Source organism: Acidovorax sp. MR-S7 (genome assembly GCF_000400995.2).
In the GTDB taxonomy this organism is placed as follows: Bacteria; Pseudomonadota; Gammaproteobacteria; order Burkholderiales; family Burkholderiaceae_C; genus MR-S7.
In genome coordinates, this window is the sequence record NZ_DF238908.1 from 1 (window position 1) to 55476 (window position 55476).

The 55476-nt window shown below is 68.1% G+C and carries 51 protein-coding genes, 3 tRNA genes and 2 pseudogenes (1 of these 56 only partly in view); 12 read left to right on the top strand and 44 right to left on the bottom strand.

All coding sequences use genetic code 11. From position 1 onward, the window contains the following. A pseudogene (locus AVS7_RS05985) lies at positions 1-542 on the top strand (hypothetical protein); the annotation flags it as partial. 113 nt (positions 543-655) lie between these two features. On the opposite strand, the gene AVS7_RS05990 reads toward AVS7_RS05985, so the two are convergent. The 20 genes from AVS7_RS05990 to AVS7_RS06085 all read right to left on the bottom strand — a co-directional run bounded on the left by AVS7_RS05990 (position 656) and on the right by AVS7_RS06085 (position 19821). Next, positions 656-732: transfer RNA gene (locus AVS7_RS05990), tRNA-Pro, on the bottom strand. Positions 733-758: 26 nt separating this feature from the next. Next, complete coding sequence (locus AVS7_RS05995; RefSeq protein ID WP_020227521.1) at positions 759-1163, bottom strand: MerR family transcriptional regulator; 405 nt, start codon at positions 1161-1163, stop codon at positions 759-761. A gap of 98 nt (positions 1164-1261) precedes the next feature. After that, positions 1262-1615 (bottom strand): integration host factor subunit alpha, encoded by a 354-nt coding sequence (locus AVS7_RS06000; protein ID WP_034690144.1) that lies wholly within the window; start codon positions 1613-1615, stop codon positions 1262-1264. After that, the gene (gene pheT, locus AVS7_RS06005) at positions 1612-4038 is read right to left on the bottom strand and encodes a phenylalanine--tRNA ligase subunit beta (RefSeq protein WP_020227523.1); all 2427 of its coding nucleotides are present in this window, start codon (positions 4036-4038) and stop codon (positions 1612-1614) included. Before pheT ends, AVS7_RS06000 begins: the two co-directional genes overlap by 4 nt. Positions 4039-4158: 120 nt before the next feature. Next, the gene (gene pheS, locus AVS7_RS06010) at positions 4159-5211 is read right to left on the bottom strand and encodes a phenylalanine--tRNA ligase subunit alpha (RefSeq protein ID WP_020227524.1); all 1053 of its coding nucleotides are present in this window, start codon (positions 5209-5211) and stop codon (positions 4159-4161) included. 102 nt (positions 5212-5313) lie between these two features. Continuing rightward, positions 5314-5673 carry a 50S ribosomal protein L20 gene (rplT, locus tag AVS7_RS06015; RefSeq protein WP_005795139.1) on the bottom strand — a complete coding sequence of 120 codons (360 nt, stop codon included), beginning with the start codon at positions 5671-5673 and terminating at the stop codon, positions 5314-5316. 26 nt (positions 5674-5699) lie between these two features. Beyond that, positions 5700-5903, bottom strand: a complete 204-nt coding sequence (gene rpmI, locus AVS7_RS06020; protein WP_019428895.1) for a 50S ribosomal protein L35 — start codon at positions 5901-5903, stop codon at positions 5700-5702. Positions 5904-6084: 181 nt separating this feature from the next. Next, a complete protein-coding gene (gene infC / locus AVS7_RS06025; protein ID WP_082176391.1) occupies positions 6085-6687 on the bottom strand; it encodes a translation initiation factor IF-3 in 603 nt (200 codons plus the stop codon). A gap of 78 nt (positions 6688-6765) precedes the next feature. Then, complete coding sequence (gene thrS / locus AVS7_RS06030) at positions 6766-8697, bottom strand: threonine--tRNA ligase (protein WP_020227526.1); 1932 nt, start codon at positions 8695-8697, stop codon at positions 6766-6768. A gap of 298 nt (positions 8698-8995) precedes the next feature. Next, positions 8996-9071, bottom strand: a tRNA-His gene (locus tag AVS7_RS06035). Between the two features lie 50 nt (positions 9072-9121). Beyond that, complete coding sequence (locus AVS7_RS06040; protein WP_020227527.1) at positions 9122-11044, bottom strand: SurA N-terminal domain-containing protein; 1923 nt, start codon at positions 11042-11044, stop codon at positions 9122-9124. Positions 11045-11103: 59 nt separating this feature from the next. Then, positions 11104-11179: transfer RNA gene (locus tag AVS7_RS06045), tRNA-Val, on the bottom strand. 15 nt (positions 11180-11194) lie between these two features. Next, positions 11195-11467, bottom strand: coding sequence for an HU family DNA-binding protein (locus tag AVS7_RS06050; protein ID WP_011805814.1), 273 nt, complete (start codon positions 11465-11467; stop codon positions 11195-11197). Between the two features lie 312 nt (positions 11468-11779). Then, a complete protein-coding gene (gene pgsA / locus AVS7_RS06055) occupies positions 11780-12349 on the bottom strand; it encodes a CDP-diacylglycerol--glycerol-3-phosphate 3-phosphatidyltransferase (protein WP_020227528.1) in 570 nt (189 codons plus the stop codon). A 32-nt stretch (positions 12350-12381) separates the two neighbouring features. Then, a complete protein-coding gene (uvrC, locus tag AVS7_RS06060; RefSeq protein WP_020227529.1) occupies positions 12382-14325 on the bottom strand; it encodes an excinuclease ABC subunit UvrC in 1944 nt (647 codons plus the stop codon). A gap of 84 nt (positions 14326-14409) precedes the next feature. Continuing rightward, positions 14410-15228, bottom strand: coding sequence for a TIGR03915 family putative DNA repair protein (locus AVS7_RS06065; RefSeq protein WP_020227530.1), 819 nt, complete (start codon positions 15226-15228; stop codon positions 14410-14412). A 1-nt stretch (position 15229) separates the two neighbouring features. Continuing rightward, positions 15230-16492, bottom strand: a complete 1263-nt coding sequence (locus AVS7_RS06070) for a putative DNA modification/repair radical SAM protein (protein WP_034690150.1) — start codon at positions 16490-16492, stop codon at positions 15230-15232. 124 nt (positions 16493-16616) lie between these two features. Next, positions 16617-17594, bottom strand: a complete 978-nt coding sequence (locus tag AVS7_RS06075) for a tripartite tricarboxylate transporter substrate binding protein (protein WP_020227532.1) — start codon at positions 17592-17594, stop codon at positions 16617-16619. A gap of 26 nt (positions 17595-17620) precedes the next feature. Continuing rightward, positions 17621-18598 carry a hydroxymethylglutaryl-CoA lyase gene (locus AVS7_RS06080; protein ID WP_020227533.1) on the bottom strand — a complete coding sequence of 326 codons (978 nt, stop codon included), beginning with the start codon at positions 18596-18598 and terminating at the stop codon, positions 17621-17623. Next, positions 18595-19821: a CaiB/BaiF CoA-transferase family protein gene (locus AVS7_RS06085; protein ID WP_024001033.1), complete on the bottom strand. Its 1227-nt coding sequence runs from the start codon at positions 19819-19821 to the stop codon at positions 18595-18597. Before AVS7_RS06085 ends, AVS7_RS06080 begins: the two co-directional genes overlap by 4 nt. Positions 19822-19927: 106 nt before the next feature. Between AVS7_RS06085 and AVS7_RS06090 the strand changes: the two genes are divergently transcribed. The 3 genes from AVS7_RS06090 (at position 19928) to efp (ending at position 22612) form a co-directional block, all read left to right on the top strand. Next, on the top strand, positions 19928-20812 hold the full coding sequence (locus tag AVS7_RS06090) for a LysR family transcriptional regulator (RefSeq protein WP_020227535.1): 885 nt from the start codon (positions 19928-19930) through the stop codon (positions 20810-20812). Next, complete coding sequence (gene earP / locus AVS7_RS06095; RefSeq protein ID WP_020227536.1) at positions 20809-21888, top strand: elongation factor P maturation arginine rhamnosyltransferase EarP; 1080 nt, start codon at positions 20809-20811, stop codon at positions 21886-21888. The genes AVS7_RS06090 and earP overlap by 4 nt, the downstream gene beginning before the upstream one ends. A 169-nt stretch (positions 21889-22057) precedes the next feature. Next, positions 22058-22612 carry an elongation factor P gene (efp, locus tag AVS7_RS06100; protein WP_020227537.1) on the top strand — a complete coding sequence of 185 codons (555 nt, stop codon included), beginning with the start codon at positions 22058-22060 and terminating at the stop codon, positions 22610-22612. Positions 22613-22821: 209 nt separating this feature from the next. Here efp and AVS7_RS06105 read toward each other — a convergent pair whose 3' ends face one another. From AVS7_RS06105 to AVS7_RS06115, 3 genes are read right to left on the bottom strand one after another with little or no spacing between them, the layout of a single operon-like run. Further along, entirely contained in the window at positions 22822-23073 is a 252-nt protein-coding gene (locus AVS7_RS06105; protein ID WP_020227538.1) for a hypothetical protein, read from the bottom strand. Between the two features lie 5 nt (positions 23074-23078). Further along, the gene (locus tag AVS7_RS06110; protein ID WP_020227539.1) at positions 23079-24362 is read right to left on the bottom strand and encodes a hypothetical protein; all 1284 of its coding nucleotides are present in this window, start codon (positions 24360-24362) and stop codon (positions 23079-23081) included. Further along, positions 24363-25532: an SPFH domain-containing protein gene (locus AVS7_RS06115; protein ID WP_020227540.1), complete on the bottom strand. Its 1170-nt coding sequence runs from the start codon at positions 25530-25532 to the stop codon at positions 24363-24365. A 252-nt stretch (positions 25533-25784) separates the two neighbouring features. Here AVS7_RS06115 and AVS7_RS06120 point away from each other — a divergent pair, with 252 nt between their 5' ends. Beyond that, a complete protein-coding gene (locus tag AVS7_RS06120; RefSeq protein ID WP_020227542.1) occupies positions 25785-27146 on the top strand; it encodes an MATE family efflux transporter in 1362 nt (453 codons plus the stop codon). 13 nt (positions 27147-27159) lie between these two features. Here AVS7_RS06120 and AVS7_RS06125 read toward each other — a convergent pair whose 3' ends face one another. The 3 genes from AVS7_RS06125 to phaR all read right to left on the bottom strand — a co-directional run bounded on the left by AVS7_RS06125 (position 27160) and on the right by phaR (position 30183). Beyond that, entirely contained in the window at positions 27160-27819 is a 660-nt protein-coding gene (locus AVS7_RS06125) for an FABP family protein (protein ID WP_020227543.1), read from the bottom strand. A gap of 128 nt (positions 27820-27947) precedes the next feature. Continuing rightward, positions 27948-29351 (bottom strand): 30S ribosomal protein S12 methylthiotransferase RimO, encoded by a 1404-nt coding sequence (rimO, locus tag AVS7_RS06130; protein ID WP_020227544.1) that lies wholly within the window; start codon positions 29349-29351, stop codon positions 27948-27950. 292 nt (positions 29352-29643) lie between these two features. Next, positions 29644-30183 (bottom strand): polyhydroxyalkanoate synthesis repressor PhaR, encoded by a 540-nt coding sequence (gene phaR / locus AVS7_RS06135; RefSeq protein WP_020227545.1) that lies wholly within the window; start codon positions 30181-30183, stop codon positions 29644-29646. Positions 30184-30498: 315 nt separating this feature from the next. Between phaR and AVS7_RS24700 the strand changes: the two genes are divergently transcribed. After that, the gene (locus AVS7_RS24700) at positions 30499-30663 is read left to right on the top strand and encodes a hypothetical protein (RefSeq protein WP_024001034.1); all 165 of its coding nucleotides are present in this window, start codon (positions 30499-30501) and stop codon (positions 30661-30663) included. Here the strand turns inward: AVS7_RS24700 and AVS7_RS06145 are convergent. The 3 genes from AVS7_RS06145 to AVS7_RS06155 all read right to left on the bottom strand — a co-directional run bounded on the left by AVS7_RS06145 (position 30642) and on the right by AVS7_RS06155 (position 35497). Beyond that, the gene (locus AVS7_RS06145) at positions 30642-30944 is read right to left on the bottom strand and encodes a hypothetical protein (RefSeq protein ID WP_020227547.1); all 303 of its coding nucleotides are present in this window, start codon (positions 30942-30944) and stop codon (positions 30642-30644) included. The genes AVS7_RS24700 and AVS7_RS06145 overlap by 22 nt on opposite strands. Positions 30945-31020: 76 nt before the next feature. Then, on the bottom strand, positions 31021-31932 hold the full coding sequence (gene dapA / locus AVS7_RS06150) for a 4-hydroxy-tetrahydrodipicolinate synthase (protein WP_020227548.1): 912 nt from the start codon (positions 31930-31932) through the stop codon (positions 31021-31023). Between the two features lie 118 nt (positions 31933-32050). Further along, a complete protein-coding gene (locus AVS7_RS06155) occupies positions 32051-35497 on the bottom strand; it encodes an indolepyruvate ferredoxin oxidoreductase family protein (protein WP_020227549.1) in 3447 nt (1148 codons plus the stop codon). Between the two features lie 163 nt (positions 35498-35660). Here AVS7_RS06155 and AVS7_RS06160 point away from each other — a divergent pair, with 163 nt between their 5' ends. Continuing rightward, positions 35661-36410, top strand: a complete 750-nt coding sequence (locus tag AVS7_RS06160) for a GntR family transcriptional regulator (RefSeq protein WP_034690190.1) — start codon at positions 35661-35663, stop codon at positions 36408-36410. Between the two features lie 15 nt (positions 36411-36425). Further along, a complete protein-coding gene (locus AVS7_RS06165; RefSeq protein WP_020227551.1) occupies positions 36426-37079 on the top strand; it encodes a glutathione S-transferase in 654 nt (217 codons plus the stop codon). A 6-nt stretch (positions 37080-37085) separates the two neighbouring features. On the opposite strand, the gene AVS7_RS06170 is transcribed toward AVS7_RS06165, so the two are convergent. From AVS7_RS06170 to AVS7_RS06200, 7 genes are all read right to left on the bottom strand, one after another. Next, positions 37086-37592: a disulfide bond formation protein B gene (locus AVS7_RS06170; RefSeq protein ID WP_034690154.1), complete on the bottom strand. Its 507-nt coding sequence runs from the start codon at positions 37590-37592 to the stop codon at positions 37086-37088. A 60-nt stretch (positions 37593-37652) separates the two neighbouring features. Further along, positions 37653-38780 carry a sulfate/molybdate ABC transporter ATP-binding protein gene (locus AVS7_RS06175; RefSeq protein WP_020227553.1) on the bottom strand — a complete coding sequence of 376 codons (1128 nt, stop codon included), beginning with the start codon at positions 38778-38780 and terminating at the stop codon, positions 37653-37655. A gap of 13 nt (positions 38781-38793) precedes the next feature. Continuing rightward, positions 38794-39684 carry a sulfate ABC transporter permease subunit CysW gene (cysW, locus tag AVS7_RS06180; protein ID WP_020227554.1) on the bottom strand — a complete coding sequence of 297 codons (891 nt, stop codon included), beginning with the start codon at positions 39682-39684 and terminating at the stop codon, positions 38794-38796. Further along, positions 39681-40526 carry a sulfate ABC transporter permease subunit CysT gene (gene cysT / locus AVS7_RS06185; RefSeq protein WP_020227555.1) on the bottom strand — a complete coding sequence of 282 codons (846 nt, stop codon included), beginning with the start codon at positions 40524-40526 and terminating at the stop codon, positions 39681-39683. The genes cysW and cysT overlap by 4 nt, the downstream gene beginning before the upstream one ends. Before the next feature lie 7 nt (positions 40527-40533). Further along, a complete protein-coding gene (locus AVS7_RS06190; RefSeq protein ID WP_020227556.1) occupies positions 40534-41541 on the bottom strand; it encodes a sulfate ABC transporter substrate-binding protein in 1008 nt (335 codons plus the stop codon). Positions 41542-41719: 178 nt separating this feature from the next. Then, a complete protein-coding gene (locus AVS7_RS06195; RefSeq protein WP_020227557.1) occupies positions 41720-42361 on the bottom strand; it encodes an alpha/beta hydrolase in 642 nt (213 codons plus the stop codon). Positions 42362-42433: 72 nt separating this feature from the next. Continuing rightward, positions 42434-43360: a LysR family transcriptional regulator gene (locus AVS7_RS06200; RefSeq protein WP_020227558.1), complete on the bottom strand. Its 927-nt coding sequence runs from the start codon at positions 43358-43360 to the stop codon at positions 42434-42436. Between the two features lie 121 nt (positions 43361-43481). Between AVS7_RS06200 and AVS7_RS06205 the strand changes: the two genes are divergently transcribed. Beyond that, positions 43482-44132 carry an FMN-dependent NADH-azoreductase gene (locus AVS7_RS06205; RefSeq protein WP_020227559.1) on the top strand — a complete coding sequence of 217 codons (651 nt, stop codon included), beginning with the start codon at positions 43482-43484 and terminating at the stop codon, positions 44130-44132. A gap of 109 nt (positions 44133-44241) precedes the next feature. Here AVS7_RS06205 and AVS7_RS06210 read toward each other — a convergent pair whose 3' ends face one another. The 7 genes from AVS7_RS06210 to AVS7_RS06240 form a co-directional block, all read right to left on the bottom strand. Then, positions 44242-44790 carry an NADPH-dependent FMN reductase gene (locus AVS7_RS06210; RefSeq protein WP_020227560.1) on the bottom strand — a complete coding sequence of 183 codons (549 nt, stop codon included), beginning with the start codon at positions 44788-44790 and terminating at the stop codon, positions 44242-44244. Between the two features lie 31 nt (positions 44791-44821). Continuing rightward, entirely contained in the window at positions 44822-45619 is a 798-nt protein-coding gene (locus AVS7_RS06215; protein ID WP_020227561.1) for a MetQ/NlpA family ABC transporter substrate-binding protein, read from the bottom strand. Between the two features lie 102 nt (positions 45620-45721). Beyond that, complete coding sequence (locus AVS7_RS06220; protein WP_049696856.1) at positions 45722-46729, bottom strand: tripartite tricarboxylate transporter substrate binding protein; 1008 nt, start codon at positions 46727-46729, stop codon at positions 45722-45724. Beyond that, positions 46668-47615, bottom strand: a complete 948-nt coding sequence (locus AVS7_RS06225; protein WP_024001037.1) for an MBL fold metallo-hydrolase — start codon at positions 47613-47615, stop codon at positions 46668-46670. Before AVS7_RS06225 ends, AVS7_RS06220 begins: the two co-directional genes overlap by 62 nt. A gap of 171 nt (positions 47616-47786) precedes the next feature. After that, a complete protein-coding gene (locus AVS7_RS06230; protein WP_020227564.1) occupies positions 47787-48452 on the bottom strand; it encodes a methionine ABC transporter permease in 666 nt (221 codons plus the stop codon). A 1-nt stretch (position 48453) separates the two neighbouring features. Beyond that, positions 48454-49497 carry a methionine ABC transporter ATP-binding protein gene (locus AVS7_RS06235; RefSeq protein ID WP_020227565.1) on the bottom strand — a complete coding sequence of 348 codons (1044 nt, stop codon included), beginning with the start codon at positions 49495-49497 and terminating at the stop codon, positions 48454-48456. A 207-nt stretch (positions 49498-49704) separates the two neighbouring features. Then, positions 49705-51732, bottom strand: coding sequence for a PAS domain-containing sensor histidine kinase (locus AVS7_RS06240; protein ID WP_020227566.1), 2028 nt, complete (start codon positions 51730-51732; stop codon positions 49705-49707). 134 nt (positions 51733-51866) lie between these two features. Between AVS7_RS06240 and AVS7_RS06245 the strand changes: the two genes are divergently transcribed. Continuing rightward, the gene (locus AVS7_RS06245; RefSeq protein ID WP_020227567.1) at positions 51867-53090 is read left to right on the top strand and encodes an MFS transporter; all 1224 of its coding nucleotides are present in this window, start codon (positions 51867-51869) and stop codon (positions 53088-53090) included. A 54-nt stretch (positions 53091-53144) separates the two neighbouring features. On the opposite strand, the gene AVS7_RS06250 is transcribed toward AVS7_RS06245, so the two are convergent. Beyond that, positions 53145-53609: an Lrp/AsnC family transcriptional regulator gene (locus tag AVS7_RS06250; RefSeq protein ID WP_020227568.1), complete on the bottom strand. Its 465-nt coding sequence runs from the start codon at positions 53607-53609 to the stop codon at positions 53145-53147. Between the two features lie 111 nt (positions 53610-53720). On the opposite strand from AVS7_RS06250, the gene AVS7_RS06255 reads away from it, so the two are divergent. Then, positions 53721-54902, top strand: a complete 1182-nt coding sequence (locus AVS7_RS06255) for a M20 aminoacylase family protein (RefSeq protein WP_020227569.1) — start codon at positions 53721-53723, stop codon at positions 54900-54902. Continuing rightward, positions 54899-55476, top strand: a pseudogene (locus tag AVS7_RS25070) (diaminopropionate ammonia-lyase); its annotated part runs 634 nt beyond the window's last position; the annotation flags it as partial. The gene AVS7_RS06255 and the pseudogene AVS7_RS25070, both read left to right, overlap by 4 nt.

Consider the following 55476-nt stretch of genomic DNA (forward strand, 5'->3'; position numbering starts at 1 on the left):
TACCATTCAGTTCGGAGACCGCATCTCCGTCAATTGAAGTCCGACCCGTTTACACAAAAATTCGGACACGCCCCGTTCAGGTACAGCATCAGCTGATGGTGTCGGGCGCGGAGCAGGCCCAGCTGTGGGTGTTCGATGGCGCCAAGGGCATCCTGACCGAGGTAACTCGGGACAAGGCGCTGATGGCCCGCATCCGGGAGGCGTGGGAGGCGTTTCAGCCGTTTCTGGATCGGGACGTACCGCCGCCGCTGGCAGAAGGCGATACGTGGCTCCGAAGCGACACAGCATGGTCGCAGGCCGCCGAAGCCTATGCCGGTGCCAAGCAATACGCCGATGAGGCCACCAAACGGCTGGAATCGGCCCGTCAGGCCTTGATCGAGCTGGCCCAGCACCCGAAGGAGCAAGGCGCCGGGGTCACCGTCACGCGGTTCTGGAAACAGGGTAGCGTGGATTACAAGAAGGTGCCCGAGCTGACCGGCATTGATCTGGAGCGCTATCGGAAGCGGGCGACGGAGGAAGTGCGGGTGACCGTCGCGGCATGACAACAACGCTGGCGGTACGGTTGCAACTGCCAAACCGTACCGCTAACCGTACCGCCAAACCCAAAAATAGAAAAAGGGCTCCTAACTTGATAGCTAGGAGCCCTTATCGTTATTGGTCGGCGTGGCGGGATTCGAACTCGCGACCCCTTGCACCCCATGCAAGTGCGCTACCAGGCTGCGCTACACGCCGACAAGACTTAGATTGTATATCGAAAATCAGGCCCGAAAAAGAAGTGAGCGAATTTCTTCCAATTCTTTGCGCAGCGCCGCAGCACTCAGGGCGAGCGGCCCCGCCAGCGCACCGGCCGCGGCCTCCTGCGGCAGTTCCGGCGGCACGCTGTCGCGGGCGGCCTCCTTGTGCTCGTGCGCCAGCTCCTGCAGGCGGTTGCGCGCGCCGCTGATGGTGAAGCCCTGGTCGTACAGCAGCTCGCGTATGCGCCGGATCATGAGCACCTCGTGGTGCTGGTAGTAGCGGCGGTTGCCGCGCCGCTTCATGGGGCGCAGCTGCGTGAACTCCTGCTCCCAGTACCGCAAGACATGCGGCTTGACGCCGCACAGCTCGGCCACTTCCCCGATGGTGAAGTAGCGCTTGGCCGGGATGGGAGGCAGCGGTGTGCTCATGGACTCACGAAGGATGCGGTAAAGCCCGCAAGCGTACTGCACCCGCGCGCCCTGCGCCATACGGCGCGGGGCAATCCTTCACGGGCATGGACAAAAGCTCACGTTTTGGGCGTGCCCTGGATCTGCTCCTTGAGCTTGCTGCTGGCGTGGAAGGTCACCACGCGCCGCGCCTCGATCGGGATGGATTCGCCCGTGCGCGGATTGCGCCCGGGGCGCGGCGCCTTGGTGCGGATCTGGAAGTTGCCGAAGCCCGAGAGCTTGACGTCCTGCCCGTCCACGAGGCTTTGCGCGATCAGGTCGAAGAACGCGTCCACCATGTCCTTGGATTCGCGCTTGTTCAGGCCGATGTGCTCGAAGAGCAGATCGGCCAGCTGGGCCTTGGTCAGCGCGGGAGACTCCAGGCTCTCCACCGCGAACTCGACCATCGCTCCTGGTTCCATGCCCAAAGTCATCGCAGCCTCGCTCCCGTGTGTTGCGCCAGGGCCTGCAGCACGGTCTGCACGGCCGTGTCGATTTCGGCGTCCGTCAGCGCGGCGGCGTCGCTGCCCAGCGTCAGGCGGATGGCGAGGCTCTTCTCGCCCTGTGCCAGGCCGCCCGTGGACGTGCCCTGCGGCCGGTAGACGTCGAACAGCACGCACGAGCGCAGCAGTTCGCCGGGCAAGGCCGCCTCGGCGGCGCGCACCACCTCGTCATGCGTGACGCGCTCGGCCACGACCACCGCGATGTCGCGCTCGACGAGCTGGCGCTTGGCCACCGGCTTGAAGCTGGGCACCGGGCGGCGCTGCACGGCCTCCAGCTCCAGCTCGAACAGCATGGGCGCGCCGGGCAGGTCCCACGACTGGCGCCAGCGCGGGTGCAGCTCGCCGACGAAGCCGATGGCCCGGCCGTCCAGCAGCACGCGGGCGCAGCGGCCGGGGTGCAGCGCGGGGTGCTCGGCCGGCTCGAAGGTGGGACGCAGCGGCGCGAGCAGCGCCTCCACGTCGCCCTTGGCGTCGTAGAAGTCCACGGCCTTGTCCTTGCGGCCCCACTGCAGCGCGTCCTGCGCGCCGTAGGCCAGCGCGGCCACGCGCATGGGCTGCGACACGCCTTCGACGGTGCTGTCGGTGTTCTGCACACCCGCATCGCGCAGGAAGACGCGGCCCAGCTCGAACACGCGCACACGGCCGGCCTTGCGGTCCAGGTTGAACTTGAGCACCTGCAAGAGCGAGCCCAGCAGCGACGAGCGCATCACGCTCAACTGGCTGGCAATGGGGTTGAGCAGCTTGATGGGCACGGCGTTGCCGGCCAGCTCGCTCTCCCAGCGCTCTTCCACGAAGCTGAAGTTGATCGTTTCCTGGTAGCCCAGCGCGGCCAGCTCGCGGCGCACGGCGAAGCTGCTGCGGCGCGACTCCTGGCGCAGCTTGGGCGTGATGGGCGCCAGCGGCGGCGTGGTGGGCAGGGTGTTGTAGCCCACGATGCGGGCCACTTCCTCGATCAGGTCTTCCTCCAGGCGCAGGTCGAAGCGGAACGACGGCGGCGTGACGGTCACCGCGCCCTCCTCCTGCGCCACGGGCAGGCCCAGGCGCTGCAGCGCGTCCACGCACTGCGCCTGCGTGAGCGGCATGCCGATCACCTTGGCGGCGCGGGCCACGCGCATGCGCACCGGCGCCTGGGCGGGGACGTTGACGCGCTGGTCGTCGATGGGGCCCAGGGCCGTCTCGGGCGTGCCGCAGATGTCGATGACGAGCTGGGTGATGCGCTCGATGTGCTCCACGGTCAGCTCGGGGTCCACGCCGCGCTCGAAGCGGTGGCCCGCGTCGGTGGAGAAGTTGTAGCGGCGCGAGCGGCCGGCGATGGCCTCGGGCCACCAGAAGGCGGCCTCCACGTAGATGTGGCGCGTGTCGTCGGTCACGGCCGTGGCGTCGCCGCCCATGATGCCGGCGAGCGATTCCACCTGGGCGGCGTCGGCGATCACGCCGACCTTCTCGTCCACGGTGACGGTGTTGCCGTTGAGCAGCTTGAGCGGCTCGCCCGCCCTGCCCCAGCGCACGTCGAGGCCGCCGTGGATCTTGTCCAGGTCGAAGATGTGCGAGGGCCGGCCCAGCTCGAACATCACGTAGTTGGAGATGTCCACCAGTGGCGCCACGCTGCGCTGGCCGCAGCGCGCGAGGCGGTCGACCATCCACTGCGGTGTCTGCGCGCGCGGGTTGACGTTGCGCACCACGCGGCCGGAGAAGCGACCGCACAGGTCGGGCGCGCTCACGCGCACCGGCAGGCGGTCGTCGATGGTGGCGGCCACGTGCGGGAACTGCGGCGCCTTCAAAGGCGCGCCGGTCAGCGCGGAGACTTCGCGCGCGACGCCGTAGACGCTCAGGCAATGCGCGAGGTTGGGCGTGAGCTTGAGGGTGAACAGCGTGTCGTCGAGCTGCAGGCAGGCGCGGATGTCCTGGCCCAGCGGCGCGTCGGCAGGCAGCTCCAGCAGGCCGCCGTGGTCTTCGGACAGCTTCAGCTCGCGCGCGGAGCACAGCATGCCGTGGCTTTCCACGCCGCGCAGCTTGCCGATCTTGATGAGGAAGGGCTTGCCGTCCTCGCCCGGGGGCAGCTCGGCGCCCACCATGGCGCAGGGCACCTTGATGCCCACGCGCGCATTGGGCGCGCCGCAGACGATGGTGAGCAGGCCGCCCTGCCCCACGTCCACCTGGCACACGCGCAGGCGGTCAGCGTCGGGGTGCTGCACGGCCTCCTTGATCTCGCCCACGACGATCTTCGTGAACGGCGGGGCCACGGGCCGCAGCTCCTCGACCTCCAGCCCCGCCATCGTCAGGGTGTCGGCCAGCTCTTGGGTGGTCAGGGGCGGGTTGCAGAACTCGCGCAACCAGGATTCAGGAAATTGCATAGTCGGATTCTTTGGCGTGCTCTTGAAAAGAGAGCTGCTTGCGCTTGATGGGCCTTGCTTTCAATAGGAAAACATGCTCAAACCCTTTGCTGGCAAGCGCTGGCAGCTCACTTTCTTGCATTACTGGAACTGGGACAGGAAGCGGACGTCGCCGTCGAAGAACAGGCGCAGGTCGTTCACGCCATAGCGCAGCATGGTCAGCCGGTCCGGCCCCATGCCGAAGGCGAAGCCGATGAAGCGCTCCGGGTCCAGCCCCATGTTGCGCACCACGTTCGGGTGCACCTGGCCGCTGCCTGCGACCTCCAGCCAGCGGCCGGCCAGCGGACCGCTCTGGAACTGGATGTCGATCTCCGCGCTGGGCTCGGTGAACGGGAAGAAGCTGGGCCGAAAGCGCAGCACGAGGTCGTCGCTCTCGAAGAAGGTCTTGCAAAAGCCCGTGAACACGACCTTCAGATCCTTGAAGCTCACGTTCTCGCCGATCCACAGGCCCTCGCACTGGTGGAACATGGGCGAGTGCGTGGCGTCCGAGTCCACGCGGTAGGTGCGGCCCGGCGCGATCACGCGGATCTCGGGCATGGGCTGGCCCGCGTCGATCAGGTGGCGGTATTTCTTGACGTGCTGCACGGCGTAGCGCACCTGCATCGGGCTGGTGTGCGTGCGCAGCAGGTGGGGCGCCTCGGGCGTGCCGCCCTCGACGTAGAAGGTGTCGTGCATGGAACGCGCCGGGTGGTCCTCGGGCGTGTTCAGCGCGGTGAAGTTGAACCAGTCGGTCTCGATCTCGGGGCCGTCGGCCACGTCGAAACCCATGGAGCCGAAGATGCCCTCGATGCGCTCGAGCGTGAGCGACACGGGGTGCAGACCGCCGCGCCCCTGCCTGCGGCCGGGCAGCGTCACGTCCAGCGCCTCGGCCTGGAGCTGGCGCTGCAGCTCGGCGTCGGCCAGTTGCTGGCGGCGCTCGGTCAGCAGCGCCTCCACGCCCTGCTTGGCCACGTTGATCGCCGCGCCGCGCGTCTTCTTCTCCTCGGGCGAGAGCTGCGCCATGCCCTTCATCAGCTCGGTCAGGCGGCCCGACTTGCCCAGGAACAGCGCCTTGGCGTTCTCCAGATCGGCGGGGGTTGCGGCCTGCGCGAACGCTTCGCGCGCGCCTTGCACCAGGGAATCCAACTCGTTCATATCGACTCTTGAAAAAGAAACAAGGGCTAGCGCCTTTTCAAGCCCTAGCCCTTGCTGTTTGAGCGCTGCCAGCTATGAAAATCATAGCCGGCAGTCGTGAACTCAAGCGGCCAGCTTGGCCTTGACTTGCTCCACGATGCTGCCGAAGGCAGCCTTGTCATGCACCGCGAGGTCGGCCAGCATCTTGCGGTCGATCTCGATGGATGCCTTCTTCAGGCCGTTGGCGAACTGGCTGTAGGTCAGGCCCAGTTCACGGGCAGCGGCGTTGATACGGGCGATCCACAGCTGGCGGAACACGCGCTTCTTGGTACGGCGGTCACGGTAGGCGTATTGCCCAGCCTTCATCACCGCCTGCTTGGCGATGCGGAAGACGTTGCCGCGGCGGCCGCGGAAACCCTTGGCCAGAGCCAGAACCTTCTTGTGACGGGCGCGTGCCGTTACACCACGTTTGACGCGAGGCATGTGTTTTCTCCTTGTTCGTCAGTGAATTACAGGCCAGCCATGGGCAGCATCTGCGCGATGTGACCCATGTTGGTCTCATGCACAGCAACCGCACCGCGCAGGTGGCGCTTGTTCTTGGTGGTCTTCTTGGTCAGGATGTGACGCTTGAAGGCTTGACCGCGCTTGACGGTACCACCCGGACGAACGCGAAAACGCTTCTTCGCGCTGCTCTTGGTCTTCATTTTGGGCATGTGAATGCTCCTTATGGTTGTGCTCGTGAGGCGTTTGCACACCGCTGTGCAACCTTGTTGGCCCCGAGCCACTTCTAAAAAACGGCCAGGCTTCGCAGCCCTGCCGCGCGGCGGCGCTTGCGCGCCGCCTATCGGCGGCCAGAGCCCTCTTGCGAAGGCCTCGCCGCCAAATCCCTGTGCATCAGGCGCCTGCCTGCGCCCCTTCCGCCGCGGGCTTGCCCGCCGCAGGCTTCTTGCGCGCCGGCGCGATCATCATGATCATCTGCCGGCCTTCGAGCTTCGGAAACTGCTCGACGACGATCGTGTCGGCCAGGTCGTCGCGCAGCCGGTTGAGCAGCGCCAGACCCAGTTCCTGGTGCGTGATCTCGCGGCCGCGGAAGCGCAGCGTGATCTTGCACTTGTCGCCCTCCGCGAGGAAGCGGCGGATGTTGCGCAGCTTGATGTTGTAGTCGCCGTCGTCCGTGCCGGGGCGGAACTTCACTTCCTTGATCTCGATGACCGTCTGCTTGGCCTTGGCCTCGGCCGCCTTCTTCTGCTCCTGGTACTTGAACTTGCCATAGTCCATCAGGCGGCAGACCGGCGGATTCGCGGTGGCTGCAATCTCGACCAGATCGACGTCCAGCTCGCCCGCCATGCGCAAAGCCTCTTGCAGGCTCACGATGCCCAGAGGTTCATTGTCCGGGCCGGACAAGCGCACTTCGGGCGCCATGATTTCACGGTTCAGGCGGTGCTTGCGCTCTTCACGCTGGCGACGATCACGAAATTCGGTAGCGATGGTTCTCACCCTTGATCAAAAATACTACAAAAAGCGTAGCTGCTCACGCACCCGCGGCGCGCACCAAAGCGTGCTTTGACACAACACTCAGACTTTGGAGGCGATGTCCTGTGCGATCAGGTCGACAAAGGCGTCGACGGACATCACGCCGAGGTCCTTGTTACCCCGGGCGCGCACTGCCACAGCGCCGGCCGCCTTCTCCTTGTCGCCCGCGACGAGGATGTAAGGGAGCTTTTGCAGTGCATGCTCCCGTATTTTATACGTGATCTTTTCATTGCGCAGATCAGTCACCACCCTAAGGTCTTGATTCGGCAGTGCTTTTTGCAGCTTTGCGGCGATTTCGCGACAGTAGTCGGACTGAGCGTCGGTGATGTTGAGCACCGCCACCTGCACGGGCGCCAGCCAGACGGGCAGCGCACCCGCGTGCTGCTCGATCAGGATGCCGATGAAACGCTCCAGGCTGCCCACGATGGCCCGGTGCAGCATCACGGGGCGGTGGCGCCCGCCGTCCTCGCCCACGTACTCGGCATCGAGCCGCTCGGGCATGGAGAAATCCACCTGCATGGTGCCGCACTGCCACTGGCGCCCGATGGCGTCCTTGAGCGTGTATTCGATCTTCGGCCCGTAGAAGGCGCCGTCGCCCGGAGCGATCTCGAAGGCGCAGCCCGACGCGCGCAGGCTTTCCATCAGCGCGTGCTCGGCCTTGTCCCAGCTCTCGTCGGAGCCGATGCGCGCCTCGGGGCGCGTCGCCACCTTGTAGATGATGTCCGTGAAGCCGAAGTCCTTGTAGACCTTCTGCAGCAGCGCCGTATAGGCCGTGCATTCGGCCAGGACGTGGTCCTCCGTGCAGAAGATGTGGCCGTCGTCCTGCGTGAAGCCGCGCACGCGCATGATGCCGTGCAGGCCGCCCGTGGGCTCGTTGCGGTGGCACTGGCCGAACTCGCCGTAGCGCAGCGGCAGGTCGCGGTAGCTCTTGATCCCCTGCTTGAAGATCAGGATGTGGCCGGGGCAGTTCATCGGCTTGAGCGCGTAGTCGCGCTTCTCGCTCTCCGTGACGAACATGTTCTCGCGGTACTTGTCCCAGTGGCCCGTCTTCTCCCACAGCGTCTTGTCGAGGATCTGCGGCCCCTTGACCTCCTGGTAGCCGTTGTCGCGGTACACGCGGCGCATGTACTGCTCCACCTGCTGCCACAGCGTCCAGCCCTTGGGGTGCCAGAACACCGTGCCGGGCGAATGCTCGTCGATATGGAACAGGTCCAGTTCGCGCCCGAGCTTGCGGTGGTCGCGCTTCTCGGCCTCCTCCAGCATCGTGAGGTACTGCTGCAGCTCTTCCTTCGTGGCCCAGGCCGTGCCGTAGATGCGCTGCAGCATCTCGTTGCGGTGGTCGCCGCGCCAGTAGGCGCCCGCGACCTTCATGAGCTTGAAGTGCTTGAGCTTGCCGGTGCTCGGCACGTGCGGCCCGCGGCACAGGTCCTCGAAGCCGCCCTCGCGGTACAGGCTCACCTCCTCGTTCGTAGGGATGCTGGCGATGATCTCGGCCTTGTAGTGCTCGCCGATGCTCTTGAAATACGCCACGGCCTCGTCGCGCGGCAGCACGCGGCGCACGACCGGCTCGTCTTTCGCAGCCAGTTCGCCCATGCGCTTTTCGATCGCCACGAGATCCTCGGGCGTGAACGGGCGCTTGTACGAGAAGTCGTAGTAGAAGCCGTTCTCGATCACGGGACCGATGGTGACCTGGGCATCCGGGAAAAGCTCCTTCACCGCGTAGGCCAGCAAGTGCGCCGTGGAGTGGCGGATCACATCCAGCCCGTCCGCATCCTTGGCCGTCACGATGGACAAGGGGCTGTCCTGCGTGATCCGGTAGCTCGTATCGACCACCTGCGCCTCGTCGCCAGCGCCCACCTTGCCGGCCAGCGCCGCCTTGGCCAGGCCCGAGCCAATGGAAGCGGCCACCTCGGCCACCGTCACCGGGCCGGGAAACTCGCGCTGCGAACCATCGGGAAGCGTGATGTGAATCATGGTGTGGGAATCCTTGTCAAAACCTTGGGGTGGGGTCGCGCCTTCCGTACCCTGAAAAGCAAAAAGCGCGGAACACGGTCCGCGCTTTCGATATGAGAAATCTCGTGCAGGCGCGAACGGCCGGCCTCAGCGGCTGGCAGACATCTCCGTCGTAGTTCGCGGTGTCATAACCAGATTGCCTTTCTCACCCTTGTGCGTTGCAGAGCCTTGTATTCTAACCCGACTTGCCGATGGGCATATTTCCAGCACGCAAAACAAAACGCGCCGGGCTTTGAAGCGCCAGCGCGTTTGCTTTATCTGGGGTGGCTGATGGGACTCGAACCCACGACGACAGGAATCACAATCCTGGACTCTACCAACTGAGCTACAGCCACCGTAGCCTTGCATTATAGCCGGATAAATCGCCCTCTTTTGAAAAAGCGCGTCAGTTTTGTGCGGCGCTTTCAGCCGTAGGTCGCGGCGCCTTGATCTGCACCTTGAACCGCTGCTTGAGCAGCTCGTAGTAGGCCAGCGCTTCCGCCGTGCCCCAGGCCTGGGTGTACTGCTGGCGCTCCATGCGGGCCTGGGCGTCGTCCGAGGCCTCGCGCTTCAAGATGCGGTTGACCTTCAGCACGGCATAGCCTTGCGGGCCCAGGTCCACGCCCTCCCATGCAGGCAGCTTGTCCACCGGGGAATGGAGGGCTGCGGTGACCACGGGTGCCGGCTGGTTCTGAGGCTGGTCGCGCGACACGGTGACCGGCGCAGACAAGCCTGCGGCACTGCCGGGGGCGGCCTTCCAGGCCGCGAGCTTGGCCTCGCCCTCGGCGCGCGCGAGCTGCGCGGACTTCTCCGCCACGTAGAGCGTGCGCACCTTCTCCTTGGCCTTGTCCAGCGGCAGCAGCATGGCGGGCTGGTATTCGGTGACGCGGCCGGCGGCGAGCATGCTGGAGCCGATTTCGACGGCCTCGGTATTGCGCTTGTTCTGCAGCGTATCGGGCTGGAATAGCGCCTCCAGGAAGCGGGGGCTGGACAGCGGCCCCTGTCCTCCGGGCTGCGGCGTGCGCGTGACACCCGTGGCGGTCTGCACCTTGAGCTTGAGCTTGTCCGCCGCCGCCTGCAGGCTGTCGGGCTGCTCGTACACCGCATTGGCGAACGATTCCGCCACTTCGGCGAACTTGTGCTGCGCCTGCTGCTGCTTGAGTTCGGATTCGAGCGAAGCGCGCAGCTCCTCGAAGCTGGGCTGGCGCGGCGTCTTAATGTCCGTCAGCATGATGACGTGGTAGCCGAAATCGGTCTCCACCACGTCGCTGATCTCGCCCTTCTTCAGCGCGAACACCGCATCCTCGAACGGCTTGACCATGGCGCCATGGCCGAAAAAGCCCAGGTCCCCGCCCGAAGGTGCCGAGCCGGGGTCCTGCGACGACTTCCTGGCCATCTCCGCAAAGCTGGCGGGCGTCTTGCGCACCTCTGCCAGCAGCGCCTCGGCCCTGGCCTTGGCCTTCTCGCGATCGGAGGCGGCGGCATCCTTGGTGGCGTTGACCAGGATGTGGCTCGCGCGGCGCTCTTCCTTGCCTGCCAGGCGGCCGACGTTTTCCTTGTAGTAGGTGCGCAGGTCGTCCTCGTTGAGGGTGATGCCCGCCTTGACCGCATCGAGGTCCAGCACCACGTATTCCACAGCGGCCTGCTCGGCCTGCTGGAACTGGGACGGATGCGCCTTGTAGTAGGCTTCCAGCTCGGCATCCGTCGCCGCGACCTTGGCGGAGAAGTCGGCGGCATTGAAGCGCGCCACCTGGATCTCGCGGCGCTGCAGCAGCGCCTCCAGGGCCAGCCGGGCTTCCGCGCCGCCGCTGAACGCCGTGGTCATGACGCTGCCCATCACCTGGTTGATGGACAGATCGTGCCGCACACGCGCCTCGAAGCCCTCCGGCGTCAGTCCCTGCGCCCCCACCAGGGCGCGGTAGGCCTCGGCGTCCAGGGTGCCGTCCGGGCGCTTGAGCGCGGCGATCTGCGGGATGCCCTGGAGTTCACGCGCCAGGCGGGCGTCGCTGGTCACCAGGTGCATCTTCTGCGCCGCCACCTGCATCACCTGGTCGCGCACCATGCGCTCCAGCGTGGCGTAGCGGGCCTGGGGCGAATCCAGCAGCTTGGCATCGATGCCCGGCGACTGCGCACGCAGGCGGTCGCTCTCCATCCGGTGGGCGTTGTCCCAGTCCGCCTGCGTGATGTCCTTGCCGTCCACGCGGGCCACCACCGGGCTAGAGCTCGAGAAGTAGTTTTTGTCGATGCCCACGAGGACGAACGAAGGGATGATCAGCAAGAACAGCAAGAACATCACGATCTTGGAGTGCTTGCGGATGGATTCGAACATGGTCAATCTTTCAACGGCTGCAAAAGAAAAGGCGAACTCACGTTCGCCTTTGTCTGGGGTGGTGGGTGCTAACGGGGTCGAACCGCTGACCTACGCCTTGTAAGGGCGCCGCTCTACCAACTGAGCTAAGCACCCCCCATATCTCACCTATCAGTTCAGGGCATCCTTCAATGCCTTGCCCGGACGGAACTTCGGCACTTTAGCAGCCTTGATTTTAATCGTAGCGCCCGTGCGGGGATTGCGGCCGGTGCGCGCTGCGCGCTTGCCCACCGCGAACGTGCCGAAACCAACCAGCGACACCGTGCCACCCTTCTTCAGAGTCTTCTTGACCGCCTCGATCGTGGACTCCAGCGCACGCGCCGCGGCCGCCTTGGAGATGTCTGCGTTGTTAGCGATGTGCTCAATCAGTTCGGTTTTATTCACAAGAAGCCTCTCGGGAAAGGAGTGGATGGAATGCCTTATGCAAATCTGGTGTCTTCACGCGTGCGCGCTGGCCGGAGGGCCGCAGGCGCTCGAAACGGGAAGGGGCTGGGGCAGCGTCAGAAATTGCCGCCTCAGATTAAAGCCAGCGCGTTTCGGGGTGTCAATATGACGTACCGCTCAGCGTCAACTTGTTTGCAAATTCTAGTCGCAATTGCCCCATCCTCCGGGCGGGCGCAGCGGTTTTTGTCTCGCAAACGCCGGTCTAGGCCGATTCCGAATTGACAAACCGCCGTATGCCGCGCAGATCCTGCCTCACCGGGACACGCGCGCCCGTATCTCGGGCAGCGCTTTCTGCAGGTAATACACCATGGACCACACGGTGAGCACCGCGGCCAGCCAGATCAGCCAGGTGCCCCAGACACCCGTGTCAACAATGTTGAACAGGCGCCCATCGTAGAGCAGGAAGGGGATGGCCACCATCTGCACCGTGGTCTTGAGCTTGCCAAGCATGTGCACCGCCACGCTCTTGCTCGCGCCGATCTGGGCCATCCACTCGCGCAGCGCGCTGATGGCGATCTCGCGGCCGATGATGATGAGGGCCACGAACACGTCGGCGCGCTGCATGTGCACCAGCACCAGCAGCGAGGCGCAGACGAGGAACTTGTCGGCCACTGGATCGAGGAAGGCGCCGAAGGCCGAGGTCTGGTCGAGCTTGCGCGCCAGGTAGCCGTCGAGCCAGTCGGTGGCCGCGAAGACGATGAACATCACCGTGGCGATGAGGTTGCAAGTGGCGGGCGCCAAAGGCGCATAGAACACACCCACGATCAGGGGGATCGCGACGATGCGCGTCCAGGTCATCAGGGTGGGAATCGTCCAGAACATGGCGGCGATTGTGTCACGCCCGCGCGGCCGCTTCAGCGCAGCGCGCGGTAGATCTCCTCGGCCAGGTCGCGCGAGATGCCCTCCACCGTGGCCAGGTCGTCCACGCTGGCATCCTGCACGCCGCGCACGCCGCCGAAACGCTGCAGCAGCCGAGCGCGCTTCTTGGGGCCCACGCCCGCGATATCCTCCAGCCGGCTGCCGCCCACCCGCACCCGCGCGCGCGCCGCGCGCATGCCGGTGATGGCGAAGCGGTGCGCCTCGTCGCGGATCTGGGCGACGAGCATCAGCGCGGCGGAGTCGCGGCCCAGATAGACCTTCTCGCGGCCGTCGGCGAACACCAGTTCCTCCAGGCCCACCTTGCGGCCCTCGCCCTTTTCCACGCCCACGATGCGCGAGATGTCCAGCCCCAGCTCGGTGAACACCTCGCGCGCCATGCTCACCTGGCCCTTGCCGCCATCGACGAGCACCAGGTCGGGCAGGTGCGCCTTGGCCTCGGCGCCGCCGGCCTCGCGCTGGGCCTCGGCCACGTGCCGATAGCGCCGCGTGAGCACCTGGCGCATGGCGGCGTAGTCGTCGCCGCCCGTGATGCCCTCGATCTTGAAGCGGCGGTATTCGCTGCTCTGCATCTTGTGGTGGTGGAACACCACACACGAGGCCTGAGTGGACTCGCCCGCCGTGTGCGAGATGTCGAAGCACTCGATGGTCAGCGCCTCCAGCCCCTCGGTGTCCAGGTCCAGCGCCTCGGCCAGCGCGCGGGTGCGCGCCTGCTGCGAGCCCTCCTCCGCCAGCAGGCGGGCGAGCTGGATCTCTGCGTTCTGCTGCGCCATCTCCAGCCAGGCGCGGCGCTGCTCGCGCGGCTGGTGGATGGCGGACACGCGCACGCCGCTCTGCTGCGCCAGCGCGTCGAGCAGCGTCTGGCCCACCGGCTCGCTGACGATCAGCGTGGGCGGCACGGGCACGCCCAGGTAGTGCTGGGCGATGAAGGCCTCCAGCACCTGCGCCTCCACGCTGCGCTCGGCGGCGGCCTCGCCCTCGGCCGGCTCCTCCGCCTGGAACACGCCGGCCGCCTCCTCCACATGCACGGGGAAATAGGCGCGGTCGCCCAGGTGGCGGCCGCCGCGCACCATGGCCAGATTCACGCACGCGCGCCCGCCCTGCACGCGCACGGCGAGAATGTCCACGTCCTTGTCCGACACCGTCTCCACCGCCTGCTGGTGCAGCACGCGCGACAGCGCCGTGAGCTGGTTGCGCACCTCGGCCGCCTGCTCGAACTCCAGCCTTTCGGAATGCGCGAGCATGCGCTGCTCCAGCGCCTGCAGCAGTTCCTGCGTCTCGCCGCGCAGCAGGGCTTCGGCGCTGTGCACGTCGCCCGCGTAGTCCTCGGGCGAGATCAGATTCACGCAGGGGCCGGTGCAGCGCTTGATCTGGTAGAGCAGGCAGGGCCGCGTGCGGTTGGCGAACACCGTGTCCTCGCAGGTGCGCAGGCGGAAGACCTTCTGCAGCAACTGGATGGTTTCCTTGACCGCCCAGGCGCCGGGATACGGGCCGAAGTAGCGGTGGCGCTTGTCCACCGCGCCACGATAGTAGGCCATGCGCGGAAAGCGCTGGCCCGGCGCGTCGCCCGTGCCGTCCTTGGCCGCCACGCCGGTGATCTTGAGGTAGGGGTAGCTCTTGTCATCGCGAAACAGGATGTTGTACTTGGGGTTCAGCGACTTGATGAGGTTGTTTTCCAGCAGCAGCGCCTCGGCCTCGGAGCGCACTACGGTCGTCTCCAGCCGCGCGATCTTGCCCACCATGTGGCCGGTGCGCGTGCCGCCGTGCTGCTTGGTGAAGTAGCTGCCGACGCGCTTTTTCAGGTTGCGCGCCTTGCCCACGTAGAGCAGCGCGTCCTGTGCGTCGAAATAGCGGTACACGCCCGGCAGCGGCGGCAGGGCCGCCACCTGGGCCAGCAGTTCTTCGGAATGCGAGGGGGACATGGCGCTATTGTGTCCGCCGCCATGGCGCTCCTGAAAAAATAGCTGCTCGCGCTTGCTGGATAAGTGCTGGAGGCCAAAAACACTTCAAATGGATTGCGCGATGCGCCGGCGCGGCGTGGTGGCCTCGGCCGCCACCATGCGCGCGCTGCGCTCGTGCGCGCCGTGGGCCAGTTCGCCGATCAGCGCGGCCTCCGGCAAGTTGCGCCAGTAGCGCGTGGGCATCTCCTTTTTCATCATGCCGGTCTTCAGCCGCGCGGGGTTGAAGATGCTGCGGTAATAGGTGAGCCACAGCGCCTCGCCCGCGTCGGGCGGCGGGGCGTCGGCGCGCTGGGCGCCGGGGCCCACGTGCAGCGCGGCGCCGTCCCAGCGCACGCTGGCGTCGGGCGTGAGGATGGCCCAGCGCATCTGCGTGAAGCGGCGCACGAAGAAGCCGGCGTTGGCCTCGGCGATGTAGTGGTCGGGCTCGAACCAGGCGACCTGCACGGTGCCGCCGTCGCCGTCCGCCACGGGGCGAAAGCGCACGAAGGCGTGCATCTTGTGCATGTCGCGCGCCACGGCGTGGGCCATGTGGCGGGCCTGCACGCGGTCGGCGTCGAGCGGGTCGCGGCGCAGGGCGTCATCGCGCGGCAGGCGCCACAGCAGGCGGTACAGGAGGGCGAAGCGCGCGGGGTCGCGGTGCAGCACGATGCGCTCGCACAGGCGCACGAAGCCCTGGGACACGCGCGGCGCCGGGCCGGTGGCGGGCGGCAGGGGCATGGCGGGCGCGGCGAACAGGTCGTGCTCGGCATCCTGCGCGGTGCGCCACTGCACCTCGTGCGGCGGCACGCCGGCCTGCGCCAGCGCGCGGGCGGCGCGGCGAAAGCCGGGCCAGTCGGTGGGGTGCGCGAGGGTGATGGTGTGCATGTCAGGCGAACAGGCTGCGCTGCGCGGGCGGTGGGGCCAGGCGCGCGGCCAGATCGGCGGCGTCCAGTACGCGGCCGGGGCGGTGGTCGGCCACTTCGACGAAGGCCAGCACCTTCTTGAGCGGCACGCGCAGCCGCGCCAGGTCGGCATGGCGCAGGCGGCGCACGCGGCGCGCGGCCAGCAGGCGGTCGACGGTGGCCACGCCCAGGCCAGGCACGCGCAGCAGCAGCTCGCGCGGGGCGGTGTTCAGGTTGACGGGGAAGCGCTCGCGGTGCGCCAGGGCCCAGGCGAGCTTGGGGTCGATGTCCAGCGCCAGCATGCCGTCGCCATGCCGGGTGGGCACGATCTCCTCGTGCGTGAAGCCGTAGAAGCGCATGAGCCAGTCGGCCTGGTAGAGCCGGTGCTCGCGCACCACGGGCGGCGCAGCCAGCGGCAGGGCGCGCGCCGCGTCGGGGATGGGGCTGAAGGCCGAGTAGTACACGCGCCGCAGCCGGTGCGCGCCGTAGAGGCCGCTGCTCGCGGCGAGGATGGTGCGGTCGTCGGTGGCGTCGGCCCCCACGATCATCTGCGTGCTCTGCCCGCCGGGCGCGAAGTGCGGGGCGGCTGCGCGGCGCGGGGTGATGGACGACGGCCGCGACTGCTCCCTGCGCGCCTGCCGCGCGTCCTCGATGCGCACCGCCATGCGCGCCATGGAGCGCGTGATGGCCGCACCGTTCTTCTGCGGCGCCAGCGCGGCCAGGCCCTCCCGCGTGGGCAGCTCCACGTTGATGCTCAGGCGGTCGGCATAGCGGCCGGCGCGCTCCATCAGCTCGGGCGCGGCGTCGGGGATGGTCTTCAGGTGGATGTAGCCGCGGAAGTCGTGCTCCTCGCGCAGCACGCGGGCCACTTCCACCACCTGCTCCATGGTGTAGTCGGGGCTCTGGATGATGCCGCTGGAGAGGAACAGCCCCTCGATGCAGTTGCGCCGGTAGAAGTCCAGCGTGAGCGCCACCACCTCGGCCACGGTGAAGCGGGCGCGCGGCACGTTGCTGCTGACGCGGTTGACGCAGTACAGGCAGTCGTACTGGCACCAGTTGGTGAGCAGGATTTTGAGCAGCGAGATGCAGCGCCCGTCCGGCGCGTAGCTGTGGCAGATGCCCATGCCCTCGGTGGAGCCCATGCCCCGCCCGCCCACGGAATCGCGCGGCGCGGCGCCGCTGGACGCGCAGGAAGCGTCGTACTTGGCCGCATCGGCCAGGATGGCGAGCTTGGATTGCAAATTCACTGTATGAATTTACAGTAAATCATTCCCGCATGCCAAGCCCGGCCATTTCTTTTGCTACATAAAAAATAGCTTCCAGCGCTTGCTGCACAAGCGCTGGAAGCCGATTTTGCTTGAAGCCCGTGGCTTACTCGGCTTCGATCTTGGAGCTCTTGATCACGCCCGCCCAGTTGGTGTAGTCGGCCTTCACGCGCTCGCCCAGTTGCTGCGGGCCCAGGTAGTCGGCCGTGGCGCCCTGCTCCTCGGCCTTCTTGCGGAAGGCCGGGTCTTCGACCACCTTCTTCAGGTCGGCGGCCAGCTTGTCGATGATCGGCTTGGGCACGGCGGCGGGCGCGAACAGAGCGAACCACGACGTGGCGTTCACGCCCGGGTAGCCCGCCTCGGCCGTGGTCGGCGCATCGGGCAGGCTGGGCAGGCGCTCCTTGCCCGTCACGGCCAGCACGCGCAGCTTGCCGGACTGGATGTGCGGCATGAACGGCGGCGCGGTGCCGAAGGTCAGATCCACCTGTCCGCCCAGCAGGTCCTGCAGCGCGGGGCCGGTGCCCTTGTAGGGCACGTGCACCATCTTGACGCCGCCCTGCTGCTCCAGCATGGCGCCGGTCACGTGCTGCAGCGAGCCGTTGCCCGACGATGCGTAGTTGAGCTTGCCGGGGTTGGCCTTGGCGTAGGCGATCAGCTCGGGCAGCGTCTTCACCGGCAGGCCGTCGCGCACCACGATGATCTGCGGGGCCGAGATCACGTTGGCGATGGGCTGGAAGTCCTTCAGGTCCCACTGCGGCGCCTTCGTCAGGTGCGGCGAGATGACGTGGTAGCCCGAGTACTGCATGAGCAGCGTGTAGCCGTCGGGCTCCGCACGCTTGACGATGCTGGCGGCGATGGCGCCGTTGCCGCCGCCCTTGTTGTCCGCCACCACCGACTGGCCCAGCACCGGACCCAGCGCCTGCGCGACCATGCGCGCCGACAGGTCGGTGGTGCCGCCCGCCGCCGTGGGCACGACGAAGGTCACGGGCTTGGCCGGGTAGCCCTGCGCTGCAGCGCCGCCGGCGCAGGCCAGGGCTGCGGCGGCGAGCGCCAGGGTGGTGAATTGCTTGCGTGTGATGCGCATGGTGCGTGTCTCCTCTGGTAAAAAAATCAGGTGTTCCGTGCCAGCGCGCGTTCGCGGATGGCCTCGAAGTCGGCGGGCGCCGGGTGCAGGTCGAGCCGCTGCCCGGCCTTGGCGATCTGGCCCGGAATGTCGTGGCCGATCAGCCCCGGCAGGCGCCGCGCCACGGCCAGCAGCGCGGGCAGGTCGATGCCCGTGCCGTAGCCCATGAGCTGCAGCGCGTGCGCCACCTCCTCGGTGCAGACGTTGCCCGACGCGCCCGGCGCGTAGGGGCAACCGCCCAGGCCGCCCAGCGAAGCGTCGAAGCGGCTGGCGCCCGCGTCGATGGCGGCGAGCACGTTGGCCAGGCCCATGCCGCGCGTGTTGTGGAAGTGCAGCGTGAACGCCATGCCGGGCCAGCGCGCGAGCGCCGCTGCGGTGATCCCGACCACCTGCGTGGGATAGGCCATGCCCGTGGTGTCGCACAGCGTGACGCCCTGCACGCCCAGGTCGGCAAAGCGCTGCACCCAGGCGAAGGCTTCTTCCTGCGGCACGTCGCCCTCCATCGGGCAGCCGAACACGCACGAAAGCGACACGTTCACCGGCACGCGCGCGTCCTGCGCCATGGCGATCACCTTGGAGAGCGCGGCGAACGACTGCTCGCGGGTCATGCGCAGGTTGCACAGGTTGTGCGTCTCGCTGACCGACATGACGAGGTTCAGCTCGTCCGTGCGCGCCTCGATGGCCCGCTCGGCCCCGCGCGCATTGGGCACCAGCGCGGTGTAGACCGTGCCGGGGCGGCGCTCGATCTCGCGCATGACGATCTCGGCATCGCGCAGCGCGGGGATGGCCGTGGGCGAGGTGAACGAGGTCACCTCGATCTTCGGCAGGCCCGCCGCCGACAGGGCATTGACCAGCGCGATCTTGTCCTCGGTGGGCACGAACTGGCACTCCATCTGCAGGCCGTCGCGCATGCCCACGTCGCACAGTTCGATGCGGCGGCCCGCGCCGTTCCAGACATTGCTCATTGGATGACTCCCTTGCTGCGCAGCAGCGCGATCTGTTCCGTGGAAAGGCCCGCCTCGGCCAGCACCGCGTCGGTGTCGTCGCCCAGGCGCGGCGCGCTGCTGCGGATGGTGCCCGGCGTGCCCGAGAGCTTGGGCACGATGCCCGGCACGGTGACGCTGTAGCCATCGCGCGTCTCCTGCGTCAGCAGCATCCCACGCGCCTGGTAGTGCGGATCTTCGGCAATGTCCTTGGCCGTGTAGACCTTGCCCGCCGGCACGCGCGCGGCGCCCAGCAGTTCCATCACCTGGGCCACGGTGCGCGCTTGCGTCCAGGCGCCAATGGCCGCGTCGATCTCGCCCACGCGCGCCACGCGGCCCGCGTTGTCGGCCAGTTGCGGGTCATCCGCCAAATCCTGCCTGCCGATAGTCGCCATCAGCCGTTTGAAAATGCTGTCGCCATTGCCGGCCACCAGCACCCAGCCGTCCTGGCACGGGTAGGCGTTGCTCGGCGCGATGCCCGGCAGCGCGCTGCCCGCCGCCTCGCGCACCGCGCCGAAGGCGCTGTACTCGGGGATCAGGCTTTCCATGCAGTTGAACACCGCCTCGTGCAGCGCCACGTCGATCACCTGGCCCGCGCCGCCATTCACCTTGCGGTGGTAGAGCGCCATCATCACGCCGATGGCCCCGTGCAGCGCCGCCAGCGTGTCGCCGATCGACACGCCCACGCGCACCGGCACGCGGCCCGGCTCGGCCGTGAGGTGGCGCAGGCCGCCCATGGCCTCGCCGATCACGCCGAAACCCGGCAGATCGCGGTACGGCCCCGTCTGGCCGTAGCCCGAGATGCGCAGGATGACCAGGCCCGGGTTCAGCGCATGCAGCTCGGCGGGCGACATGCCCCAGCCCTCCAGCGTGCCGGGGCGGAAGTTCTCGATCAGCACGTCGGCCTCGGCGATCAGCTTGCGCGCTATCGCTTGCGCCTCGGCCTGGCGCAGGTCCAGCGCCACCGACTTCTTGTTGCGCGACTGCACCTGCCACCAGACCGAGGTGCCCTCCTTGATGAGCCGCCAGTTGCGCAGCGGGTCGCCCGCTCCGACCGCCTCGATCTTGACGACCTCGGCGCCGAACTCGCCCAGCGTCTTGCCGCAGAACGGGCCCGCGATGAGCTGGCCCATCTCGATCACGCGCACGCCGGCCAGTGCGGCCGCAGGTGCGGCGGGGGTGGTTGTCTCTGGTGTCTGTTGCATGGCGGCGGATGATGCGGCGCGCCGCGCGCGGCGCAAAACGCTCGATTGCGAAGCTGCCATCGCAAACCGGCATGGCCCCACCGTGGCGGCGGTACCATCGCCGCCCATGAAGCTCGACCCGGTCTCCCTGCGCCTGTTCGTCGCGGTGATGGAAGAAAACGCCATCGCCCGCGCCGCCGCGCGCGAGCACATCGCCCCCTCGGCCGCCAGCCGCCGCCTGGCCGAGCTGGAAGCCGCGCTGCAGGTGGAGCTGTTCACGCGCAGCAACCGGGGCACCGAACCCACGGCCGCCGCCTACGCGCTGCTGCACATGGCGCGCGGCGTGCTCAACGAGATGGACGGCATCGCCGCGCAGATGCGCGACTTCCGCGCCGGCGTGCGCGGCCACGTGCGCGTGGTGGCCAACATCTCGGCCATCACCCAGTTCCTGCCCGCCGAGCTGCAGCGCTTCATGACCGCGCACCCGCAGGTCGACGTGCGGCTGCACGAGCAGATCAGCACCGCCGTGGCCCGCTCGGTGGCCGAGAACGCGGCCGACGTGGGCATCCTCACCCACGGCAGCTACGGCGAGCGCGTCACGCTGCTGCCCTACCGCGAGGACGAGCTGGTCCTCATCGTGCCCGCGGGCCACGCCCTCGCACGCAGGCAGCGCGTGCGCCTGGCCGACGCCCTGCCCTGCGACTTCGTGGGCATGCACCCGGGCAGCGCCATCAACAACCTGCTCACGCGCGCGGCGGCGGAACTGGAGATGCCGCTCAAGCTGCGCATGCAGGTCACCGGCTACGACGCGCTGTGCCTCATGGTCTCCGCCGGGCTGGGCGTGGGCATGCTGCCGCGCGGCAGCGCGCAGATCTACCGCGGCACGCTGGCGATCCGCGCCATCCCCCTGGCCGAGCCCTGGGCGCAGCGGCGGCTGTCGCTGTGCGTGCGCTCGGAAGAATCGCTCACCCGCGTCGCCCGGCTGCTGGTCGACCACCTGCGCGCGCCATGAGCCAGGCGGCCGCGCTGCGCTGGGACCTGTTCTGCCAGGTCATCGACAACTACGGCGACATCGGCGTGTGCTGGCGCCTGGCCGCCGACCTGGGCGCGCGCGGCCACGCCGTGCGCCTGTGGGTGGACGACGCCAGCGCCCTCGCCTGGATGGCGCCGCACGGCGCGCCCGGCGTGCAGGTGCGGCCCTGGCCCGCCGAGGCGCCCGAGGACGGCCCGGGCGACGTGGTGGTCGAAGCCTTCGGCTGCGAGATCGCCCCCGGCTTCGTGGCCGCCATCGCCCGCCGCAGGCCGGTGTGGATCAACCTCGAATACCTGAGCGCCGAAGGCTACGTGGAGCGCTGCCACCGCCTGCCCTCGCCCCTGATGAGCGGCCCCGGCGCGGGCCTCGTGCGCTGGTTCTTCTACCCCGGCTTCACGCCGCGCACCGGCGGGCTGCTGCGCGAGGGCAGCTTGGCCGAACGCCAGCGCGCCTTCGACTGCCAGGGCTGGCGCGCGCGCCGCGGCATCGCGCCGCACGCGCTGGCCGTCTCGCTGTTCTGCTACGAGCCACCCGCCCTGCCCCTGCTGCTCGAGGAACTGCGCGCACGCGGCGACGCGCGGCTGCTCGTGACGCCGGGGCGAGCCGCCGCGGCGGTTCTGAATGAAATCGGCCTCCAGCGCTTGCCTGGCAAGCGCGAGCAGCTATCTATTTCATACCTGGAGCCCTGCCCCCAGAGCGCATTCGACGAAATGCTCTGGGCCTGCGACCTGAACTTCGTGCGCGGCGAGGACTCGCTGGTGCGCGCCCTCTGGGCGGGCCAACCCTTCGTCTGGCACATCTACCCGCAGCACGACGGCGCGCACCACGCCAAGCTGCACGCCTTCCTGGACTGGCTGCAGGCCCCCGCCTCGCTGCGGCATGCGCACGCGCTGTGGAACGGGCTGGAAGGCCTGCCGCAGGCGCCCGCGCTGCCGCCGCTGGACACCGCCCTGCTCGCCGAGTGGGGTGCCTGCGTGCGCGCCGCGCGCGCGCGGCTGCTGCAGCAGAGCGACTTGTTGACCCAGCTGCTGGGGTTCGTCAGCGAAAAAAGCTAGAATCCGTGGTTTTGCGCCATACCAAGGCGGCACGCGAGCGTGCCCAGCCGGCGCCCCCGCCGCGGAACATGCGCCGGGGTGGAAGGCGGCCCTGCTGACGCAACACCACGGGCCACGCCCGCCCGCCCCGACTTGTGGAGCGGCCCAACCTTTCACTCCCAAGCACGCCATGAAAATCGCTCAAGAAATCCGCGCCGGCAACGTGATCATGCAGGGCAAAGACCCCATGATCGTCCTCAAGACCGAATACGCCCGCGGCGGCCGTGGTGCCGCCACCGTGCGCATGAAGCTCAAGGCCCTGCTGTCCAACATGGGCACCGAAGTCGTCTTCAAGGCCGACGACAAGATCGACAACGTGATCCTCGACAAGAAGGAGTGCACCTACTCCTACTTCGCCGACCCGATGTACGTCTGGATGGACACCGAGTACAACCAGTACGAAGTGGAAGCCGGCAACATGGGCGACGCCATCAGCTACCTGGAAGACGGCATGTCCGCCGAAGTGGTGTTCTACGACGGCAAGGCCATCTCCGTGGAACTGCCCACCAGCGTGGAGCGCGAGATCACCTGGACGGAACCCGCCGTGAAGGGCGACACGTCCGGCAAGGTGCTCAAGCCCGCCAAGATCGCCACCGGCTTCGAAGTGGCCGTGCCCCTGTTCGTGGACCAGGGCGACAAGATCGAAATCGACACGCGCACCGGCGAATACCGCAAGCGCGTCTGATGGGACACCCCCCTGAGGCGCTGCGCGCCTTCCCCCCGCTCTCGCATTACTGCGCAATGCGGGCAGGGGGACGCAACCAGCGCGGCGGGGCGGCCCTTGCGCGGTTGCTCTCGCCCTGGGGCGCGTCAGTTTCATGCGCCGCGCCCTGAGTGAATCGGGGGGTTTCGCCCAGATAGAAAAGGCTTCCCGCGGGAAGCTTTTTTGTTTTTCTACACCCGCTTCACGCGCCGGCGGTAGTCGCCCACGTTGTTGCCGGTGATCTGCGTGGCCTGCGTGCCCCGCACTTCGTTCACCTTCGCATCCGCATCGGCGCCCGTGGCGGGCTGGGCGGTGATGTGGGTCTCGTGCTCGAAGCCGTGCGACTTGTCGGTGTTGCGGTAGTAGCGGTAGAGCATCCAGTACAGCCCCACCGCGCTGGCCGGCCCGAGGGCCAGCAGGAAAAGAATGCTGTCGTCGTTCATGGTGTTCAGCGCCCGATGAACCAGAGGGCCAGGGCCTCGACGAACGTGCCCACGGCGAGCGCGGCGGTGACGAGCTTCCACTGCTGCACCGGCACGCTGCCCATGGTCTCGCCCGTGCGGCCGTTCACCGCGATGTAGTGCAGCATGCCGCCGCCCCGGCCCGGCTGGTGGTAGGAATAGAGCCACACCGGCAGGTACATCGCCACCCAGCGCGTGCCGTGCACGTCGAGCCGCTCCTGCTCCCAGCGCACGCCGCGGCCGTAGCGGCGCACCGATGCCTGCACCTGCGCGCGCGCGATGGAGAGCAGCTGGTCCTCCAGGCGCGGGTGCAGGTGCTCCACGTCGCGGTCGCGCTTTTCCGAGGTGTAGCCGACGAGGTAGGAGGCATTCCACTTCACCGCGTTCTTGGTGTCGAACGGCAGGATGGCGTTGATGACGTTGTGGGTGTTGGCCTGCGTGTCGAGGTTGCCGCGCTTGGCGCTCGACTCCAGCGTCAGGTCGTCCACCGTGAAGTCCACGTGCCGCTGCACGCGGTACACGTCGGCGTCGTAGTAGGTCTTCTGGTCCTTGCCCTCGCCGCGCGTGTAGCGGCGCGTCTCCACCTCGCCGAAGCCGGCCACGTCGGCGCTGGCGTTGGCGTCCACCACCATGTAGGGCAGGTAGACGCCCAGTACGTTTTCCGGCGCGAACTCCTCCTTGAACGCCTTGAGCGCGAACATGCGGCGCTTGCCCACGAACTGGCGGATGCGGGCCACCGCGTCGTCCTTCTTGATGTGGAAGGGCAGCACCGCGTCGGGCACCGCGCCGTTGTCGATCTGCTCGTTGACTCCCAGCACGTGGCGGCACCAGTGGCAGCGCGCGGTCATGGCGGTCTCGGTGTTGACCACCACGTCGGCGCCGCAGCCGGCGCAGTGGTAGGTGCGCAGGCTGGCGGCGTCGGCGGCGATGTTCTGCGCGCCGGAAGCGATCTGCGTGCCTTTCAGCTCGCCGATGCCCTCGCCCAGGCCGAACGCCTCCTCCACGCGCGCCGCCGTCCACTCGTGGCGGCAGTACAGGCAGACCAGCTTGTCGGTGCCCGCACGCTGGCGGATCTCGGTCGAGCCGCACTTGGGGCAGCGGTTGACGCCGTCGCGCAGCTCCCTGGAGGCCGTGTCGATGGCAACGGGATCGGGCGCGAGCAGCTCGTCGCGGATCGGCTCCGGCAGCGTGGCCGGGTCCACCGGGAACTCGCCGGGGGCGGGCGGCACGTCCCGCGGCGACCCCGGCCCGCTCGGAAGGGAGGCCGGCATCTACAGGCCGAGCGCCTTGGCCTTGACCGCGTCGTAGTCGGCCTGGGTGATGAGGCCCGCGTCGAGCATCTGCTTGGCCTTGGTGAGCCGGGCGACGGGGTCGTCCGCCGCCGCCGCCGGTGCCGCGGGCGCGGGCGCAGGCGCCACCGGCTGCTGCAGGCCCGCCAGCCCGCCCAGCCCGCCCGTCGCGATGCCCATGCCCATGAGGCCGCCCACCCCGGCGTTCTGCCCCGCCGCCTGGATGCCCGCGGCCACCGAGGCCTGCAGGTTGGAATTGCCGCGCGCGCCGGCCAGCGCGTCGGCGCGCTGCACGCTCTTGAGCAGCTCGCGGGTATGGGCGTCGTACTCGATCGAGACAATGGCCGTGCGGATGATGGCCAGCCCGCGCCCGGACTTCCACTGGTAGGCGCGCTCGACCGCGTCCGACAGGCTCTGGGCGAAGCCCACGGAGTCCTGCTGGATCTTCGTAATGCGGTTGCCCTTGGCCGGGTCGTTGGTATAGAGGCTGAAGGCCGGCGCGAGCGAGGCCACCACCTCGTTGAAAAGCTGGCCTGCCGCCGCGTTGTCCAGGTCGGTGAAGTCGAACACCTGGCCCGGCTGCAGGTACGCGGCCGGCACGAAGCTCTTCACGAACAGGATGGGATCGACGATCTTCAGCGTATAGCTGCCGCGCGTGATGGCGCCCACCTGGGCATTCAGGTAGCCGTCGTCCCAGTAGATCTCCGACTGCGTGCCGAAGCGGTTGTCCGGCAGCTCCTTGAGCGACACGAAGAACGCCGCCTGCTGCGAACCCGGCTGGCCGCCGAACTTGAAGCGCTCCCAGCTCTGCTTGACGAGCGCATCCATGAGGCCGCCGCCCGTGAAGATGGACTGGGAATTGAGATCGCTCGAATTCCACTCGTAGGCGCCCGGCTCGGCCGCGAAGCCGGTGATCGCGCCATCCTGCAGCAGCAGCAGGCCGTAGCCCTCGGGCACGACGATCCTGGAGCCGTTGGTGATGATGTTCGACGACCCCTTGGTGTTCGCGCCGCGCCCGGCATTGGTGCCGCGCGGCACCGCCGCGAACAGCGCCGCCGTGGGCGGCAGGCCGTCCGGCACCGTGTAGAAGTCCTTCCACTGGTCGGCCAGCGCTCCGCCGACCGAACCCACCGCTGCCTGGATGAGGCCCATGATGCTTTCCTTGTGTCAATGCGCACCGCCGGGAGGTGGCGGGACGCCAAAAGCATATCCGAAGCGCAGCGGCGGCCGTCCCTGGAGGGGGCCGATGCAGCCATGCCGGCGGCTGAAAGGAAAGACGCGGCACAACCCGGGCAATACTGGCGCCATGCACCAGCACCCCACCGCCTTCCAGATCCCGCGCCGCATGCCGCACGGCGCCCGGCCCGCAATGCGCCAGCACCGCCTGGCGGCGCCGCTGTGGCAATGAGCGCCCCGCCCCCCTCCCCCGCCCCGCTGTGGCGCGTATTCCTGCGCTTCCTGGGCCCCATGGTCCTGGCCAACCTGCTGCAGTCGCTGTCGGGCACGCTCAACGGCGTGTTCCTGGGCCGCATGCTGGGCGTGCAGGCGCTGGCGGCGGCATCGGCGTTCTTTCCCGTGCTGTTCGTGTTCATCGCCTTCATGATCGGCCTGGGCGCGGGCGCGTCGGTGCCCATCGGCCAGGCCTGGGGCGCGCGCCAGCCGGACAAGGTGCGCGCCATCGCCGGCACGGCGCTGGCGGTGGGCGTGCTCTTCGGCCTCGCGGCGGCCGTGCTCGGCGGCCTGTTCGCCGCGCCCGCCATGCGGCTGCTGGGCACGCCGCCCGACGTGCTGGAGACAGCCACCGCCTACGCGCGCGTGGTGCTGCTGGGCATGCCGGGGCTGTGCGTGTTCCTACTCGCCACCTCGCTGCTGCGCGGCGTGGGCGACACCGTGTCGCCCATGTGGGCCCTGCTGCTCTCGACCGGCGTGGGGCTGGTGGTCACGCCCGCGCTCATCGCGGGCTGGTGGGGGCTGCCCCGGCTCGGGGTGATGAGCGCTGGCGTATCCATGATCCTGGGCTTCACGCTGGCGCTGCTGTGGCTGGGCTGGCGGCTGCGCCGCATCCAGAGCCCGCTGGCGCCCGGCCGGGCGCTGTGGAGCGCGGTGCGCATCCAGCCCGCGCTGCTGCGCACCATCCTGCGCGTGGGCGTGCCCACGGGCGTGCTGATGGTGGCCACCTCGTTCGCGTCGCTGGTGGTGGTGTCGCTGGTCAACGGCTTCGGCTCCAGCGCCACGGCGGCCTATGGCGCGGTGAACCAGATCATGGGCTTCGCGCAGTTCCCCATCATCTCGGTGGCGATCACCGCCTCCATACTGGGCGCGCAGGCCATCGGCGCGGGCCGGCCCCAGCGGCTGGGCGCCATCGCGGCCACGGCGATCTGGATGAACCTGGCGATCGGCGCCACGCTGGCCCTGGCGGGCACCCTGTTCGCGCGGCCGCTGCTGGGGCTGTTCCTCACCGACGCGCAGGTGGTGGAAACCGCAGCGCACCTGCTGCACATCGTGCTGTGGAGCGGGCTGGTCTTCGGCTGCTTCGTGGTGCTCTCGTCGGTGATGCGCGCCAGCGGCGACGTGCTGGTGCCCACGGCCATCACCATCGGCGTGCTCGCGGTGCTGGAGCTGCCCCTGGCCTGGCTGCTCAGCCGCCACTTCGGCCTGACGGGCGTGTGGATGGCGTTCCCCCTGTCCTACAGCCTCACGCTCGCGCTGCAGGCCGCCTACTACCACCGCGTGTGGAAGCGCAAGCCCGTGCGCCAGATGGTCTGACGCGCGCGGACCTTCAGGCGCGCATCGCCGCGCCCTCGGCCGCCGCCGCGGTGGGGTTGGGCTGGGCCGCGCCGATCTTCGTGAGCCGGTTGCGGTCGGTGTGCAGGAAAGGCTCGGCGCGGTCGGGAGTGATGAGCGTGGTGGTCTGCTCGTACGACCAGGTGCCGTCGTCATGCACCGTGATCTCGACGACATAGCGCTCGGTGCGGAACGCCTGCTCCAGGAAGGGGTTGGAGCAGATGCCGTTCACCGTGGAGCCGCGCACCGCCTCCAGACGGAAGGTCTTCGCGTCCGCCGCGGCCTTGCCCATGGCCAGGGCCGTCTGGCCGCGCGGGATGGAGAGCGTCTGGATCAGCGTGCCCGTGGCGGGCTCCCACAGCCAATAGCCGACTTGGTCGTGGAAGGTCTCCACCTCGTTGGGCTCGACGATGCGCGTGTGGTAGCGCAGGCCGTAGTACAGCTGCGGGCCGTTGGTTTGCGCGTCGATGGGCTGCAGTTCGATGCGCTCGATGAACGCCTTGCGCTCCGGACCGTCGGCCTTGGGGTTCACGTCCAGCCCGCGCGCGCCCGTCCAGACGCCCGCGAGGGGCGCCAGCGGGCCGAGGTTGGCGAGGGTGTGCACGTCCGGCTCGGGCTCGGTGTAGATGTCCTTGGGGTAGGCGTAGTGGTCCATGAATCGAATGGCTCTGGGTATCAGCTATCAATTAGGGAGCTGCCTGCGCTCTCCATGCAAGGGTTTCGGACAAAAAACCATCTGAAAACCTTGCACATCAAGCGCTGGCAGCTCATTTTCTCGGAGCATCACACCGGCACGCCCACCAGGTCATGCCCCTGCGTGCCCACGATGCGCGCCTTCACGAAGTCGCCCACCTTGTAGGTCTTGCTGATCTTCTCGGGCGGCAGCAGGTGCACCACGCCGTCGATCTCCGGCGCATCGGCATAGCTGCGGCCCGTGCCGCCCTTCTTGCCCAGGCCGATGGACTGGTCCACCAGCACCTGCAGCGTCTGGCCCACGCGCTTTTGCAGCCTGGCGGTGGAAACCTCCTCGGCCACGGCCATGAAGCGCGCGCGGCGCTCCTCGCGCAACTCCATGGGCACCATCCCGGGCAGCGCGTTCGCCGTGGCGCCCTCCACGTCGCTGTAGGCAAAGCAGCCCGCGCGGTCGATCTGCGCGGCGCGCACGAAGTCGAGCAGATGCTCGAACTCTTCTTCCGTCTCGCCGGGAAAGCCCGCGATGAAGGTGCTGCGGATCACGATCTGCGGGCACGCCTCGCGCCAGCGCAGGATGCGCTCCAGGTTCTTCTCGCCGCTGGCGGGGCGCTTCATGCGCTTGAGCACGTCGGGGTGGCTGTGCTGCAGCGGCACGTCCAGGTAGGGCAGCACGTGGCCCTGGGCCATGAGCGGCAGGATGTCGTCCACGCTGGGGTACGGGTACACGTAGTGCAGCCGCACCCAGGCGCCGTGCGCCTGCGCCATCTCGCCCAGCGCCTGCACTAGCTCCAGCATGCGCGTCTTGACGGGCTTGCCGTCCCAGAAACCCGTGCGGTACTTCACGTCCACGCCGTAGGCGGAGGTGTCCTGGCTGATGACCAGCAGCTCCTTGACCCCGCCCTCGAACAGCGCCTTGGCCTCCTTGAGCACGTCGCCCACGGGGCGCGAGACGAGGTCGCCGCGCATCGAGGGGATGATGCAGAACGTGCAGCGGTGGTTGCAGCCCTCGCTGATCTTGAGGTAGGCGTAGTGCCGGGGCGTGAGCTTGATGCCCGCCTCCCCGAAGCCGCCCGGCACCAGGTCGATGAACGGATCGTGCGGCTTGGGGCAGTGCTGGTGCACCGCGTTCATGACCTCCTGCGTGGCGTGCGGCCCCGTCACGGCCAGCACGCTCGGGTGCACCTCCTGCACCAGCGTGCCGCCGTCCTTGCCCGCCTTGGCGCCCAGGCAGCCGGTGACGATCACCTTGCCGTTCTCGGCCAGCGCCTCGCCGATGGTGTCCAGGCTTTCCTTGACCGCATCGTCGATGAAGCCGCAGGTGTTGACGATGACCAGGTCCGCGCCGGCGAAGGTCTTGGAGGTTTCGTAGCCTTCGGCGCTGAGCTGGGTGAGGATCAGCTCGGAGTCGGTCAGCGCCTTCGGGCATCCGAGGGAAACGAACCCGACCTTGGGCGCCGCCGTGGAAATTTTCGTGGGGGAGAGTACTTCGCTCATCCCCGTATTGTCCCAGTTCCGACTCAGAGCGTGCTCAAGGTCTTTTCATGGAGCCCGCAAGGCAGCAAACAGCCGCAATCTAGGCGCGCACCGCAGGCCATGCTGGCGGCCTGGGCAAGGTGCGCAACGACGAGTGCGGCTGTTTGCTGCCTTGCCCGCAGGGTTGCCCCACCCAGGGAGCATCTGCCGTGTTGCAAATGCTCGCCGGGCCACCAGCCCGGCTGCGTTTTGCGCCTAACAGCTACCCCCTGGGTGGGGCAACGGGCTCCATGAAAAGACCTTGAACACGCTCTCAGCGTTTCTTGAGGCCGAACGCGCCCAGCATCTGCTCGGTCTGCTTTTGCATCTGCTCCTGCATCTGCAGGAACATGTTCTGCGACTGCTCCACGTAGTTGCCCATCATGCCCTTCACCAGCGGCGACTGCAGGTTCATGAACTGGGCCCACATCTCGGGCGTGAGCCCCTGCGACTGCTCGGCCAGCTTGGCCTGGATCTCGGTGAACATCTGCACGTTCTTTTCGAGGTAGGCGCCCATGAAGCCCTGCATGGCATGGCCGTAGAAGCGGATGATGTTGGCCAGCGCCGCCTCGCTGAACATGGGCGCGCCGCCCGCCTCCTCCTCCAGGATGATCTGCAGCAGGATGCTGCGCGTGAGGTCTTCGCTGCTCTTGGCATCGCGCACCACCACGTTCTCGCCCTCCATCACGAGCTGCTTGACCTCAGTCAACGTGATGTAGGTGGAGGTGGAGGTGTCGTACAGCCGGCGGTTGGGGTATTTCTTGATGACGCGTTGCGTAGGCTTCGGTTCTTGTGCGGGGTTCTGGTCTGGCACCGGCGGCTCCTGGATTCGTTGCCCTTCAGGCGTTGTATTGCAGTGCAACAGATTCTAGGCAGGCGGTGCCTGCGCAGCGCGCAGGAATACCCTGAGGCCCGGCCGTGAAAGCCGCCACGGCGCGCTGCGGCAGCGCAAGCGCACAAGCATGGCGGCGAGCTGCGGCCGGTTACCAGCGCACACAATCGCACAACGCCATTGCCACCTTTTTGGCACCGCCTGGATACAGTGGGGCTACGCATCTCAAGCGCCTTGAAACCACGCTTCTGATTTTCAGCTTCCGCTGCACCCTTGCTGCAGCAACGAAAGTACGGCATGGATACTAAGCTGCTTGAGGCCTCTGCCCGCACCGGGCATGCCGTCGTGCTGGTCGAACACGCGGATATCGACACCTTCCTGGCCCTGCGGGCGCAAGAGCTGGTCACGGGAGTTCTTCACGTCCTCCCTACCGGCGCACGCTACGCCACCGTCCACGGCTGACACCCGATGGGCGCGCGCTCCTCGCATTGAAGCAGTGCGTGCGGCAGCGGTCCCGCAGGTAGCCTCATCAGTCGCCAAGCCGGCTCGGTGTTGCTGCATTGGCTTGCCTGCTGGCCACCTTTCTTGAGAGGAGCCTTGAGTAGCTGTTTCGCCCCTGTCTCGGCAACTCCCATGCCTGTCAGCGCGCGCACGGCCTCCACTTCGGTGCCGGCGCCGGTCAGCGCGCCAGCCACCACCGAGAACGGTACGGTGATGCCGACGCCCACATAGGCGTCCTGCATAGGCAGCCTTTGAACAGTCAACACTTGGGGAGCCAAGCCTCCGAACACGCTGCCAAATTTTGGGGCGCTTTTTACTCTATTCCACAAGCCACGCCTCCAGCGCCGCGCGTACGGCCGTTGCCGTGGCAGGCGACACCTCGCACATTGGCAGTCGCAAGCCGCCGCCGCACAGCCCGCGCAGTTGCGCCGCGCGCTTGGCGGGGCCGGGGCTGCTTTCGGCGAACAGGGCACGGGTGAGCGGCAGCATGCGCGCGAAGAGCGCGCGCGCCTCGGGCAGGCGGGCCGCATCCATGTGGGCGCACAGTGCCGCCACTTCGGCAGGCAGGATGTTGGCGACCACCGAGATCACGCCCTGCCCGCCCAGCGCGAGGTATGGCAGGCTGGTGAAATCGTCGCCGCTGTACAGCGCGAAGCCCGGCGGCACGGCCAGCGCGATGTCGGCCGCGCGGGCCATGTCGCCCGTGGCGTCCTTGAGGCCCGCGATGCGCGGGTGGCGCGCCAGCTCGGCCACGGTGGCCACCTGCAGGTCGATCACCGTGCGGCCCGGCACGTTGTAGAGCACCAGCGGAAGCGCGGTCGCGTCGGCCTGCGCGCTGAAGTGCGCCACCAGCCCCCGCTGCGTGGGCTTGTTGTAGTACGGCACCACGCTGAGCAGCGAATCCGCGCCGCATTCCTCGGCGAAGCGCGCCAGCGCCACCGCCTCGGCCGTGGAATTGGCGCCCACGCCGGCCATGACGTGCGTGCGGCCCGCCGCGTGCGCCACCGCTGCCGCCAGCAGTTCGCGGTGCTCGGCGTGCGAGAGCGTGGCGCATTCGCCCGTGGTGCCGGCGATGACGATACCGGCCGTGCCCGCCCCGATATGCCAGTCGATCAGGCGGCGCAGCGCGGGCAGGTCGAGGCGCAGGTCGTCGGTGAACGGCGTGAGCAGCGCCACCAGGCTGCCGCGAGGCAGAGCCGGGCGCACGCCGGGAACGGGCGGTGTGTGCATGGGTAATCCAGGAGACTATGGAAACAGGAGCTGCTCGCGCCTGGTATTCAACGATCTCCGCATGAAAACCATGCGAAACCCTTTCACAAAAAGCGCAAGCAGCTATGAATTTTGATGATCACGCGGCGCGCAGGCGCACCACCTGGGGCTCCTGCAGGCGCTGCAGCAGTTGCGCCAGCTCGGCCTCGTAGGCCTGGCGCGCGGCTTCTTTCACGTGGCCGTAGCCGCGCACCTGCAGCGGCGCCTGGGCGATCTGCACGGCCAGCTCGTGCTGGTCGGGCCGCGCTTCCTTCAGCAGGCGCTGCACCAGGGCCTCGAACTGGTCGACCATGGCACGCTCGTGGCGGCGCTCCTCCGTGCGGCCGAAGGGGTCGAGCGCCGTGCCGCGCAGGAACTTCAGGCGCGCCAGCACGCCGAAGGCGGGCAGCATCCAGGCGCCGAACTCGCGCTTCTTGTCGCCCAGCAGCGGCGGTGCGAGATTGAAAGCCAGGCGCGGCGCGCCCTCGAACTGCGCATCGATCTGCGCGCGGAACGCGGGCGCGGCATACAGGCGCGCCACCTCGTACTCGTCCTTGTAGGCCATGAGCTTGAAGAAGCTCCGGGCCACGGCGCTGGTCAACTGTTCCTGGCCGGGCCACACGCGCGATTCGTGCGCGCGCACCGCATCCACCAGCGCCTTGAAGCGCGCGGCGTAGGCCGCGTTCTGGTAGCCGGTGAGGAACTCTACGCGGCGCTGCACGGCCTCGTCGAGGCTGGCGGCCTGCTTGCGCTGCACAGCGCCCGCGCTGGCCGCCACGGCCTGCGGATCGACCGCATGGCGGCGGCCCCAGCGGAAGGCGGCGAGGTTCATCTTCACGGCCGCGCCGTTGAGCTCGATGGCGCGCTCGATGGCCTGCGCGCCCACCGGCACCAGGCCGCGCTGGTACGCGGCACCGAGCATGAACAGGTTGGTGGCGATAGCATCGCCGCAAAGGGCCAGCGCCAGGCGCCCCGCGTCCACCAGCTCCAGGTTGTCCTCGCCGATGGCGCGCGCGATGGTCTTGACCAGCGGGTGGGCGGGGAACTGCATGTCCGGGTTCTGCGTGAAGGCGCCGGGCATCACCTCCTGCGTGTTGACGATGGCGCGCGTGGCGCCCTTGCGCGTCATGGCCAGCGTGTTGCCCGCGGCGGCCACGACGAGGTCGCAGCCGATCAGCGCATCGGCCCCGCCCGGCGCCACGCGCACGGCGGCGATCGCCTGGGGGCTGGCGCCGAAGCGCATGTGCGTCCACACCGAGCCACCCTTCTGCGCCAGGCCCGCCATGTCGAGCACGCCCACGCCCTTGCCTTCCAGGTGCGCGGCCATGCCCAGCAGCGCGCCGATGGTGACCACGCCCGTGCCGCCCACGCCGGTGATGACGAGGCTGTAGACGCCCTGCGCCAGGTCGGGCAGCGCGGGCTCGGGCAGGGGTGCTTCGAGACTGTCGCTCCCCGTGCCGCTGCCCTTCCTCAGCTTGCCGCCGCGCACGGTGACGAAGCTGGGGCAGAAGCCCTTGAGGCACGAGAAGTCCTTGTTGCAGGCCGACTGGTCGATGGCGCGCTTGCGGCCGAACTCGGTTTCCACCGGCACCACGGCCACGCAATTGGACTTCGCGCCGCAGTCGCCGCAGCCCTCGCACACGGCCTCGTTGATGACCAGGCGCATGTCGGGGTCGGGAAACTCGCCGCGCTTGCGCCGGCGGCGCTTCTCGGCCGCGCAGGTCTGGTCGTAGACCAGCACGCTGGTGCCGGGCACCTCGCGCAGTTCTCGCTGCACGGCGTCGAGCTCGTCGCGGTGGTGGATGGTCACGCCCGGTGCCCAGCCGGTCACGCCACCGTATTTGCCGGGGTCGTCCGTCACCACGGCAATGCGCGCCACGCCTTCGGCATGCACCTGCTGGGTCATGCGCACGGGGTCCAGCGGGCCGTCGTGGCGCTGGCCGCCGGTCATGGCGACGGCGTCGTTGTAGAGCAGTTTGAAGGTGATGTTGGTCTTGGCCGCCACGGCCGCGCGCACGGCGAGCAGACCCGAGTGGAAATAGGTGCCGTCACCCATGTTCTGGAACATGTGGGGGCGCCTGGAGAACGGCGCCTCGCCCACCCAGGCCATGCCCTCGGCGCCCATCTGCGTGTAGCCCAGCGTGCCGCGGTCCATGCTCTGCGCCATCCACGAGCAGCCGATGCCCGCGTAGCCACGGCTTCCCTCGGGGATGCGCGTGGAGGTGTTGTGCGGGCAGCCCGCGCAGAAGTAGAAGCTGCGCGCCATCACGTCCACCGCGCCCAGCACGGGCTTGCGGCGCGCGAGCGCGTGGGTCGTCTCCAGCAGCGCCGGGTCGATCTCGGCCAGGCGGTGGCCCAGCACCTGGGCGATCATCGCGGCGTCCAGCGCCAGTTCGGTGCGGAACAGCTTGGCGCCGCGTTCGTCCTTCTTGCCGATAACCTGCGGCGCGCCGAGCCGGCCGTAGAGGATGTCCTTGAGCTGCGCCTCCAGCAGCGCGCGCTTTTCCTCGATGACGATGACCTTGTCCAACCCCAGCGCGAATTCGGCGATGCCCTCGGGCTCCAGCGGCCAGACCAGGCCAGCCTTGTAGACCGCCAGGCCCAGCGCCTGCGCGCGCGCCTCGTCGATTCCCAGGTCTGCCAGCGCCTGGCGCAGGTCGAGCCAGCTCTTGCCCGAGGTGACGATGCCGATGCGCGCGCCCTCGCGCTGCCCGAACGCCACGCGGTCGATGCGGTTGGCGCGCGCGAAGGCGCGCACGGCATCGAGCTTGTGGTTGACCAGCCGGTATTCCTGCGCATGCGGCGTGTCCGGCAGGCGGATGTTGAGGCCGTCCGGCGGCATGTCCGGCAGCTCAGGCAGCGTGAAGGACGGGCCGGCCTCGTGCACCTCCACCGAGCCCGAGGCGTCGGCCGTGTCCTTGATGCACTTCATGCCCACCCAGCAGCCGGAGTAGCGCGACAGCGCCCAGCCGTAGAGCCCATGTTCGATCAGCTCGGACACGCCCGCGGGCGAGAGGATGGGCATCTGCGCATCGACCAGCGCGAACTCGCTCTGGTGGCAGGTGGTGGACGACTCGCAGGTGTGGTCGTCGCCCATGAGCACCAGCACGCCGCCGTTTTTCGAGCTGCCCGCCAGGTTGCCGTGGCGGAAGGCGTCGCCCGAGCGGTCCACGCCCGGCCCCTTGCCGTACCAGATGGAGAACACGCCGTCGAAGCGACCCTCCCCGCCGATCTCCGCCATCTGGCTGCCCCAGACGGCCGTGGCGGCCAGGTCCTCGTTCACGCCGGGCACGAAGACCACGTCGTGCGCCTGCAGGTGCTTGCGCGCCTTCACCAGCTGGTCGTCGAACGTGCCCAGGGGCGAGCCCCGGTAGCCCGTGATGTAGCCCCCGGTGTTCAGGCCCGCAGCGCGGTCGCGGCGCTTTTGCATCATGGGCAGGCGCACCAGGGCCTGCACGCCGGTCAGGTAGACCGTGCCCTCGGTAGCCGTGTACTTGTCGTCCAGGCCCACGGCCCGCAGGCTGCTGCCAACGCTCAGATCGCTCATTCCCAGTGTCCTCGTGCTTAAACCTGTTGCAAAAGTGTAGACACTTATGAAGACATAAGTCAATAAAATGAAGAATCCCCTGTGGCGTACGGCTCCCGGAGCCGCTGGGCCGATGAACAGGCGGGCCTAGAATGCGTTCTCTCACCCGTTGTCCAAGAGCACCATGGCAGTCAAGAAAAAATCCAACAAGGAAAGCGCGCACGTGCCTCAGACACGCGATGCCAGCAGCGTCGAGCGCCTGTACCTCGAGCTGCGCGAACGCGCCATGCGCTACGACTTCCGCCCCGGCGCGCGCATCAACGAGCAGGCGCTGGGCCGGGAGTTCGGCATCAGCCGCCCGCCGCTGCGCGAAGCCCTGAACCGGCTGGTGGCCGAGGGCTTCCTTGATTTCGTGATGAACAAGGGCTTCTACCGCAAGGCCATCAGCGTGGAGGAGCTCTACAACCTCTATCAGGTGCGCATCGCGCTGGAGCGCCGCGCCCTCTTCCTGGCCGTGGAAAACGCCACCGATGCGGAAATAGAAAGCCTGCGCGCCTACTGGGACGGCGTGATGGCCGAGGCGCCGGGCATGTCCATCGGCGACCTGCTGCTGGCCGACGAGGAATTCCACCGCCGCCTCACCGCCATGTCGCACAACAAGGAGCTGAGCCAGTTCCTGGAGCAGGTGACGCGCCGCATCCACGTTGCGCGGCACATCGACCTGGAGCAGTCCGACTGGAACACGCGCGCCTTCAACGCCCACGCCCAGCTGCTGGACCTTCTGCAGGCCCGCCAGCTCGAGCCCGCGCTGCAGGCGCTCAGCGAGCACATCGACCTGAGCCTCAAGCGCGCCGTGCAGATCACCAAGGAGATGGTGGCCAAGTTCTTTTTGCAGGACCAGAGCTGGTCGTCCTCCCAGGCGCCGGGGCAATAGCACGGCCGCTGCCGCATGGATGCCCTGCCCGTCCTCTACTCGTTCCGCCGCTGCCCCTATGCCATGCGCGCCCGGCTGGCGCTCGCGGCCAGTGGCCAGGCGTGCGAGCTGCGCGAGGTGGCGCTGCGCGACAAGCCGGCCGCGCTGCTGGCCGCGTCGCCCAAGGCCACCGTGCCCGTGCTCGTGCTGCCTGGACGGGTGATTGAGCAAAGCCTGGACATCATGCGCTGGGCACTGCAGCGGCACGATCCGTACGGCTGGCTGGCGCCCGCGCACGGCAGCATGGAGAAGATGATGGAACTCATCGCCCAATGCGACGGCCCCTTCAAGCACGCGCTGGACCGTTGCAAGTACCCCCAGCGCCACCCTGGCGCCGACCCGGACGTGGAGCGCGCATCCGCCAACGCATGGCTATCGGAGCTGGAGCAGCGACTGGCCTTGCACGGCGGCTGCTTGTCGGGGCCGCGCGCCTGCCTAGCGGACATGGCCATCGCGCCCTTCGTCCGTCAGTTCGCGGGCATTGATCCTGCGCAGTGGGAGGCGTCTGCCTTGCCCCTGCTGCGCGGATGGCTGGCGCGGTGGCAAGGCTCCCTGCTGTTCGAGCGCATCATGCACAAATACGAGGTATGGCGGCCCGGCGCCGTGCCGGCGCTCTTTCCGCCAGACTGAAAGGGCTCAGCCCCTGCGCCCGTCCCGTACCAACAGCGCCAGCAGTACGAGGCCGAATGCCACGAAGCACACGAAGGACCAGTTGGCGATGGAGCCGCCCAGGAAGGTCCAGTCCACCGCGCTGCAGTCGCCCGAGCCGCGGAAGATCATGGGAATGGCGCGGCTTAGGGAATAGTTCTCGATCATCCCGTAGAAGTCGCGCCCGCAGGTGGCGACCTCGGGCGGGTACCACTGCAGCCAGGTCTGGCGCGCGGCCACGAAGGCGCCGAAGCCCGCCGTCAGCAGGGCCGCAACGCTCCACCCCTTCCACCAGCCACGCCCGCGCCCGGCGCTCGCCAGGCCCGTGAAGACGGCCACGCCGATGAGCGCATAGCGCTGCACGATGCACATGGGGCACGGCTCCAGGCCCACCACGTGCTGCAGGTACATGCCGAAGGCGAGCATGCCCACGCAGGCCACGCTGATGAGCGCCAGGATGCGGCGCGGGGCGGTTTCGATCCAGTTCAACAACACTTTTCTTTTTTCCTTGTGGGGCCGGGCCGGACACCCGGGCCCCGCAAGGGGGCGCGGGCGTCAGATGCCGGCGGCTTGGTCCAGAAACACCTTGGCGCGGCGCGGTGTGACCACCAACGTCTCGCCTTCGCGCAGCCCCATGTCGTGGAACTGCTGCGCCGGGATCTGCGCTTCGATCAATGCGTCCGAGTCCGCATTGTCCGCCGATTGGGTGTTGCCTTCGGGAATTAGTTCCAGCCGCGCGATCGGCCCCACGACGATGGCGCGCGAGAGCTGCGCCACGATGCCGCTGGGGCGCCCGTGCGCGTCCAGCGCCTGGCCGGGCGAGTAGCGCTCCACGTCCAGGTCGTGCGGGCGCACGTAGGCGAAGGCGCGCGTGCCGTCGGCATGGCCCGCCTCGGGGCTATCGAGCTGCATGCCGTCGTCCAGGTGGATGCGCCCGTCGCTCGCGCGGCCCTTGAACAGGTTCACGTCGCCGAGGAAGCCGTAGACGAAGGGGCTGGCGGGGTTGTCCCACACCTGCTGGGGCGTGCCCTGCTGCTCAATCCTGCCCTGGTTGATGACGACCACGCGGTCGGCCACTTCCAGCGCCTCCTCCTGGTCGTGCGTCACGAAGATGCTGGTCACGTGCAGTTCGTCGTGCAGGCGGCGCAGCCAGCGGCGCAGTTCCTTGCGCACCTTGGCGTCCAACGCGCCGAAGGGCTCGTCGAGCAGCAGCACCTTGGGCTCCACGGCCAGCGCGCGCGCCAGGGCGATGCGCTGGCGCTGGCCGCCCGAGAGCTGCGAGGGGTAGCGGTCTGCGATCCAGTCGAGCTGCACCAGCTTGAGCAGGCTCATGACCTTTTCCTTGATCTTCGCCTCGCTCGGGCGTTCGCCGCGCGGCTTCATGCGCAGGCCGAAGGCCACGTTGTCGAACACGGTCATGTGGCGGAACAGCGCGTAGTGCTGGAACACGAAGCCCACGCCGCGCTCGCGCACGTGCACGTCGGTCGTGTCTTCGCCGCTGAAGTGGATGCTGCCCACGTCGGGCGTTTCCAGCCCGGCGATGATGCGCAGCAGCGTGGTCTTACCGCAGCCCGAGGGGCCCAGCAGCGCGATGAGCTCGCCCGAAGCGATGTCCAGGCTCACGTCGCGCAGCGCCTGGAAGTCGCCGAACTGCTTGCTAACGTTGCGGATTTCGATGCTCATGGTGTGCTTTCTTTCAGGGCCGGGGCCGCTCGGGCGGCAGCTCACCGGCGGACTTCATCTCTTGCTCGTTGCGCCATTCGGCCACCGACTTGATGACCAGCGTGACCAGCGCCAGCAGCGCCAGCAGCGAGGCGGCGGCGAACGCGGCGACCGACTGGTATTCGTTGTAGAGGATCTCCACGTGCAGCGGAATCGTGTTGGTCTGCCCGCGGATGTGGCCCGAGACGACCGACACCGCGCCGAACTCGCCCATGGCGCGCGCGTTGCAGAGGATCACGCCGTACAGCAGGCCCCACTTGATGTTGGGCAGCGTCACGTGCCAGAAGGTCTGCCAGCCGCTCGCGCCGAGCACGATGGCGGCCTGCTCCTCGTCGTTGCCCTGCGCCTGCATCAGCGGGATCAGCTCGCGCGCGATGAACGGGAAGGTGACGAACACGGTGGCGAGCACGATGCCCGGCACGGCGAAGATGATCTTGATGTCGTGCTCGGCCAGCCACGGGCCGAACCAGCCGTGCGCGCCGAACACCAGCACGTACATCAGGCCCGCGACCACAGGCGAGATGGAGAACGGCAGGTCGATCAGCGTGGTGAGGAACGCCTTGCCCTTGAACTCGTACTTGGCGATGCACCACGCCGCCGCCACGCCGAAGACGAGGTTCAGCGGCACGGCGATCACGGCGGTGAGCAGCGTGAGTTGGATCGAAGACCAGGCATCGGGCTCCTTCAAGCCCGCCAGGTAGGCATCCACGCCCTTGCGCAGCGCCTCGGTGAACACCGCCGCGAGCGGCAGCACGAGGAACAGCAGCAGGAAGACCATGGCGACGCTGATAAGCGTCCACTTGGCCCAGGGCGCCTCGGTCGTGCCCGCCTTGGCGCGGCGGATGGTGCGGGTTGCGGCGCTCATACCGGCGCCCCCGCATGGCGGCGCTGCCAGGCCTGCAGCGCGTTGATGACCAGCAGCATGACGAAGGAGATGACCAGCATCACCACGGCCACGGCCGTGGCGCCCGCGTAGTCGTACTGCTCCAGCTTGCCGATGATGATGAGCGGCGTGATTTCCGAAACCATGGGCATGTTGCCTGCGATGAAGATGACCGAGCCGTATTCGCCCACCGCGCGCGCGAAGGCCATGGCGAAGCCCGTGAGCAGCGCGGGCGTGATGGCCGGCAGGATCACGTGGCGGAAGATCTGCCAGCGCGTCGCGCCCAGGCTGGTCGCGGCCTCTTCCAGCTCCTTCTCGGAGTCTTCGAGCACCGGCTGCACCGTGCGCACCACGAACGGCAGGCCGATGAAGATCAGCGCGATCACGATGCCGTTGGGGTTGAACGCGAGCTGGATGCCCAGCGGCTCCAGGTACTGTCCGATCCAGCCGTTGCCCGCCAGCAGCGCGGTGAGCGAGATGCCCGCCACGGCCGTAGGCAGCGCGAAAGGCAGATCCACCAGCGCATCGACGATCTTCTTGCCGGGGAACTGGTAGCGCACCAGCACCCAGGCGATCAGCAGGCCGAACACGAGGTTCACGCACGCCGCGATGAACGACGCGCCGAACGTGAGCCGGTACGAGGCCAGCACGCGCGGCGCGGCCACGGCCTCCCAGAACTGGGGCCAGGTCATCGTGAACGTCTTGAACAGCAGCGCCGTCAACGGGATGAGCACGATGATGCTCAGGTAGAACAGCGTGTAGCCCAGCGTCAGGCCGAAGCCGGGCAGCACGCGCTTGCGCGCGCGCTTGGGAGGCGTGGTCATGTCGGGCTTACTTGCCAGGGGTGTAGAGCTTGTCGAACTGGCCACCGTCGTTGAAGTGCACCTTCTGCGCCTCGGTCAAGCTACCGAAGTACTTGGCCACGGTGAACTGCTGGATGGGCTTGAACAGGTCGGCGTGCTTCTTCAGCACCGCTTCGGAGCGCGGGCGGATGGCATGCTTGGCGGCGATTTCCTGCGCTTCGTCGGAATAGAGGTAGTCCAGGTAGTCCTTGGCGAGTTGCGCCGTGCCCTTCTTCGCCACGGTGCGCTCCACGACGGCCACGGGATTCTCGGCCGTGACGCTCACCGACGGATAGACCGCATCTACCTTGCCCTTGCCGAACTCGCGCTCGACCGACACCACTTCCGATTCGAACGTGATCAGCACGTCGCCGATGTTGCGTTGCAGGAAGGTGGCCGTCGCGTCGCGCCCACCCTTGGCGAGCACAGGCACGTTCTTGTAGAGCTTGCCCACGAATTCCGCCGCCTGCGCGTCGGTGCCGCCCTTCTCGCGCACCGAGCCCCAGGCGCCCAGGTAGGCGTAGCGGCCGTTGCCGCCGGTCTTGGGGTTGACCACGACGACCTTCACGTCGGGGCGCACCAGGTCGTCCCAGTCCTTGATGTTCTTGGGGTTGCCGTGGCGCACCAGGAACAGCATGGTGGAGGTGGTGGGCGATGCGTCGTGCGGGAACTTCTTGGCCCAGTCCTTGGCGACCACGCCGTTGTCGGCGAGGAACTGCACGTCGGTCGTGGTGTTGAACGTGACCACGTCGGCGGCCAGGCCGTCGTTCACGGCACGCGCCTGGGCGCTGGAGCCGCCGTGGGCCTGGTCGACCTTCACGTCGACACCCTTGGTCTTCTTGTAATGGGCGACGAAGGCGGCGTTGTAGTCCTTGTAGAACTCGCGCGCCACGTCGTAGGACACGTTGAGCAGCCCGTTGGCCTGCGCCGATGCGAGCCCGCTGGCGGCCAGCGCCAGGGAAGCGATGAGGGTCTTGAGCTTGGAGGTCGAAGTCATGTTGTGCGTCGCCGGTTGCTGTGAATGGAGGCATTGTCCCGACGGTCGCTTAAAACTCAAAAGAATATATTTTTGTAAATTAATCGCCTTTTGGAATAAAGAAAGCATCTGAAGCCAAAATGGCCTCCAGCGCTTGTCCATCAAGCGCAAGCAGCTATGGTTAAGAGAGCAAAACCGCTCAGGCCAGCGCCAGCCGGGGCGCTTTGGCCCGCGCACCTGCGACGGGTGCGGGCTCCGCATCGCCCAGCACCGAGTGCAGCAGCGCCCAGCCCAGCGGCCATTCGCCGTGGCCCGACTCCACGTTGATGTGGCCCGCCTGCTGCAGGCGCACGAACTCGCTGCCCCACGCCCGGGCGTAGGCACCCGCCAGGCGGATCGGGCAGAACGGGTCGTTGCCGCTGGCCACGAGCACGCTGCGGTAGGGCAGCTGCGCATAGGGCACGGGGGCGAAGTCGCTGAGCACCGCACGGCGCTCCGGGTCGGCGGGCGCCACCAGCAATGCACCGCGGATGCGCGCCGCCGCCTGGGCACCCAGGTGCGTGGTGGCGATGCAGCCGAGGCTGTGCGCGACGATCACCACCGGGTGTGGTGCGGCGAGCAGGGTGGCCTCCAGCGTAGCCACCCAGGCTGCGCGCGAGGGCGACTCCCAGTCGTCCTGCACCACGCGCACCGCACCGGGCAGGCGCTGGGCCCAGAGGCTTTGCCAGTGGCCCGGCCCCGAGTCGCGCCAGCCCGGCACGATGACGACGGAGCACCGTGCGCCGTCACCGCCGGTGTCCGTGCTGTCCTGGGCTGCCGCCACGCCATCGCTTGCTTGCATGATGGGCGGATTGTGCGAGTCGGCCCTTCAAACCCAAACGAATATATCGTTGTGAATTTATAGGCAAATGATCTATGTAGAGGTAGCGCTGCTGCACAGCTTGGCATGGCGCGGCACGGCCTCGCCCAGGTAGTCCAGGAAGCTGCGCACCGCCGGCGACAGCCCCCGCCGCGAGGCGAAGACCGCGTGCACGATGCCCCTCGGCTGCGACCACTCGGGCAACAGCTGCACCAGCCGGCCGGCTTCCAGCTCCGCCTGGCACATGTAGTCGGGCAGCCAGCACAGGCCCGTGCCGGCCAGGGCGGCGAAGCGCAGGGTGAGCAGATCGTCGGCCACGTAGCGCGGGGTGAAGTGCACCGTTTCCTCGCGCCCGCCGGGGCCGATCAGGCACAGGCTGGTGCGCCCGTCGGTGGCGGACATGGCCATGGTGTCCATGCGCGCCAAGTCGTCCAGCGTGGCGGGCGTGCCCTGGCGCGCGAGCTGCGCCGGGCTGGCCACCAGCAGCTGGCGCCCCTCGTCCAGCCGCTTGACCACCATGCTGCCGCTCTCGTCCAGGGTGAGGCGCACGCGCAAGGCCACGTCCACGCCCTCCTCCACCACGTTGACCACGCGGTTGGTGACCTGCATCTCCAGGCGCACCAGCGGGTGGCGCGCCAGGAAGGCCGGCATCAGCTCGCCCAACACTTCCTGCGCCAACGTCACCGGGCAGGTCACGCGCACCGTGCCGCGCGGTTCCGAATGCACCTGGGCCACCGTGTCCTCCGCGGCCTGGGCCGATTCGCGCATGGACAGGCAGTGGCGCAGGTAGGCCTCGCCCACTTCCGTGAGCGACAGCGTGCGCGTGGTGCGCTGCAGCAGGCGCACGCCCAGGCGCGCCTCCAGTTCGGCCACGCGGCGCGACAGGCGCGACTTGGGAATGCCCAGCGCCCGCCCGGCCGCGGCGAAGCCGCCGCGCTCGGCCACCTCGGCGAAATACAGCATGTCGTTCAGGTCTTGCATGGTATTGAATTGAAATTCAGGACAATCTATCGCAATATTGCCGGCTTATCAAACATTCACACCAAAATCACAATAGCTCCATCGCCCCACCCTCGGGGCCCCATTCCTACCGGAGCTTTCCATGCAACTGCTGCACATCGATTCCGCCGTGACCGGCGAACAGTCCGTCTCCCGCCTGCTCACGGCGCAGATCGTCCAGGCCTGGAAGGCCGCCCACCCCGGCACCCAGGTGGATTACCTGGACCTGGTCGAGAACGCCCCCGCCCACTTCACCATGGACGCCATGGCCCCGCGCACCGGCCAGACCGAGGGACTCACCGAGGCCCAGCAGCGCGAGAACGCCGTGTCCGAGCGCCTGGTGCGCCAGTTCCTCGCGGCCGACGTGGTGGTGATCGGCGCGCCGTTCTACAACTTCGCCATTCCCACGCAGCTCAAGGCCTGGATCGACCGCCTCGCCCAGCCCGGCCGCACCTTCCGCTACACGGCCGACGGCCCCGAGGGCCTCGCCAAGGGCAAGACGGTGGTCATCGCCTCCAGCCGGGGCGGCGTGTATTCCACCAGCGACGCCGGCCGCGCCATGGACCACCAGGAAAGCTACCTGCGCACGGTGCTGGGCTTCTTCGGCGTGACCGACGTGCGCATCGTGCGCGCCGAGGGCGTGGGCATGGGCCCCGACGCCAAGGCCCAGGCGCTGGCCGCCGCCACCCAGGCCATCCAGGCCGAAGTGCAGGCCCGCGCCGCCAACCAGGCGCGCATCGCACAGGCCGCCTGAGCGGGCGCCCCATGCAAAAAAACCCGGCCATGCCTGTGCGGCATGGCCGGGTTTTTTTATATGAAAATCGCCTCTAGCGCTTATCCATCAAGCGCTGGCAGCTATCAGTTCAGGAGTGACGCTTGACCCAGGCTACGTACTTGTCCACCCAGCCCTGCAGGAAGGCGCGGCTGGCTTCGCCGATATTGCCGTCGGCGTCGAACAGGCCGTCCTTGGCGTGGACGAAAGCCTCGGGCTGGCCCAGCGTGGGCATGTCCAGGTAGGCCAGCACGTTGCGCAGGTGCTGCTGCGCCAGCGCGGTGCCGATGGCACCGATGGACGTGCCCACCACCCCGGCGGGCTTGCCCGCCCAGCAGCTCTGGCCGTAGGGGCGCGAGCCGTGGTCCAGCGCGTTCTTGAGCACGCCCGGAATGGAGCGGTTGTACTCCGGCGTGACGAACAGCACGCCCTGCGCGGCCGCGATCTCGCCCTTCAGGCGGCGCACCGCTTCGGCCTGGTTGCCATCGTCGTCCTGGTTGTACAGCGGCAGATCGTCGATGCGCACCTGTTGGAACTCGAAATCCTGCGGCGCCAGGCGCGCCAGCGCCGTGGCCAGCTTGCGGTTGAACGAGTCCTTGCGGAGGCTGCCGACGACGACGGCGATGCGGTACGTGCTCATGAAAACCCTTTCAAAGGAGAGGAGGGAAAAATCACCAGCCCGCCAGCACCGAGCCCTTGAACTGCGTGTCGATGAAGCGGCGGATCTCGTCGTTATGGTAGGCCTTCACGAGCTGCGCCACCCACGGCTTGTTCTTGTCGGCTTCACGCACGACGAGGATATTCACGTACGGGCCGTCCGGGTTCTCCTGCGCGATGGAGTCGGTCTTGGGGTTGAGCCCGGCCGAGATGGCGAAGTTGGTGTTGATGGCCGAGGCGTCCAGGTCGTCCAGCGAGCGCGGCAGCTGCGCGGCGTCCAGCTCCACGAACTTCAGCTTCTTGGGGTTGCTCACCACGTCCAGCGGCGTGGCCTTCAGCCCCGCGCCGTCCTTGAGCTTGATGAGGCCCTGCGCCTGCAGCAGCAGCAGCACGCGCCCGCCGTTGGTGGGGTCGTTGGGAATGCCGAAGCGCGCGCCCTCCTTCAGGTCGGCCAGCTTCTTGACCTTCTTGGAGTACAGCCCGATCGGGAAGGTGACGGTGTTGGCCGCCACGGCGAAGGGGTAGCCGCGGTCCTTGATCTGCGCATCCAGGTAGGGCTTGTGCTGGTAGCTGTTGGCGTCCAGGTCGCCCGAGGCCAGCGCCGCGTTGGGCTGCACGTAGTCGCTGAACTCCACGACCTGCAGCTTCAGGCCCTGCTTTTCCGCCACCTTCTTGACCTGCTCGAAGATCTGCGCATGCGGGCCGGCCGTCACGCCGATCTTGATCGGCTTGTCCTGCGCCAGCGCGGCGGGCGAAAGGCCGGCCGCCAGGGCCAGCGCGAGGGTCGATTGGAGCAGGGAGCGCTTGTTCACGAAAAATACCTTTCGATGGAGAGATGACGCGCATCCTAGGTGCTCCCGTACAGCGCAAAAACGAATAAATTTTCATTTCCACACAACCCATGCATATAAGCATCACTCCGACCAGTCGATGCCCTTCCACTGGGCGGCTTCGCCGAGGATGGCGGCATCGGCCTGCCGGATGGTGCCCGGCACCGCGTCGAGCCCGAGATTGACCAGCTTTTCCTGCACCCGCGGCGACTGCAGCGCCTTCTGCAATGCCTCGTGGAGCGTGTGGACCACCCCGTCGGGCGTGGCCGCAGGCGCGACCAGCGCATACCAGGGCTGCACCTTGAAGCCCGGGTAGCCGCTCTCGGCCACCGTGGGCACGCGCTCCCAGCCGCGCAGGCGCTTCTCGCCCGTGGTGGCCAAAGCGACGAGCGCGCCCGAGTCCACATGCTGTCGCGCTATCAGGGGGCTCACGAATGCCACCGGCACACGCCCCGCCAGCAGGTCCGGCACGAATTCGCCCGTGCCCTTGTACGGCACGTGGGTCATCTTCACCTGGGCCTGCTGGTTGAACAGCACACCGCCCAGATGGGGGGAAGTGCCTTTGCCGCCGGAGGGGAATGAGAAGGCCTCCGGCCGCGCCTTGGCAGCCTGCGCGAGTTCGGCAATGGAGCGGATGCCGGCAGATGGGTGCGCCACCGCTACGACGGGTCCCTGGGCCACCAGGCCGATGGCCCGGAAATCCGGCAGCCTGTAGGGCAGGTTGTCGAAGATGACGGTGTTGATCGCCAGCGCGCTCCCGGGTAGCGCGATCGTGTACCCGTCGGACGGCGCGCGCGCCGCGGCCGCCGTGCCGATGTTCCCGGCGGCGCCTGCCTTGTTCTCGATGACCACCGGAACCTTCAGTTCCTTCGACAGCTCGGCGGACAGCGTGCGCGCAATCACGTCGTTCGGCCCGCCCGGCGGGTAGGGAACGATGAGCGTGATCGGCTTGCTGGGGTATTGGACCTCCTTGGCCAGCAGGTCCGAGCCGGCGGTCGCCGCCAGCAGCGCAGAGAGGACCAAGGCACGCTTATGCATGATGAACCCCCTGCGCGTGCGCGGCTGCAGGAAAGGCGACGCGGTGGTCCGCATGGATGGCGAACGTTTCGAAATGCCGCGGCAGTACCTGGGTGGACCGGGGCGACACCTCCTGCACTTCGCGCTGGAAGGACACCGCCTGCTCCAGCGCGGACGACTGGTCCGCGTCATAGGGATAGGTCTGCACGTCCCAGTGGGTGGCGACGACCACCTTGGGCAGGCCCGTGGCTTTCAGGAGGCGCGCCGTGTATTGCCAGACCTGCAGGCGCGGACGGGCCGCCGGCACGAGAATGACCGATGGGGTCAGCCCCTGCACCTCCCGCTCGATGTAGTTCATCGAGCCGAACAGCAGCATCTCGTGCTGGCGGAACCGGATGAGATAGCCGAAGGTACCGCCTTCGGAGAAGGCCTTCAGAGGCAGCGGCCCCTTCAGCCCCTCAGGGACGATTCCCGCATCGAAATAGCATTTGTCGCACAGGGCCGAATGCAGGCTGGGAATGACCCGGATCGATATTTCACCGAAATCGTAATCCTCGCCGCCGCGCACGGTAATCAGCCGGTCTTCTTCCACGCCATAAGCGCTAGCGATATTGGTCGCGCTGTAGGAGCCGATGACCAGCGCACCCGTTTTCCTGGCGATATAGGGCATGTCCATGCAGTGGTTGAAATGCGCATGGGACAGCAGAATATGCGTCGCCTCGTCGATATGCCGGTCGATGACGGCCGTATCGCTTTCCACAATATCGTCGAAGCTGTGCGCCGGCCGCTCGTCCCCGGGAGCCGCGTTGGCGGGGAGCATGCCGAACCGCTTGCCGGAATAGCGCAGCCGCGTGAAATAGGGATCGAGCAATACCGTGTGTTTGCCGTCCGTGATTTTCCAGGCAGCGGCCCCGTAATGCGTTAACTCGATCCTGCCGTCGTCGAAATATACCTTGCCCATTTTCTACCCGTTGCGATGTGAATCCCCCATGGTATTCACGGCATCGACTGGTGAAAAATGCGCTTTTCGATGATCCATGTGTGGAAAACGAATTTGGTTTTGACACCCCCCAAAAACGCACAAGGCCCTTGCATTGCAAGGGCCTCGTCGGTGGGTAACGGGGTGGGTGACTCAGCGATGGCTCAGGCGCCGCACGGCCCAGTCGCCCAGGCTCTGGATGGCCTGCACGAAGAAGATCAGGATGACCACCACCGCCAGCATGATGTCGGGCAGGAAGCGCTGGTAGCCGTAGCGGATGCCCAGGTCGCCCAGCCCGCCGCCGCCGATGGCGCCGGCCATGGCCGAGTAGCCCGTGAGGCTCACGAAGCTGATCGTCAGCCCCGCCACGATGCCGGGCAGCGCCTCGGGCAAGAGCACCTTCCAGACGATCTGCCAGGTGGTGGCGCCCATGGACTGGGCGGCTTCCACCAGGCCGTTGTCCACCTCGCGCAGCGCGGTTTCCACCAGCCGCGCGATGAAGGGCGCGGCGGCGATGGTCAACGGCACCACGGCCGCCCAGGTGCCGATGGACGAGCCCGTGATGAAGCGCGTGAACGGGATGATGGCCACCAGCAGGATGATGAACGGCGTGGAGCGCACGGCGTTCACGATCCAGCCCACGATCTTGTTGGCCGGGCCGTTCTCCAGCACGCCGCCCGCGTCGGTCAGGCGCAGGAACACGCCCAGCGGAATGCCCACGAGGCCGCCCACCACGCCGGAGACGCCGACCATGATGAGCGTCTCCCAGAGCGACGTGACGAACAGCTCCAGCATCATTTCGGAAAAATTCTCGAACATCTCAGTTCACCTCCACGGTGTTGACCACCACGCCCTGAGTGCGCAGGTAGTCGATGGCCGCGCCGATGCGTGCCATGGAACCGCTGGCGTACACCGCGAGCGAGCCGAAGGTCTGCTCCTGGATCTCGTCGATCTGCCCGTGCAGGATGGACAGGTCCAGCCCCAGCTCGCGGATCAGGTGCGAGAGGATGGGCTCGTAGGCCTGCTCGCCCGCGTACGACAGGCGCATCAGCTGCCCGCTGTCTCCCGGCGCCAGGCGCGCGGCCAGGGCGCGCACGCGCGCGAGCACGCTGGCGGGCAGCTCCTGCGGCACGATCTCGTCGATCAGGCTCTTGGTGATGTCCTGCCGGGGGCGGGTGAAGATCTCGACCACCGGCCCCATTTCCACGATGCGGCCCGCGTCGATGACGGCCACGCGGTCGGCGATCTGCTTGATGACCTGCATCTGGTGCGTGATGAGCACCACCGTCACGCCCAGCTCGCGGTTCACCTGGCGCAGCAGGTCGAGGATGGAGCGCGTGGTCTCCGGGTCCAGCGCGGAGGTGGCCTCGTCCGACAACAGCACCTTGGGGTTGCTGGCCAGCGCGCGGGCGATGCCCACGCGCTGCTTCTGCCCGCCGGAGATCTGCGCCGGGTAGCGGTCGGCCAGGTGGGCCAGGCCCACCAGTTCCAGCAGCGGCCCGACGCGCTGCCGGATCGCGGCCCCGGACATGCCCGCCAGCTCCAGCGGCAGGGCGGCGTTCTCGAACACCGTGCGCGAGGACAGCAGGTTGAAGTGCTGGAACACCATGCCGATCTCGCGGCGCGCAGCACGCAGCGCAGCGTCGTCCAGCTGCGTCATGTCGCGTCCGGCCACCACCACCTGGCCCTTGGTCGGCCGGTTGAGCAGGTTGATGACGCGCACCAGCGAGCTCTTGCCCGCGCCGGAGCGGCCGATGATGCCGAACACCTCGCCGGGCGTGACATGCAGGTCGATGCCGCGCAGGGCCTCGACGGGGCCTTGCGGGCCCGGGTAGATCTGGGTGATACCCCTGAGTTCGATCATGAGCAATACAAGCGCAAACGCCGCGCGGAGCCCGGGCGGCGTGGACTGCGGTTCAATGGAAGCGGCTGAATGTAATGGCCCGCCATGACAAGCACAACGAACAAAAAGCTGGGTGGTTAGACAGCCTCGTCATGAGGCCGCCGCTTGCCCTTCAGCTCCTGAAAACATAGCTGCATGCGCTGGATGCGCAAGCCGAGGAGCGGTATTTTACGCCCCGGCCGGCGCGCTGCCGCAACTGCCCATCATCTGGCGTACCTTGTCCACGAAGGCCGGCGCATCGAACGGCTTCACCAGCAATTCCATGTTGCAGCCCAGCAGGTTGGGGCTGGCAGCCGCCCGTTCGGCGTAGCCAGTCATGAGCAGTACGCGGATGTCCGGCAGCTTCTCGCACGCGAAGTCGGCCACCTGCCGGCCGTTGGGGCCGGGCAGCCCTACGTCGGTGACCAGCAGGTCGAAGTGCAACGCGCCCGACAGCAGCACCATCGCCTCGTGGCCGGTGGCCGCCTGCATCACCTGGAAGCCCATGTCGCGCAGCAGTTCCACCACCAGCGCGCGCACGGTGGTGTCGTCCTCCACCACCAGCACGGAGTCGCGCCGCTTGGCGGCGGCCTGCAGGTCCAGCCGCGGGTACGGCTCGTCGCTGGGCGACTGCTCTGTGCGCGGCAAGTACAGGTGCATGGTGGTACCGCTGCCGGGGCGGCTGTCGATCTCCACCGCGCCGCCGGTCTGGCGCATGTAGCCGTAGATCATGGACAGCCCCAGCCCCGTGCCCTGGCCGATGGGCTTGGTGGTGAAGAAGGGGTCAAACGCGCGCTCGATCACGTCCGGCGTCATGCCCGTGCCCGTGTCCGCCACGCTCACGCGCACGTAGTCGCCCGGCGCCAGGCCGCCCGGCCCTTCGTGGCTGCCGGGCTGCGCCGCGACTACCACGTTGGCGGCGGACACGCGCAGGTCGCCACCGCCAGGCATGGCGTCGCGCGCATTGATGGCCAGGTTCAGCACCGCGCTCTCAAACTGGTGCCGGTCGGTGCGCACGCTCCACAGGCCCTCGGGCAGATCGCTGGACAGCGTGATGTTCTCCACGCAACTGCTGCGCAGCATGGGCTCGAGCCCGCGCAGCACGGCCGCCACGTCGGTAGGCCGCACGTCCAGCGGCTGGCGGCGCGAGAACGCCAGCAGCCGCTGCGTGAGCGAGGCCGCGCGCCGCGCGGAAGCCAACGCCGACTCGATATAGCGCTCCACCTCCTGCGTGCGCCCCTGCTGCAGCCGCCGGTGCATGAGCTGCAGCGGCAGCATGATGCCCTGCAGCATGTTGTTGAAGTCGTGTGCGATGCCGCCGGTGAGCTGGCCGATGGCCTCCATCTTCTGGCTCTGGCGCAGGCGCTCCTCGACCTCGGCCAGGGCCTTCTCGCGCATCAGGTCCTCGGTCACGTCGCGCCCCACGGCATGCACGAAGCCGTCGGCCGCGACCACCGACCAGGCGATCCAGCGCACCTCGCCGCTGCGCTGCACGAAGCGCAGGCGCAACTGGCGCCGCGGCGTGCCGGTGCTCAGCAGCGTGGTCTCCACGTCGAGCGCCTGCACGTCGCCCTCGAACACGAAGTCGCGCACATGGCGCCCCACGCTCTCGCCCTCGCTCCATCCCAGGGCCGCCGTCCAGCCAGGGTTGGCGGCGACGATGACGCCGTCGAAGCGCGAGACGATCATCAGCGCGTCCGAGATTTCCCACAGCCGGTCGCGGTCTGCCGTGCGCTCGACCACCTGCTGCTCCAGCGATGACGCCTCCTCGCGCAGCAGCTGCTGGGCCTTGTGGGCCTGCGTGGTCTCGATCACCGTGTCCACCCAGCCCGCAACCATGCCGTGCTCGTCGCGCACGGGGCTGTAGCAGAAGGTGAAGTAGGCCTGCTCGTCGTAGCCGTAGCGGCGCACCACCAGCGGCATGTCGGCGAGGAAGGTGGCCTCGCCCGCCCGCGCACGCGCGGCGATGGGGCCTATCGTGTCCCACGCCTCCGCCCAGACCTCGTGGAACGGCCGGCCCAGCGCCTCGGGCTTGTCGCCCAGGATGGTGCGGAAGGCGTCGTTGTAGAGCGTGGTCTGGTGCTCGCCCCAAACCAGGCACTTGGGGAAATGCGAGGCCAGCACCATGTCCAGCGCCACGCGCAGCGCCAGGGGCCAGGTGTCGATGGGGCCCAGCGGATGCGCGGCCCACGGATAGGCGCGCACCTTCTCGCTCATGTCGCCAGGTGCCCGGGGAAAGGTTGCGGCAGGGAGCTTGGAATCGGCCATAGATGCGCTGTGGTGGGTGCTGCGCCAGTCTAGCCGCGAACGGACGGCAGCGGGCACCGCGCGGTACCATGGCCCCAACCCCTATGCAGAAACCCTGGTCTCCCGTCGTCTGGATCGGCTACGCCATGTGCGTCGGCGTCATGGGCACCGCGCTCGCCAGCCCGCTCTACCCGCTGTACCAGCAGGCCTGGGGGCTCAAGCCGAGCGACATCACGCACATCTTCGTGGTCTACATGTTCGGCGCGCTGGCCAGCCTGATGTTCCTCGGACGGCTCACGCAGCGCTACGGCGCGCTTTCCATCCTGCGCACCGGGCTCGTGCTGATGACGGCGGGCGTGCTGCTCTCGGCGCTGGCGTGGAACACGCCGGTCTTCATGCTGGCGCGCACCATGATCGGCCTGGCCTCGGGGATGATCACCACCTCCGCCTCCACCGGCATGGTGCAGGCCAGCCCCGGGCGCGACCCGCGCCGCACGGCGGCGCTCACCTCCATGGCGATCACGCTGGGCTTCGGCCTGGGGCCGCTGGTGGGCGGCCTCATCGCACAGTGGGCGCCCTGGCCGCTCGTCACCGCCTACCTGCCCACGGCTGCCATGGGCCTGCTGGCCGTCTACGCGCTGCACCGGCTGGAGGGCTTGCCCGCCCCGGTGCAGGACACGCTGCCGCCCGGCACCTGGCGCGGCGTCATCGCCCAGTGGATGCCGCGCATGACCCGCCCGCCGCGCGCGCGCCGGCGCCAGTTCTGGCTGGCCAGCATGGGCGCATTCAGCGCGTTCGGCATGTTCAGCCTGTATTCCTCGCTGGCGCCCAGCTTCATGCGGGAAATCGTGCCGTGGCACGGCCCGGCCGTGAGTGGCCTGTCGATCGCGATGATCCTGTTCCTGTCGTCCGCCTTCCAGTTCCTAGTGCGCAACTGGCGCACCAAGCGCGTGGTGCTGACCAGCGGCGTGGCCCTGGTGCTGTGCAACCTGCTGCTGGTGGCGACTACGCTCACCGGCCACACGGCGGTGTTCGTTGCCGCTGTGCTGATGACCGCCTTCGGCCACGGCCTGGCCAGCGTGGCGGGCATGGGCGTGATCAGCAAGCTCACCCAGCCGCACGAGCGCGGCGGGCTGCTGTCGTCGTACCTGATCGTGGGCTACCTTGGCACCATCGTGCCGATCCTGGGCATGGGCTGGCTGTCGGACCATCTCGGGTTGCACCGCGCGCTGCTGGTGTTTTGCGGTGCGATGGCGCTGCTGTGCGCCACGGTCACTTTTCTGGCGGCGCGCACCGAGGAGATTCTGGTGCCACAGCAGGTGCCTTGAACGCGCGTACCGGCAATGTCACTGCACTCCCGTATTGCGGGTCCAGGCAAGTCCCTATACCAAAGGCACCGCAGTCTCGAACTTCGCGCAGTGCATCGCGAACGTGCTCTTGAAGTTGCGCACGTTGTTGTTCGACGAGAACACCGCCCGTGTGAACGCGTGGTAGTGCTCCATCGACGGCGCATTCACGATCAGCAGGAAGTCGAACTCGCCCGACACCTCGTAGCACGCCTGCACATCGTCCTCGGCCAGCATGCGCTGCTCAAACGCGCGCAGCAGTGCGTCGTTCTGCTTGTCCAGCTCCACCGACACGAAGGCCGTCAGCGCCCGTCCCACCTTGCGCCGGTCCACCAGGGCCACCTGCTTGAGCAGAACCCCCGATTCGCGCAACTGGGCCACGCGCCGCTGCACGGTGGCGGGCGAGCTGTGCACGCGCTCGGCCAGCGTGCGTACCGGCAGCGATGCGTCCTGCTGCAGCAGGGTGAGGATCTGGGTGTCGAGGCGGTCCAGCGGGGCCATGGCGGTCAGCGGTACAAAAGTGGCAGATAGACGGCCATTGTGCGTTCTCTATCCCGCAATGGGCCTGCATTGCGATGAAATGTCCCACGGCGGCGCGCCAAGAATCACGCCATGGACCACACCGCCCCCGACGACTTTTCCGGCCAGCTCGTGCGCTGGCGCCGCCATCTGCACCAGCACCCCGAAACCGGCTTCAACGAACAGCGCACGTCCGATTACGTGGCCGGCATCCTCCAGGCCCTGGGCCTGGAGGTACGCCGGGGCATCGGCGGCACGGGCGTGGTGGCCAGCCTCAAGGCCGGCACGGGCACGCGCGCCATCGGCATCCGGGCCGACATGGATGCGCTGGCCATCGCCGAGGCAGTGGGCCCGGACCAGGGCCGCACCCACGCCTCGCGCAATGCGGGCTGCATGCATGCCTGCGGGCACGACGGCCACATGGCCATGGCGCTGGGCGCCGCGCGGCTGCTGGCCGAGCGGCGGGACTTCGACGGCACGGTGCGCTTCATCTTCCAGCCCTCCGAGGAGCATGGGCGCGGCGCCGCCGCGATGATGGCCGACGGGCTGTTCGAACGCTTTCCGGTGGACGAGATCTACGGCGCGCACAACATGCCGGGCATGGCCGAAGGCCGCATCGCCACGCGCGCGGGCGGCATCATGGCCAGCGAGGACAACTTCGCCATCCACATCACCGGCCGGGGCGGCCACGCCGCGCGCCCGCACATGGGCGTGGACCCGCTGGTGATCGGCGCGCAGATCGTGCTGGCGCTGCAGACCATCGTGGCGCGCGCCGTCGATCCGGGCGACAGCGCCGTGGTGTCGTGCACCGAGTTCATCACCGACGGCATCCGCAACGCCATCCCCACGCACGTGACCATCAAGGGCGACACGCGCAGCTATTCGCCCGCCGTGCAGGCGCTGCTGGAGGCGCGCATGCGCGCCATCTGCGAAGGGCTGTGCGCCGCGCACGGCGCGCACTGCACGGTGGAATACACGCACGAGTTCGCGCCCATCGTGAACTGGCCCGCCTGCACCGACGCCGCCGTGGCCGCCGCCACCGCCGTCGTGGGGGCGGACCAGGTAGACGCCGACGTCGCGCCCATGATGATCTCGGAAGACTTCGGCGCCTTCCTGCGCCACGTGCCTGGCGCGTTCGTGTTCATCGGCAACGGCGCGGGCGACCGCCCCGGCGGCGTGCCGCTGCACAACGCCCGCTACGACTTCAACGACCGCGTGCTACCCGTCGGCGCGCGCTATTTCGCGGAAATCGCCCGCCGCCGCCTCACGCCATGACCACGCCCCTCGTCACCAACTCCCAGGCGCGCCGCGGCGCATACGACGCCGAACTGCACGCCCTCATGAACCTGGCCACCGCGCGCCAGAGCCGGCAGTGGCTGCGCCCCTGGAGCGGCCTGCACCCCGGCCCCACGCCGCTGTGGGACCTGCCGGGCCTGGCCGCGCGCCTGGGCGTGCAGAGCATCGCGCTGAAGGACGAATCCACCCGCTCTCCGCTGGCGAGCTTCAAGACGCTGGGCGCGCCCATCGCGCTGCTGCGCCTGGTGCTGCGCCGCTGGCCCGGCGCGGGCTTCACGCCCGAAGGACTGTGGGCCGGCCGGCATGCGCAGGCGCTGGGCGGCTTCACTGTCATCAGCGCCACCGACGGCAACCACGGCCGCGCCCTGGCCGCCGCGGCGCAGAGCATCGGCTGCCGCTGCGTGATCGTGCTGCACGCGCATGTGAGCCAGGAGCGCGAGGCGCCCATCGCCGCGCTGGGCGCGCGCATCGTGCGCATCGCGGGCAACTACGACGACTCCGTCGCCGAGGCCGCGCGGCTGGCCGCCGAACACGGCTGGCAGGTGGTGTCCGA

Excerpts from the sequence above, each read along its gene's own strand:
- cysT (WP_020227555.1), bottom strand. The coding sequence starts at position 40,526 with ATGACCACGCCTCCCAAGCGCGCGCGCAAGCGCGTGCTGCCCGGCTTC.
- AVS7_RS06245 (WP_020227567.1), top strand. The coding sequence starts at position 51,867 with ATGCAGAAACCCTGGTCTCCCGTCGTCTGGATCGGCTACGCCATGTGC.
- AVS7_RS06190 (WP_020227556.1), bottom strand. The coding sequence starts at position 41,541 with ATGACTTCGACCTCCAAGCTCAAGACCCTCATCGCTTCCCTGGCGCTG.
- AVS7_RS06000 (WP_034690144.1), bottom strand. The coding sequence starts at position 1,615 with ATGACTTTGGGCATGGAACCAGGAGCGATGGTCGAGTTCGCGGTGGAG.
- AVS7_RS06225 (WP_024001037.1), bottom strand. The coding sequence starts at position 47,615 with ATGGGCAAGGTATATTTCGACGACGGCAGGATCGAGTTAACGCATTAC.
- AVS7_RS06115 (WP_020227540.1), bottom strand. The coding sequence starts at position 25,532 with ATGGGCCTCATCCAGGCAGCGGTGGGTTCGGTCGGCGGAGCGCTGGCC.
- AVS7_RS06230 (WP_020227564.1), bottom strand. The coding sequence starts at position 48,452 with ATGTTCGAGAATTTTTCCGAAATGATGCTGGAGCTGTTCGTCACGTCG.
- AVS7_RS06205 (WP_020227559.1), top strand. The coding sequence starts at position 43,482 with ATGCAACTGCTGCACATCGATTCCGCCGTGACCGGCGAACAGTCCGTC.
- AVS7_RS06235 (WP_020227565.1), bottom strand. The coding sequence starts at position 49,497 with ATGATCGAACTCAGGGGTATCACCCAGATCTACCCGGGCCCGCAAGGC.
- rpmI (WP_019428895.1), bottom strand. The coding sequence starts at position 5,903 with ATGCCCAAAATGAAGACCAAGAGCAGCGCGAAGAAGCGTTTTCGCGTT.
- pheS (WP_020227524.1), bottom strand. The coding sequence starts at position 5,211 with ATGAACGAGTTGGATTCCCTGGTGCAAGGCGCGCGCGAAGCGTTCGCG.
- AVS7_RS06165 (WP_020227551.1), top strand. The coding sequence starts at position 36,426 with ATGGATGCCCTGCCCGTCCTCTACTCGTTCCGCCGCTGCCCCTATGCC.
- uvrC (WP_020227529.1), bottom strand. The coding sequence starts at position 14,325 with ATGTCCCCCTCGCATTCCGAAGAACTGCTGGCCCAGGTGGCGGCCCTG.
- AVS7_RS06120 (WP_020227542.1), top strand. The coding sequence starts at position 25,785 with ATGAGCGCCCCGCCCCCCTCCCCCGCCCCGCTGTGGCGCGTATTCCTG.
- pgsA (WP_020227528.1), bottom strand. The coding sequence starts at position 12,349 with ATGTTCTGGACGATTCCCACCCTGATGACCTGGACGCGCATCGTCGCG.
- AVS7_RS06075 (WP_020227532.1), bottom strand. The coding sequence starts at position 17,594 with ATGCGCATCACACGCAAGCAATTCACCACCCTGGCGCTCGCCGCCGCA.
- efp (WP_020227537.1), top strand. The coding sequence starts at position 22,058 with ATGAAAATCGCTCAAGAAATCCGCGCCGGCAACGTGATCATGCAGGGC.
- rimO (WP_020227544.1), bottom strand. The coding sequence starts at position 29,351 with ATGAGCGAAGTACTCTCCCCCACGAAAATTTCCACGGCGGCGCCCAAG.
- pheT (WP_020227523.1), bottom strand. The coding sequence starts at position 4,038 with ATGCAATTTCCTGAATCCTGGTTGCGCGAGTTCTGCAACCCGCCCCTG.
- rplT (WP_005795139.1), bottom strand. The coding sequence starts at position 5,673 with ATGCCTCGCGTCAAACGTGGTGTAACGGCACGCGCCCGTCACAAGAAG.
- AVS7_RS06065 (WP_020227530.1), bottom strand. The coding sequence starts at position 15,228 with ATGCACACCATCACCCTCGCGCACCCCACCGACTGGCCCGGCTTTCGC.
- AVS7_RS06160 (WP_034690190.1), top strand. The coding sequence starts at position 35,661 with ATGGCAGTCAAGAAAAAATCCAACAAGGAAAGCGCGCACGTGCCTCAG.
- AVS7_RS06240 (WP_020227566.1), bottom strand. The coding sequence starts at position 51,732 with ATGAGCGAGAAGGTGCGCGCCTATCCGTGGGCCGCGCATCCGCTGGGC.
- AVS7_RS06200 (WP_020227558.1), bottom strand. The coding sequence starts at position 43,360 with ATGCAAGACCTGAACGACATGCTGTATTTCGCCGAGGTGGCCGAGCGC.
- AVS7_RS06090 (WP_020227535.1), top strand. The coding sequence starts at position 19,928 with ATGAAGCTCGACCCGGTCTCCCTGCGCCTGTTCGTCGCGGTGATGGAA.
- dapA (WP_020227548.1), bottom strand. The coding sequence starts at position 31,932 with ATGCACACACCGCCCGTTCCCGGCGTGCGCCCGGCTCTGCCTCGCGGC.
- cysW (WP_020227554.1), bottom strand. The coding sequence starts at position 39,684 with ATGAGCGCCGCAACCCGCACCATCCGCCGCGCCAAGGCGGGCACGACC.
- earP (WP_020227536.1), top strand. The coding sequence starts at position 20,809 with ATGAGCCAGGCGGCCGCGCTGCGCTGGGACCTGTTCTGCCAGGTCATC.
- AVS7_RS06155 (WP_020227549.1), bottom strand. The coding sequence starts at position 35,497 with ATGAGCGATCTGAGCGTTGGCAGCAGCCTGCGGGCCGTGGGCCTGGAC.
- AVS7_RS06125 (WP_020227543.1), bottom strand. The coding sequence starts at position 27,819 with ATGGACCACTACGCCTACCCCAAGGACATCTACACCGAGCCCGAGCCG.
- AVS7_RS24700 (WP_024001034.1), top strand. The coding sequence starts at position 30,499 with ATGGATACTAAGCTGCTTGAGGCCTCTGCCCGCACCGGGCATGCCGTC.
- AVS7_RS06195 (WP_020227557.1), bottom strand. The coding sequence starts at position 42,361 with ATGCAAGCAAGCGATGGCGTGGCGGCAGCCCAGGACAGCACGGACACC.
- AVS7_RS06080 (WP_020227533.1), bottom strand. The coding sequence starts at position 18,598 with ATGAGCAATGTCTGGAACGGCGCGGGCCGCCGCATCGAACTGTGCGAC.
- AVS7_RS06250 (WP_020227568.1), bottom strand. The coding sequence starts at position 53,609 with ATGGCCCCGCTGGACCGCCTCGACACCCAGATCCTCACCCTGCTGCAG.
- AVS7_RS06085 (WP_024001033.1), bottom strand. The coding sequence starts at position 19,821 with ATGCAACAGACACCAGAGACAACCACCCCCGCCGCACCTGCGGCCGCA.
- AVS7_RS06255 (WP_020227569.1), top strand. The coding sequence starts at position 53,721 with ATGGACCACACCGCCCCCGACGACTTTTCCGGCCAGCTCGTGCGCTGG.
- AVS7_RS06145 (WP_020227547.1), bottom strand. The coding sequence starts at position 30,944 with ATGCAGGACGCCTATGTGGGCGTCGGCATCACCGTACCGTTCTCGGTG.
- AVS7_RS06110 (WP_020227539.1), bottom strand. The coding sequence starts at position 24,362 with ATGCCGGCCTCCCTTCCGAGCGGGCCGGGGTCGCCGCGGGACGTGCCG.
- AVS7_RS06040 (WP_020227527.1), bottom strand. The coding sequence starts at position 11,044 with ATGTTCGAATCCATCCGCAAGCACTCCAAGATCGTGATGTTCTTGCTG.
- AVS7_RS06105 (WP_020227538.1), bottom strand. The coding sequence starts at position 23,073 with ATGAACGACGACAGCATTCTTTTCCTGCTGGCCCTCGGGCCGGCCAGC.
- AVS7_RS05995 (WP_020227521.1), bottom strand. The coding sequence starts at position 1,163 with ATGAGCACACCGCTGCCTCCCATCCCGGCCAAGCGCTACTTCACCATC.
- AVS7_RS06220 (WP_049696856.1), bottom strand. The coding sequence starts at position 46,729 with ATGCGGACCACCGCGTCGCCTTTCCTGCAGCCGCGCACGCGCAGGGGG.
- AVS7_RS06210 (WP_020227560.1), bottom strand. The coding sequence starts at position 44,790 with ATGAGCACGTACCGCATCGCCGTCGTCGTCGGCAGCCTCCGCAAGGAC.
- AVS7_RS06175 (WP_020227553.1), bottom strand. The coding sequence starts at position 38,780 with ATGAGCATCGAAATCCGCAACGTTAGCAAGCAGTTCGGCGACTTCCAG.
- thrS (WP_020227526.1), bottom strand. The coding sequence starts at position 8,697 with ATGATTCACATCACGCTTCCCGATGGTTCGCAGCGCGAGTTTCCCGGC.